The organism is Candidatus Viridilinea mediisalina (assembly GCF_002532535.1).
Lineage (GTDB): Bacteria > Chloroflexota > Chloroflexia > Chloroflexales > Chloroflexaceae > Viridilinea > Viridilinea mediisalina.
Map to the genome: position 1 here is coordinate 1 of NZ_NQWI01000011.1, position 57,671 is coordinate 57,671.

The 57,671-nt window shown below is 59.1% G+C and carries 38 protein-coding genes, 5 tRNA genes and 1 riboswitch; of the genes, 18 read left to right on the plus strand and 25 right to left on the minus strand.

What is annotated here, in order from left to right; genetic code table 11:
- Positions 1-294: 294 nt before the first annotated feature.
- From CJ255_RS03925 to coaBC, 8 genes are all read right to left on the minus strand, one after another.
- Positions 295-2,280, minus strand: coding sequence for an FHA domain-containing protein (locus CJ255_RS03925; protein WP_097642793.1), 1,986 nt, complete (start codon positions 2,278-2,280; stop codon positions 295-297).
- A 15-nt stretch (positions 2,281-2,295) separates the two neighbouring features.
- A complete protein-coding gene (locus tag CJ255_RS03930) occupies positions 2,296-3,090 on the minus strand; it encodes a double zinc ribbon and FHA domain-containing protein (protein ID WP_097642794.1) in 795 nt (264 codons plus the stop codon).
- Positions 3,091-3,257: 167 nt separating this feature from the next.
- Positions 3,258-4,220, minus strand: coding sequence for a lysylphosphatidylglycerol synthase transmembrane domain-containing protein (locus CJ255_RS03935; RefSeq protein ID WP_097642842.1), 963 nt, complete (start codon positions 4,218-4,220; stop codon positions 3,258-3,260).
- A gap of 37 nt (positions 4,221-4,257) precedes the next feature.
- Entirely contained in the window at positions 4,258-5,190 is a 933-nt protein-coding gene (locus CJ255_RS03940) for a glycosyltransferase family 2 protein (RefSeq protein ID WP_097642795.1), read from the minus strand.
- Positions 5,191-5,252: 62 nt separating this feature from the next.
- Complete coding sequence (locus CJ255_RS03945) at positions 5,253-7,415, minus strand: glycosyltransferase family 39 protein (protein ID WP_245863169.1); 2,163 nt, start codon at positions 7,413-7,415, stop codon at positions 5,253-5,255.
- A 58-nt stretch (positions 7,416-7,473) separates the two neighbouring features.
- Positions 7,474-10,101 carry a glycosyltransferase family 39 protein gene (locus CJ255_RS03950; protein WP_245863170.1) on the minus strand — a complete coding sequence of 876 codons (2,628 nt, stop codon included), beginning with the start codon at positions 10,099-10,101 and terminating at the stop codon, positions 7,474-7,476.
- A gap of 7 nt (positions 10,102-10,108) precedes the next feature.
- Entirely contained in the window at positions 10,109-11,173 is a 1,065-nt protein-coding gene (locus tag CJ255_RS03955; RefSeq protein WP_097642796.1) for a HEAT repeat domain-containing protein, read from the minus strand.
- A gap of 144 nt (positions 11,174-11,317) precedes the next feature.
- The gene (gene coaBC, locus CJ255_RS03960; RefSeq protein WP_097642797.1) at positions 11,318-12,526 is read right to left on the minus strand and encodes a bifunctional phosphopantothenoylcysteine decarboxylase/phosphopantothenate--cysteine ligase CoaBC; all 1,209 of its coding nucleotides are present in this window, start codon (positions 12,524-12,526) and stop codon (positions 11,318-11,320) included.
- A gap of 249 nt (positions 12,527-12,775) precedes the next feature.
- Between coaBC and CJ255_RS03965 the strand changes: the two genes are divergently transcribed.
- Together CJ255_RS03965 and CJ255_RS03970 are read left to right on the plus strand one after the other, a co-directional pair.
- Positions 12,776-13,441, plus strand: coding sequence for an AIM24 family protein (locus CJ255_RS03965; protein WP_097642798.1), 666 nt, complete (start codon positions 12,776-12,778; stop codon positions 13,439-13,441).
- A gap of 24 nt (positions 13,442-13,465) precedes the next feature.
- Positions 13,466-14,677: an MFS transporter gene (locus CJ255_RS03970; protein WP_097642799.1), complete on the plus strand. Its 1,212-nt coding sequence runs from the start codon at positions 13,466-13,468 to the stop codon at positions 14,675-14,677.
- Positions 14,678-15,238: 561 nt separating this feature from the next.
- On the opposite strand, the gene CJ255_RS03975 is transcribed toward CJ255_RS03970, so the two are convergent.
- The 11 genes from CJ255_RS03975 to CJ255_RS04020 form a co-directional block, all read right to left on the minus strand.
- The gene (locus CJ255_RS03975; RefSeq protein WP_097642800.1) at positions 15,239-15,430 is read right to left on the minus strand and encodes a hypothetical protein; all 192 of its coding nucleotides are present in this window, start codon (positions 15,428-15,430) and stop codon (positions 15,239-15,241) included.
- 82 nt (positions 15,431-15,512) lie between these two features.
- Positions 15,513-17,372 (minus strand): serine/threonine protein kinase, encoded by a 1,860-nt coding sequence (locus CJ255_RS03980; RefSeq protein WP_097642801.1) that lies wholly within the window; start codon positions 17,370-17,372, stop codon positions 15,513-15,515.
- A gap of 505 nt (positions 17,373-17,877) precedes the next feature.
- Positions 17,878-18,027 carry a hypothetical protein gene (locus CJ255_RS23330; protein ID WP_165774559.1) on the minus strand — a complete coding sequence of 50 codons (150 nt, stop codon included), beginning with the start codon at positions 18,025-18,027 and terminating at the stop codon, positions 17,878-17,880.
- A gap of 332 nt (positions 18,028-18,359) precedes the next feature.
- Positions 18,360-20,222 carry a glucosyl-3-phosphoglycerate synthase gene (locus CJ255_RS03985; RefSeq protein WP_165774560.1) on the minus strand — a complete coding sequence of 621 codons (1,863 nt, stop codon included), beginning with the start codon at positions 20,220-20,222 and terminating at the stop codon, positions 18,360-18,362.
- 23 nt (positions 20,223-20,245) lie between these two features.
- Entirely contained in the window at positions 20,246-21,490 is a 1,245-nt protein-coding gene (locus CJ255_RS03990) for a glycosyltransferase (protein WP_097642803.1), read from the minus strand.
- Positions 21,487-23,256 (minus strand): amylo-alpha-1,6-glucosidase, encoded by a 1,770-nt coding sequence (locus CJ255_RS03995; protein ID WP_097642804.1) that lies wholly within the window; start codon positions 23,254-23,256, stop codon positions 21,487-21,489. The genes CJ255_RS03990 and CJ255_RS03995 overlap by 4 nt, the downstream gene beginning before the upstream one ends.
- A gap of 216 nt (positions 23,257-23,472) precedes the next feature.
- The gene (locus tag CJ255_RS04000) at positions 23,473-24,003 is read right to left on the minus strand and encodes a P-loop NTPase family protein (protein WP_097642805.1); all 531 of its coding nucleotides are present in this window, start codon (positions 24,001-24,003) and stop codon (positions 23,473-23,475) included.
- Between the two features lie 864 nt (positions 24,004-24,867).
- Positions 24,868-26,466, minus strand: coding sequence for an ABC transporter ATP-binding protein (locus tag CJ255_RS04005; protein WP_097642806.1), 1,599 nt, complete (start codon positions 26,464-26,466; stop codon positions 24,868-24,870).
- Positions 26,466-27,488 (minus strand): CbiQ family ECF transporter T component, encoded by a 1,023-nt coding sequence (locus CJ255_RS04010; protein WP_097642807.1) that lies wholly within the window; start codon positions 27,486-27,488, stop codon positions 26,466-26,468. Before CJ255_RS04010 ends, CJ255_RS04005 begins: the two co-directional genes overlap by 1 nt.
- 91 nt (positions 27,489-27,579) lie before the next feature.
- On the minus strand, positions 27,580-28,407 hold the full coding sequence (locus CJ255_RS04015; protein ID WP_097642808.1) for an ECF transporter S component: 828 nt from the start codon (positions 28,405-28,407) through the stop codon (positions 27,580-27,582).
- A gap of 16 nt (positions 28,408-28,423) precedes the next feature.
- Positions 28,424-29,752 (minus strand): SCO2322-related protein, encoded by a 1,329-nt coding sequence (locus tag CJ255_RS04020; RefSeq protein WP_097642809.1) that lies wholly within the window; start codon positions 29,750-29,752, stop codon positions 28,424-28,426.
- Between the two features lie 126 nt (positions 29,753-29,878).
- A riboswitch (cobalamin riboswitch) is annotated at positions 29,879-30,019 on the minus strand.
- Positions 30,020-30,120: 101 nt separating this feature from the next.
- Here CJ255_RS04020 and CJ255_RS04025 point away from each other — a divergent pair.
- The 8 genes from CJ255_RS04025 (at position 30,121) to CJ255_RS04060 (ending at position 38,071) form a co-directional block, all read left to right on the plus strand.
- A tRNA-Leu gene (locus CJ255_RS04025) sits at positions 30,121-30,210 on the plus strand.
- A 10-nt stretch (positions 30,211-30,220) separates the two neighbouring features.
- Positions 30,221-30,295, plus strand: a tRNA-Val gene (locus tag CJ255_RS04030).
- Positions 30,296-30,311: 16 nt separating this feature from the next.
- A tRNA-Phe gene (locus CJ255_RS04035) sits at positions 30,312-30,387 on the plus strand.
- Positions 30,388-30,609: 222 nt separating this feature from the next.
- On the plus strand, positions 30,610-32,298 hold the full coding sequence (locus CJ255_RS04040) for a PAS domain-containing protein (RefSeq protein ID WP_165774561.1): 1,689 nt from the start codon (positions 30,610-30,612) through the stop codon (positions 32,296-32,298).
- Between the two features lie 141 nt (positions 32,299-32,439).
- Positions 32,440-32,514: transfer RNA gene (locus CJ255_RS04045), tRNA-Ile, on the plus strand.
- Positions 32,515-32,821: 307 nt separating this feature from the next.
- Positions 32,822-34,360: an FAD-dependent oxidoreductase gene (locus tag CJ255_RS04050; protein WP_097642811.1), complete on the plus strand. Its 1,539-nt coding sequence runs from the start codon at positions 32,822-32,824 to the stop codon at positions 34,358-34,360.
- 80 nt (positions 34,361-34,440) lie between these two features.
- Positions 34,441-36,543 (plus strand): RecQ family ATP-dependent DNA helicase, encoded by a 2,103-nt coding sequence (locus tag CJ255_RS04055; RefSeq protein ID WP_097642812.1) that lies wholly within the window; start codon positions 34,441-34,443, stop codon positions 36,541-36,543.
- A gap of 91 nt (positions 36,544-36,634) precedes the next feature.
- Positions 36,635-38,071 carry a DNA-processing protein DprA gene (locus tag CJ255_RS04060; protein ID WP_097642813.1) on the plus strand — a complete coding sequence of 479 codons (1,437 nt, stop codon included), beginning with the start codon at positions 36,635-36,637 and terminating at the stop codon, positions 38,069-38,071.
- 108 nt (positions 38,072-38,179) lie between these two features.
- Here CJ255_RS04060 and CJ255_RS04065 read toward each other — a convergent pair.
- Both CJ255_RS04065 and CJ255_RS04070 read right to left on the minus strand, forming a co-directional pair.
- A tRNA-His gene (locus CJ255_RS04065) sits at positions 38,180-38,254 on the minus strand.
- Between the two features lie 68 nt (positions 38,255-38,322).
- Positions 38,323-39,450: a sensor histidine kinase gene (locus CJ255_RS04070; protein ID WP_097642814.1), complete on the minus strand. Its 1,128-nt coding sequence runs from the start codon at positions 39,448-39,450 to the stop codon at positions 38,323-38,325.
- A 216-nt stretch (positions 39,451-39,666) separates the two neighbouring features.
- On the opposite strand from CJ255_RS04070, the gene CJ255_RS04075 reads away from it, so the two are divergent.
- From CJ255_RS04075 to CJ255_RS04100, 6 genes are all read left to right on the plus strand, one after another.
- On the plus strand, positions 39,667-40,671 hold the full coding sequence (locus CJ255_RS04075) for a GHMP family kinase ATP-binding protein (protein ID WP_245863171.1): 1,005 nt from the start codon (positions 39,667-39,669) through the stop codon (positions 40,669-40,671).
- A 9-nt stretch (positions 40,672-40,680) separates the two neighbouring features.
- Positions 40,681-41,421 (plus strand): MIP/aquaporin family protein, encoded by a 741-nt coding sequence (locus CJ255_RS04080; RefSeq protein WP_097642816.1) that lies wholly within the window; start codon positions 40,681-40,683, stop codon positions 41,419-41,421.
- A 136-nt stretch (positions 41,422-41,557) separates the two neighbouring features.
- A complete protein-coding gene (gene glpK, locus CJ255_RS04085; protein ID WP_097642817.1) occupies positions 41,558-43,054 on the plus strand; it encodes a glycerol kinase GlpK in 1,497 nt (498 codons plus the stop codon).
- 232 nt (positions 43,055-43,286) lie between these two features.
- Complete coding sequence (glpA, locus tag CJ255_RS04090; RefSeq protein WP_097642818.1) at positions 43,287-44,981, plus strand: anaerobic glycerol-3-phosphate dehydrogenase subunit GlpA; 1,695 nt, start codon at positions 43,287-43,289, stop codon at positions 44,979-44,981.
- Between the two features lie 216 nt (positions 44,982-45,197).
- Entirely contained in the window at positions 45,198-46,442 is a 1,245-nt protein-coding gene (glpB, locus tag CJ255_RS04095; protein ID WP_097642819.1) for a glycerol-3-phosphate dehydrogenase subunit GlpB, read from the plus strand.
- Between the two features lie 101 nt (positions 46,443-46,543).
- Complete coding sequence (locus CJ255_RS04100) at positions 46,544-47,728, plus strand: anaerobic glycerol-3-phosphate dehydrogenase subunit C (protein WP_097642820.1); 1,185 nt, start codon at positions 46,544-46,546, stop codon at positions 47,726-47,728.
- Positions 47,729-47,984: 256 nt separating this feature from the next.
- On the opposite strand, the gene CJ255_RS04105 is transcribed toward CJ255_RS04100, so the two are convergent.
- The gene (locus tag CJ255_RS04105; RefSeq protein WP_097642821.1) at positions 47,985-48,422 is read right to left on the minus strand and encodes an Hsp20/alpha crystallin family protein; all 438 of its coding nucleotides are present in this window, start codon (positions 48,420-48,422) and stop codon (positions 47,985-47,987) included.
- A 172-nt stretch (positions 48,423-48,594) separates the two neighbouring features.
- Here CJ255_RS04105 and CJ255_RS04110 point away from each other — a divergent pair, with 172 nt between their 5' ends.
- Entirely contained in the window at positions 48,595-49,761 is a 1,167-nt protein-coding gene (locus tag CJ255_RS04110; protein ID WP_097642822.1) for a Yip1 family protein, read from the plus strand.
- 76 nt (positions 49,762-49,837) lie between these two features.
- Positions 49,838-53,380, plus strand: a complete 3,543-nt coding sequence (locus tag CJ255_RS04115) for a GAF domain-containing protein (protein WP_097642823.1) — start codon at positions 49,838-49,840, stop codon at positions 53,378-53,380.
- A gap of 196 nt (positions 53,381-53,576) precedes the next feature.
- Here the strand turns inward: CJ255_RS04115 and CJ255_RS04120 are convergent, their stop codons facing one another.
- The 3 genes from CJ255_RS04120 to CJ255_RS04130 all read right to left on the minus strand — a co-directional run bounded on the left by CJ255_RS04120 (position 53,577) and on the right by CJ255_RS04130 (position 57,429).
- Positions 53,577-55,025 carry a S9 family peptidase gene (locus CJ255_RS04120; RefSeq protein WP_097642824.1) on the minus strand — a complete coding sequence of 483 codons (1,449 nt, stop codon included), beginning with the start codon at positions 55,023-55,025 and terminating at the stop codon, positions 53,577-53,579.
- Positions 55,026-55,318: 293 nt separating this feature from the next.
- The gene (locus tag CJ255_RS04125; protein ID WP_097642825.1) at positions 55,319-56,233 is read right to left on the minus strand and encodes a glycosyltransferase family 2 protein; all 915 of its coding nucleotides are present in this window, start codon (positions 56,231-56,233) and stop codon (positions 55,319-55,321) included.
- Positions 56,230-57,429 (minus strand): glycosyltransferase family 4 protein, encoded by a 1,200-nt coding sequence (locus tag CJ255_RS04130; protein WP_097642826.1) that lies wholly within the window; start codon positions 57,427-57,429, stop codon positions 56,230-56,232. The genes CJ255_RS04125 and CJ255_RS04130 overlap by 4 nt, the downstream gene beginning before the upstream one ends.
- Positions 57,430-57,671: the final 242 nt, after the last annotated feature.

The window sequence follows — 57,671 nt, forward strand, 5'->3', positions numbered from 1 at the left end:
AAGTAGGAAGTAGGAAGTAGGAAGTAGGAAGTAGGAAGTAGGAAGTAGGAAGTAGGAAGTAGGAAGTAGGAAGTAGGCTTTTGTCCTATTTCCTATTTCCTACCATCTATTTCCTATTTCCTACCATCTATTTCCTATTTCCTACCATCTATTTCCTATTTCCTACCATCTATTTCCTATTTCCTACCATCTATTTCCTATTTCCTACCATCTATTTCCTATTTCCTACCATCTATTTCCTACCATCTATTTCCTACCATCTATTTCCTATTTCCTACCATCTATTTCCTACCATCAGCGTACCCGCACTGTGCCCAACTCTTGGGTGTGGTTGCTTGGGCTTACGCTGCCCGTGAAGGTTTGGACTTGGCCCTGGACGACGGCGCGCACGGTGAAGGGTACGGTATCGGATCTGCCACAACCGCTGTAGTAGTTGACGCTGATGGTGTAGCTGCCGCGTGGGGCGCTGCCGCTGGGCCAGAAGATGTTCTCGGGTCGCCCAACGACCATGTTGGCGCATGCGTTGTCACGATCCAGGGTGCCCCCACTGGCACTCCTGGGATTGCCGTAGAAGATAGTCTCGCCACTTGGATCGGTCACGTAGAGATCAAGGTCTATCGGCGCACTCCACGAAAGCGTAATCTGGATGTCGCCCGTCCCAACCGAGGTGTCTTGCACCCCAAAGCAGGGCGGACGGCCCGCAGTGAAGTTGGCGAGGTCGAGGTTGGCCTCTGCGTAGCGATATTCCACGCGGTTGCGGGGGCTGATGTTCACCGCCCCAATTGGTCGCCAGTAGCTCGCAAAACGCGGCACATACATGGTAGAGCGGTTGACCTCCGAGAAGTGCCAGACTTCGATCAGATCGTAGCTCCCAGTGGGCAACCACCAGTCGCGCTCACGGGTGCGGTAGGCCCGGTCGCTCATGGGATGCACATAATCACTGACGGTCATGGTCCAATCGGTAGGTGGCGACCAGCGCCACTGTTGAGAGGGATCGGCGAGGTTGTAGCTGCGAATACAGACGCCATAGGTGACCGAGTAGGGCAGGTTGCCATCGGGCGGCGGGTAGATGCCGCTCTCGTAGCGGTGCTGGTTGGTTACGCGCAGGATGCCGCCGTTGTTGTTGCGCCAGTTGCGCGCATCGCTTCCGGCAGCGCCAAAGAGCCCCCAGGGCGAGAAGTGGGTGGTTGCCACCGAGGCGACGCGGTTTTCGATGTCAACCGCAGCGGGCACCATCTGCCAGGTGTTGCTCATCTCATCGAAGAAGGTTACGCCCAACACCGTTTCGGGATCAACATCACTGGGAATCGGCAGGTTGAGCATAATCGGCGTGTTGAAGGTGAAACCTTCGGGGCCAAGTTGGTAGACCGCACCAAGGGGCGTGAAGCCCTCTGGGAGGCTCACCCGCCGGTCAGGAACCTCCTGCATACTAAAGATCATCTCGCCGGGGTCGCCACTCTCTTGGGGCGGCACAGCGCCCGGCGGAATCATCAGATTCCCACCGGAGGCGGTGGTCACGAGGCCACCCATGTTGCTATTGACGCTCACCGCTTCCCGCCCACTCACATCGTTGCCGCTGGCCATCCCAAGTTCATCAAGGACATCCATAATATCGTCGTAGTAGAAGATGCCCAAGCCCACCAATGGGATCACGGTGATGATCATGAAGACGACGGCGACGATGAGGCAGGTGGCGCAGCATGGTTGCTTTTTTGCTTGGGGCGCGGCCTGCACATAGATCTGCTGTGGGGCGGGCTGGGGCTGCTGGGGCGCATAGCCATGCGGTGGCCCGTAGAGCCGTGGTTGCGGAGGGGGCTGCTGGGGCGGCGGCAGTGGGGCCTGGGGCTGCTGGTAGGGCGGCGGCGGTGGGGCGTGCTGTGGTGGCGGCAATGCAGCTTGGGGCTGCTGGTAGGGCGGTGGGGCGGCCCCCGCAGCCAGCAGCGTGCGATCATCGCTGCCATCGCCACTGCCCTGAAAGACAAACTCGTAGCTACCAAGCCCGATCCGATCACCGGAACGAATGGGCACACGTCCGCTTAGGCGCTGCCCATTCACAAAGGTGCCATTGGCGCTATTCAGGTCTTCAATTGTCCATTGGCCTCCGGTCAGCACCAAGCGGGCATGCTGGCGTGACACTTGGCTATGATTGATCTGAACCTGCGTGCCTTGTTGACGCCCAAGCACCAACTGGTTGCCACTGCCATGAAAGGTTTGACCACGCAGTTCACTGGTTTGCCCAGTGAGAGTGATTGAGGGTTGGGGTGAAGATGGGATGTTCATACCGCTGTGCGACCACTATAACTGGATGCTCAAGATCAACTTACCGAGCCGCAGTTCATCGCCATTGGCGAGCGGGATAGGCTGGCGAGGGGCGAGGCGAGCGCCGTTGCGGAAGGTGCCATTGGTGCTGTCGAGGTCTTCGATGCAGACTTGACCACTCTGGACGAAGAGGCGGGCGTGGCGTCGTCCCACGCCGTTGGTTACGGCATCATAGGGCCCTAAGTCAACCTCGGGGAAGAAGTTGCTCACCGGATCGGCGCGCCCAATGACGGCTTCGTTGTGGGCTGGCAGGGCTAGGCGGTTGCCATTGGAGCGCACGATCAGGCTGGCTGGTGCGAGGGTGAGGCGCGGTGGCGGCGGCGGCGGCATTGGGGCGGCTGGTTGGGGCGGCGGCATGGGCGCGGCGGGGCGCGGCGGGGGCGTTGGAGCCACTGCCGGGCGGGGTGCTGCCGGCGCAATCGGCTGGGGGGGTGGGTAGTGCGCTTGGGCGGGCACGCCCCCAAAGGGCAGACTCGGCGCGGGTGCCGACGGTACGGCTTGGGGGGAACCAAGCAACGCCGCCCCGCAATTATCACAAAAAGCCTCCCCCGGAATCACCGTCATGCCGCATTGCGGGCAGCTATTGGGCCCAGCAACAATCGTAGGGCCACTCTGGGCACTACTAGGCGCAGCGGGTGCTGGAGGTGGTATAGGAATGGCTGGGGCTGTGGCTTGGCCCTGCGCCGGAACCGGCACCAGCAGCGCACCGCACTGATCACAGAAACGCGCTGACGAGGGGTTCTCCACCCCACACTGGGGACAGAATGGCACGGCTGGTAAGCCCTTTCTTTATCTACGTTTGATGTTGTAGTGGGGTTGAGGGCGGCTGCGCCGCCCCCAAAGATCCTTTTCTGTTGCGTGTTGGCGGCGCAGCCGCCAACACGCAACAGAAAAGTGGGTTGTGGCCCTGAGTGTAGTCTATCTCCATAGATTATACATCACATCTCAAGTTGGGTCTGCCCTCGCCCCAATGGATACCAAAACGAGACAATAAAGCCTACTACAATATGCTCAATGTTTAAGAGCAAAAAGAGGGCCGAGAGGGTGAGCGCCTGTTCTGTACTATACCCATAGGGCATAATGATTGCAATCAGTACCGCGTCGCGCACCCCAACCCCAGCGATGGAGATGGGCAGCACTTGCAGCACCGCGATCAGCGCCGAGGCCCCAATGACCACATAGAGTGGTACGAGATCGAGGCCGAGGGCCAAGAAGAGCAGCCAGAGGCGCACAAAGGTAAAACCGGCTGAAACGAGCGATGCGAGGATCACGGCACTGAGCAGGCTCGAACTGAGGGTCAAGCTGCTCAGTTGGCTATTCCAGCGGTTGAGCGTCGCGGTGAGCTTGGGGGCTATTCGTGCCAGCAACACCGTCAGGGTCCATTGGCGTGGCCCACGGGCGAGCAGTACCGTGGTAAGGATGGCGAGGCCGATGCCCATGAGTACCACCAGCGCGGTTTGTAGCTCGCGGCTGGGCAGTAGTTGGCCTAGTGCAAAGATGCCCAAGGTGCCCAGCGCAGCCATGATCAGCAGGTCAAAGAGCCGATCCAGCACCACACTGAGCATTGCAGGGGGTAAGGGGTTGCCACGTTCGTGCAGATAGACCGCCTTGAGCAGATCGCCCGCCTGCCCCGGCGTCGTCGCCCCATAGAAGAGGCCCACCGTATAGAGCGCATTGGCCGTCGGTAGGTCAAGGCTGATGCCCATCTCGCGCATAAGCCGCACCCAGCGCCACGACTTGATCAGCACAAAGGGCGGCATCAGCAGCAACGAGAGGATTACTGGCCAAAGCGTGGTCTCGCGCAGCGTCAACCAGAGCTTGCCCAGATCGGCATTGATCAAGAAGATGATCAGCAAAATAGGCCCCAATAAGCGTAATAACAGCGGGAGGTGTTTTTTCATTTGGATGCCCATTGAGAGAAATTTTGTATCTCTACTCTCAATCGTCGCGGCGCTGAAAGCGCAACGCCGCAATCTGTTCAGCCAACAGCCCAAACATAAAGATAATGATACTGCCAACAAAGAGCAAGAGTGCTGAGTTGGGGATATAGAGGCCGCGTGTGGGTTCAAGTAGGAAGATGTTGAGCAGCCACGAGGTCATGCCGAGTATGAACATGCCAAGGGCTACCGGGAAGTAGACGCGCAGCGGGGCAAAGAGTGAGATCATGCGTAGAATGATCAGGCCGAAGCGTACCCCATTCTTGAACAACTTCTGGCCACTCTGGCCGCCGCCGCGCCGTTGGCCTTCGATACTCACAAAGCCAACGCCGTAGCCGCCCTTGAGTAGCGCCAACGTGCTGGTGGTGGGGTAGGAGTAGCGGTTGGGGAGCAGATGAATAAACTCCAGCATAACCGAACGGCGCATCGCCCGGTAGCCACTGGTCAGATCGCGCACCTCCGTCTCAACCAGGTAGCTCCCCAGCGTATCAAGGGCGCGGTTGCCAAGCCGTCGGGCCAGGTTGTCGCCCTGGGTGGCGCGGGTGCGTGCTCCAACCACCATATCATAGCCATTGGCGATGCCAGCAAGGATTTGTGGAATATAACGCGGATCCATCTGGCCATCCGCATCCATGAGTAGCACAACTTCGCCGGTAGCACGCCGAATGCCGGTTTTCACCGCAGCCCCATTGCCCCGATTGGCCGGATGGCGTTCCACCCGCGCCCCCGCCGCCGCCGCCGCTGCTCCGGTCGCATCACTTGACGCATCATCAACCACAAGAATCTCGGCTTCGGGCAGCATCTCGCGCACCCGCGCAACCACCGCCGCAATCCCATGGGCCTCATTGTAGGCCGGAATCACCACAGTGGTGCTGAAGGGATACGCAGTAGTTTGTTGTTCACGTTCAATAATCTCTGTGCCTCTCTGGTGCAAAGCTTTGTGCCTCTCTGTGTTTACGTTTAGGGATGCCCTGGATGGCCCTCACCCCCCCCGCCTCACTCCACCGCCACATGGCTCACTTTGATACTCAAGGCGCGCGCATCAATACTTGCGGCATCGCGGCGAAAGGGGATGAAGGTGGGGGCCGCGAGGCTCAATTCAAGCCGTTCTGTGCCTACGAGTTCATGTGGAACGGCTATGCGGTAGAGCCGCCAGCCCCCTTCTTGTACCATAATGGTCGTTACTGTGCTGCCCATGCTCACTCTGAGTGGCGTGGGGCCAGGGCCGGGGCCGGCCATGCGTAGCCGCACACTTGCCCCTTCGGGCAAGGCTGTTGGCAAGGGCAGACTGATGCGCCCCTGCGCTTGCAACCAACGAAAACTTGGGGGTGGGTCGCCCCCTTCGGCAAAGAGCCGTTCGCCAAACGAGAAGCCCTCAATGTAGCCAAAGTCGAGCCCATTGCCTAAGCTGAGGGTCTGCACGGGTGGATTGGGCAGCCAAGCTAGGGTCAGGCGCTGCACATCCTCGGCGGCCAACACCTCGGCCTCTTCAAAATAGTTGGCCGCTAGATCGTGCAAACCTTGGGCGCGTGCAATTGCACCACGAACCAACTCGCTACGATAGGTGTGGCGGGTACCCACCGCTTCCCAGGCACGATCATATTCGCCCAGTTTCAGATAGATCAACGCCAACTCGCTGCGCCCGTCCACGAAGAGTGGTGCCACTTCACGCATGCGCTGGTAGGCTGCAATGGCCTCTGCGTAGTCGCCCGCAGCCACGGCCCGCAGCGCCGCAGATCGTTCGACTTCGCGCTGCCAGCCGCGCGCAATGATCTGCGGGTAGTCGCGGTAGCTCACAATCAGCATGATCAACGTAAGGCACAGTGCAATCCCGCTGAAGCCCCAGGGCGAACGGAAGTAGCGCCGCGCCGCTCGTGTCGCCGCCCCCCAATCACGGCGGCGTAGCGCCAGCCAGTTGAGTACTCTAGCGCTGCTGGCTGAAGCATAGAGCGCCATAAAGAACCAGACCGGCAAGAGGTAGCGTGGCTCTACATGGATGAGCATCACCGTCAGGCACGAATAAGCTATCCAGCCCAGGGCAATCAGGCGAAAGCCGCCCTCGTGTGGGTAGCGGGTCAGCGCAAAGACGCTCGTGAGGGTGAAGCCAAGCCAGATCAGATCGCTCAAAACCCCCAGCAGCAGGATTTCGCGCAACGGACGGCCAAAGAAACTCACTTTGACAAAGAAATCTTCGACAAACTGCAACTTCCAGATGTGGGTAAAATGGGGCCACACATTGCGCGTCAAGCGCCACGGCTCTTCACTGAGGATGCGCTGTGTATCAGCGCGCACAAACAGGTGGCGCTCCACCTGATCCATCCCGGCCAGCACACTCTTGCCCCCATCAATGCGCTCATCCTGCAACGAGAGCCAGAGGTTGACCGGGCCGGTATTGTCAATCAGAATCATCTGGCCGTAGAGCGCATAGTTGCGTAACGTCCACGGGCCAACAAACGCGACGATTGGCAACAGGAAGAGCAGCGCAGCAATGCTGCTTTGGCGTAGCCACACGGGCAGCGCCGTGCGTAGGGGGCGCAACGGCGTGGGATGGGTCTCCCACAGAATAAAGAGCATGCCAAAGACCGCTGCGTAGAGGGCGGGGGAGCGGGCCAGCGCGGCGGCACCGAGGGCGCTACCAGCAGCCACGAGCCAGCGCCAGGTACGTTGATCGCGCCAGCGCACCAGTGCCCAACAGCTCAGTACCAGCAGCGTAAAAAAGAGCGGTTCGCTGAGCAACTGCATCGGCAATTCAACCAAAGGCAGCCATACGGTCAAGAAGGCCGCAAAGATCAAGCCAGCTTTATGCTCAAAGAGGCGGCGCGCCAGATCATAGCCCACCGGAATGAGTAGCAGCGACAGAACCACCTGCACCCCACGGATCAGCGTAATCCCCAGTTCAGGATTGTCGAACCAGAGCCCAAGTTGCAACATGGCGGCAAAGAAGAAGACATGGCCGGGCGGACGAATCAGCCACGAGTTGTCCACATAGGCTCCGGTAGTGACCATCCGCAAGGCCCGTTGGTAGTAGTCGCCATCATCGGAGCCGGAGAAGCGCGGATCGAGGCCGCTGACACTGATAAACCAGAGGCGCAAGATCAGGCCCAGCAACATCAGGGCCGCAAGGTAAAATTGGGTGGTTTTATTGGTCAACAAGCTCATGCTCTGTGCTCTCTGTGCCTCTGTGGTGAAAATCTCTCTATCCCTCTCTACACCTCCGCTACAAGCGATACAGCGCATAGCGGCCACTCGTAGCGACGCGGGCAGCCTCAGGATCGGGCAGGGGCGGCGTGCCCCGCGCCTCGTCCCAGAGCAGGTAGGTTGCGCCGTGTTGACGTACCGCCGCAAGGTCTGCGGGCGTCAACGTGTGCCCATCCATAACCCCTGCGGGCCAAGCAACCACTTGGTGGGCAATTGCCGAGAAGTTGGCCAAGGGCACCCGTGCTGGTAGATAGGCTGCCAACGTTGCGTGGGGCGCAACGGCGTGTACCATCGCTACCGCTGCAACCTCATCGGGCGGCTGGTTCTGGAGAACTACCGCTGCACCTGTATGAAAACCGTTCCATAGTACCACAAGCAGCGCCACGCCTATGCCTGTGAGCATGCGCTCGGCCCCGCTGGGCAGGATGCGCCAGATCAGCCAGGCACCAGCGACAGCGTAGATGGCACTGAGCGGCAGAAAGAAGCGCGGCAGGATGAAACCGCTGCTCACCGCAGCTACATAGAGTGCTACCAGGCTTACGAGCGCCACAAGGCTCGTTGTGGGTGGCCCAGTGAGCCCCTTTTCTGTTGTATCGTCAGGAGCACCAGAATCCATTGGGACGCCATGTGTTCCAATCTGCAATCTGCAATCTGCAATCTGCAATCTGCAATCTGCAATCTGCAATGGTATCAGCCCCAGCCAAGCCAACATGCCTGCGAGAGCCAGCCAGTTGGCCGGAAAGCCGAGCATGCGCAACTGGATTGCGCGTCCAAATTCACTCGTATCTTCAGCCCCACTGCCCACAAAGGCCACGAGGTTGCGGCCCCAATTCTGGATAAAGCGGGCCGGATCGCGCAGCACCACCTCACCCAAGCCAATGGTGTCGGGCACTTCATCCCAACGACTCCAGTCGGTATTGCCATAGACTGCCAGCCAGATGTTTTTGGCCTGTTGGCTATAGAGCGGCTGCCCGGTCTGTATGAGATTGACGCTGAGTTGGGGCATTATGGCGAGTACGAAGGCAAGCGTGTAGGCTGCTAGGCTCTTGCGCCCCCGTTGCGTCCCCCAGAGCAGCAGTAAGCCCCAGGGCAGCAGCAGCAACCCAGGGTGGCGCATGAGGAATGCGAGGCCGCCGCACAACCCGGCGCCGCCGGCCAGCAACCAAGCGCGGCGGCTGCCCAGTGGCGCGTGCAGTGCCGCCACGAGCGCAGCTACACACCAGATCATAGCGGCGGCAAAAGGCATATCGCTACCCACATAGAGCCCATATTGGGCCACAAAGCCACTGAGCGCCAACATGAGTAGCGCCAACAACGCAGGACCACGCGGCAAAAGGCTCCGCGCCAACCAGTAGCTCCCCGCCAGAAAGAGAGCCCCGCTCAAGGCCGCCAGCAGCCGCCCAGCCAAAAAGGGATTATCGGCCAGCCAAGGGCGCACCAGCCAGAGCAGCAGCGGGTAGCCCAGATTGTAGAAGCCGTCGGCACTGAAGATCAGCGGCAACGTGTCGCGCGCCGCAAAGGCCCGAAAATCATTCTCCACCCCAGGGCGCGAAAGCGTCACATGGGCCTGCGCCTTCACCATGATCAGCAGGCTCCAGAGCCCAATCAGCAACCCGGCGGCTGGCGCTCCCACCAGCCAGCGCTGGTGCGCCACAAGCGGCGGCCCACTCCGCACCAGCAGCCATGCCCCCAAGCCCCCCACCACCCAGAGCGGCAGGCTGCGCAATGGGTAGGGGTAGAAGGGCCATGCCATGCGGTAACCGATGAACCAGACGAGGCCGTAGAGTAGGAGCAGGGCGAGCGGGGATAGCTGATAGCTGATAGCCGATAGCCGATAGCCGATAGCTGATAGCCGATAGCCGCCCTCTGCATGGGCGGACAGAGTATTTGCGCTTGAAGCCACGGATGAGTCTTTGGGATGCCTTTGATGGCCCTCACCCCCTACCCCCTTCGACAGGCTCTGGTTCGACAGGCTCACCAACCGGGCATCGCCTCTCCCACGTTGTGGGAGAGGGGCGAAGGCACCACTGTTTTGTTGCGTTGCGTTGCGTTCTCTTGCGGCAATAGATGTATTTTCTGTCCGCCCATGAGCCCCGCTTCTCGCTACCCCAAGCATAAACCCCACCAGCGCCCCAAGCAGCAATTGGGACGGGTAGGGCCAGAGTGGGCCAGGGCCAACGCTGTAGGTTACATGATCGAGCAGAATCCCCACCTCGCGCCCGTCGGGTAGCGTGCTGGTGGTGCTACGCACCTCAATGAAGAAGTCGCTCGCCTTGAGCCATCCGCCTGCAACGGTGAGCCGTATGGTTGTCCATTGGTCGTCGAGTTGCTGGCGGGCCAACTCCTGCTGGCCATTGAGCAGCAGAGTCACTTCGGTAGGGATTGTCGCACTGGGGCCACGCATGCGTAGCTCCACTGTGCCGGGCAGCCCGGCCTGAGGGAAGAGCAACGCTGAAGAGGTGCGGCTCCAGCGGGCCACGCCGTAGGGGCTCGCTGGCAATTCGGCCTCGTGGAAACCTTGAACATAGGCAGCATCCCAGTGGCCCACATTGACACGATGGCGCACGGGAACCTGGCTGAGCAGCGCGATCAGCAGGGCAGCGCAAACAGCCCAGAAGAGCGGCACAAGGTACTGGTTGAGATTCATCCCGCCACTACTCGCGGATGGGCAGTTCACCAGCGGGCACGGTGACGAGTGCTTCGCTGATCCAGCCGGTACCATCGGCGCTCTCGATACGCGATTGATCACTATGCTGCGCACCGAGGCGGATCAGGTACCAATCGTTGCCGGGGGTGCGGGCCAAAAAGACAATTTCGTCGCCAGTAGCCACGAGGCCAACAGGTTGATTATCGGTGCTAGGGAAGGGGCGAATGTTGGCCCCTTGCAGCACCGTGCCGGTAAAGGTGGCCAGTTCGGCAGCTTCACCAGCAGGTTGTGGTTCAGGTTCTGCTGCTGGCTCAGATGCTGTGGTGGGATCAACCACAACTGCTGGGGCCATCGTGGGCACAGGCGCAACCGTTGGTTCAGGCGCAACCGTAGGGAGAGTCAAGGCTGGCAGTTGGGTCTGGCCGGGAATAACGCGCCCAAAGCGATCCAACTCATCACGCAGGGTACTCACCACACTAAAGGCCAACGCAAGCGAAAGGATCATCATCACCGCAACCACGGCGGTCTTGATCAACTCAATGCTCTGGCCCCAGACACTACGCTGCCCCAATTGACTGAGGGCACTCTGGGCGGCATCGGCGACCGACTCGCCCCAACTGGTACGGCCTTGGTCATTTTGAGCCACGCGGCGCAACTCCAGGAGGGCACGCACATCGCCAATCTGGGCGAGGGCCCGGACGGCACTCCAGCGCACATTGCTATTGGGATGCTTCAGCGTCTGAATGAGAGCGCCAGTTGCGCCACCATCACCAATGCGCCCAGCGGCTTCAGCGGCGCGGTAGCTACTGAGCCAAGCCTGCTTGGCATTGAGGACGTTACAAAGGGCAGGAACAGCGGCTGGCCCAATCGCAACCAATTCATCAACCGCATTGGCGTGCAAAGGATGTTCACTATTGCCCAACGCCTCAACGAGGGCTGCAAGCTGCTCACGCGGCACTCGTGGATCGTGGCTTGGCGTCTGCCTGGTCACATCCATACGTCGCGTAAAACGTTGCAGCGCAGCGGTAGGCTTCGATTCGGACTCGGAGGGATTCTGTCGTTCTGTGGTCATGGATTATTAGGGAAGGTTTAAGAAATGCGCTTGTAGCTTTACAATTTTGCGAGGATGCGTGAGGCGAAGAGGCGAGGATTTCGCGTCCTCGCGTTCTCGCGTCCTCGCGTCCTCGCAAACTGTAACGTAGCTACGAATCATGTCTTATGGTAATACACGGCGCTGAAAGCGCTCAATGAGGGCCGCCATAAGCATGGCAGCAGCCTCAGCTTTAGGACGACGCTCCAAGGGCTGCGTCCCAGTATGATCAATCAGGGTCAGCGCAATCTCAGGCTGGCCAATACTGGCCACCGCATCATTGGCTACAATGAGATCGAGCCCCTTGCGTTCCAGTTTACATTGAGCATGCGCGATGAGATCGTTGGTTTCGGCGGCAAACCCAACCTTAAAGAGATCACGGCGGGTTGCCAACCCTGCAATAATATCAGGATTAGTTACCAACTCGAGGGTCATGCCCTGGGTGTCGGGCTGCTTTTTAATCTTTGTTTCCGTTGCTGTCGCAGGGCGAAAATCGGCCACGGCGGCATTCATAATCAGGATGTCGGCTTGCCTACAGGCTTGGGTAACCGCAGCCTGCATCTGGAGGGTTGTTTCAACCGGCACAAAGGCAACGGCAGCGGGCGGAGTAAGGGCGGTGGGGCCACTGATCAAGGTAACCTGAGCGCCACAGTCGCGTGCTTGGGCGGCCAGGGCATAGCCCATCTGGCCCGAAGAGCGATTGCCGAGGTAGCGCACGGGATCAATCGGCTCACGGGTACCACCAGCACTGACCACCACATGGCGGCCACGCAGCGGGCCACTGGTACGACCGAGCAGAGCGCGGAGTTCGCCTTCTAGCGTAAAGGGTTCAGGCAGCCGCCCTTTGCCCGCCACATGTTCGGCCATGCGCCCCTCACCCGGTTCAAGGATGGTATAGCCCCGCTCACGCAGGGTGGCAAGGTTGGACTGGGTGGCGGGATGGGCATACATGAGCGGATTCATTGCGGGCGCAAGCAGCACCGGAGCGCGGGTTGCGAGCAGCGTTGTCGTCAAAAGATCATCACTCATGCCAGCGGCAATGCGGGCAATCGTATTGGCCGTTGCAGGTGCAACAATCAAGGCATCGGCTTGGTCACCGAGGCTAATGTGGCCCACCACACCATCCTCAGGCAACGCCCAGAGGTTGGTCAACACCGGACGCCCAGTGAGCGCCTGAAACGTTGCTGGCCCCACAAAGCGGGCCCCTGCCTCAGTGAGAACAACATCAACCAACGCTCCAGCCAGCGTCAGATCGCGGGCGAGTTGGGCTACCTTATATGCGGCAATACTCCCACACACACCCAGCACCAGCCGCTTGCCGCTCAGAAGATCCATTGGTTACCCTTGCATTGCATAACTCGGCTATTGTAGCATCAGGGCATAGCGTGCGTCAAAACCGCAAGGTGTAACTTTGCGGTTACAATGGATGAGGTTGGGGCCAAGCCCCAACAACACCTTCTTTTTTTTCTTGGGTTGTGGCAGCGAAGCTGCCACAACCCAAGAAAAAAAGGATTAGCACGAATTTACGCTAACACTCTATTTCCTAGTTTTCTACTTCCTATTTCCTAGTCAAGGAGTACATCCATGGAGTTCACCATCTTGGGCCAAATTGCCCAACGCGCCCGCCTCGAATTCGCGCCCGGTGAGGGCGTCTGGCTCAGTAAGGGTTCATTGATGGCCTATTCCTCGGCGGTGCAGTGGCGTCCCCGCGTGCCGGGCGGGTTTGGTGGTGCGGTGCGGCGCTCGTTTGCCGGTGAGGGCGTGACGCTTACCTATGCCGAGACGGATGCCGCAGGCCAGTTTGCGCTGATCGCCTCCAATGCGCCAGGCCATATCATTGAGTGGGATCTCGCCCAAGGGCCGGTAGTGGCAACTCGTGGTTCCTTTCTTGCAGCATGGGGCGAAGATGTAGACATTACGGTCATTGTAGCCCGCCGTGCCGGTGCGGCCTTCTTTGGTGGTGCGGGGCTTTTCCTGCAGCGTGTCTCCGGCAAGGGTACCGTGCTACTGCACGGCAGTGGCGATTTTGATCGCCGCGTCTTGACCCAAGATGAATCGATCCTGGTGAGTACCGGCAATCTCGCCGCCTTTGGTGATAGTGTGGATTACGATATTCAGACAGTGGGCAGCCTTGGGCGCGCCTTCTTTGGCGGCGAAGGCGTCTTTATGACCCGGCTCAGCGGCCCTGGAACAGTCTTGCTGCAAAGCCTCAAGCGCGGCGTGGCCAATGCGGCGGCAAATGCGATGTAATGCCATAGCTCTCGTTGATTCCGTATGACAACCCCAACTCACATCCAAGCCCAAACCCAAAACCAAACTACAGGCGTCTCACTTTTAGCGATCATTGCGCTCTATACTGCAACCATGGCGGTGTACGCCGACATGTACATCACCCAACCGATTCTGCCGGTACTCTCAGCCGAGTTTGGCGTCGCCCCGGCCACCGCTGGGCTCAGTGTCTCGGCGGTCGTCTTGATGATTGCGCTCGCTTCACTAGCAAGTGGGCCGCTCAGTGATATGCTTGGCCGTAAGCCGGTGATGGTCTGGAGTTGTGGCCTCTTGGCGCTCCCCACGCTGCTCTGCGCCCTTGCGCCCAACTTTACCCTGCTGCTCTTCTTTCGGGCCCTGCAGGGCATCTGCATCCCCGGCCTCACGGCGGTCGCAGTGGCCTATATGGGCGACTACTTCCCTTCAGCCAGGCTGGGGGCGTTGGTGGGCGGCTGGATCGGGGCTACTGTTGCGGGCGGCCTGACCGGACGGGTACTCAGTGGTTTGCTGACCGATCACTTTGGTTGGCGGATCGCCTTCGTCTGCTTCGCCAGCATCACGCTGGCATGTGCGCTCTTGATGGCCGTCACCCTGCCCCGTGACCACTCGCGTGCGACAACGGGCTGGCGCGTCGCCTACCGGGGCATGTTCGCCCACCTGCGCGACCGGCGGCTGGTGGGGGTCTTCCTGATTGGCGGAACGCTCTTCTTTGGCTTTCTCGGCACCTTTACCTACCTGCCCTACTACCTCTCGCAGGCTCCCTTCGCACTCAACCCATCAGCCATCGCGCTCGTCTACCTTGTCTACCTCGCAGGCGTGATCGTCTCACCAATTGTAGGTCGGCTCTCGACCCGCATCTCGCGGCGCAAACTGATGATCATTGGCCCGCTGGTGGGCATGGTAGGCATGCTCGGCACCCTAGTTCCCAACTTGAGCATCATCATCATCAGCCTACTCATCCTGTGTACCGGCATGTTCATTGCCCAAGGCGTCGCTCCGGCCTACGCCAACGCCACTGCCAGCAACGCCAAAGGGGGCGCGGGGGCACTCTACCTGATGAGCTACTACGTCGGAGGCTCCTTAGGCGCCGTACTCCCCGGCGTCGCATGGCAAGCCTTCGGCTGGCTGGGGGTCACCGCAACCGCCCTGGTGGCGCTGGTCGCCGCCTGGCTGGCGGCATGGCTCTTGTGTGCTGAAGAGGAGCAGGCGGTAGGTTGAAGGCATTGTTAGGGCTGGTTCATGGCGGCTTTACCGTTGAGGCTGCTCCTACGCCCTCAGGGTTTAAGGGCAATACCTTTCAAATAAGCCCTTTGCCCCCCTCCCCAACCCTCCCCCCTGCGGGTTCATGGGCGGACAGAACATTTGCTTTGGTAGCGACCGATATGGCTTTGGGATGCCCAGGATGGCCCTCACCCCCTACCCCCTTCGACAAGCTCTGGTTCGACAGGCTCACCAACCGGGCATCGCCTCTCCCACGTTGTGGGAGAGGGGCGCAGGCAACGCAGTTTTGTTGCATTCCTTTGCGTTCTTTTGCGGCAAGGAACATGTCTTCTGGCCGCCCATGCTAGGGGAAGCAGATGTTGTTCATTCCCCCTTGTTTGGTCATCCTGAGAGGTCGTAGGTAGTGCCGACTTTAGTCGGCTGAGGTCTTTGGCAGCGATGGGAAGCCGACTAAAGTCGGCACTACGATGCATGTGAACCATGTACTACTCAGCATGAAAGGCTGCTGGGACACTTGAAGATTTCTGCTTCCCCTAGGTCTCATAGGCCGTTGGTGCCTCAGACCTGCCAGGTGTGCGCCGTTGGGTCTGTGGGGCTACGCATGGTGGCTGCACGGCGCACACCTAGCAGGTCGTTTGTTCGCTTTCCATCCCAGGGCGCAGCAGTGGCCTCTGGCTCGTGAATCTCTGGAGCATCATTGCGTGGCCGCTGCTGCGCCCCTACCGTACCACGTCCTAACGCACGGCCCATAGGCACACGGTGCCATTCTTCTGATGCGGAGGTTCATGGTACGAAGGCTACACTGATTACCATATTTGTGCAGTTCTTTAAGCTAACGTCCGTGCAATGTTAATCCTATCAAGAAAAAACATGGATCACCAGGCATCGTGTCACGAATAACTATGTTTGTCAGAGGTATTTGTTGTAGATTGGGGTTTACTTCAATGGTGATCTTATCGATTACACCATCTCTATCAAAAATTATTGGGCCTTTATAAACGTTAACTGTGTTTCTACTTGTGAGATTTGCTACCGTGCCGGGGTATTCAGCATCCCACTCTCGAATATTCTCGCCTAAAATTAAATTATATACCTGAGATTGATTGTTTTCAAAGATCAATTCTACGGTTCCAACTCTAACTCCATTGAATCCTTCAGTAAAACCTGCATTTGCGAGAATATAAACATATTCTACCCCCGACACGTTGTTGATAGGTATATTAACTTGTTCGTACCAATCTGGAAATTGAATACACTCAGTACCTATCTTAGTACTACCATCACCGAGATCGAACCTAATTTGATGAAAAGACACCTCACCCAATGGAAATACTGGGAAAAGATTATGGATGTGATCATTGGCAAACGAACGTAACGAGATAGGAATATCCCGTGGTTGTGGTATTGGTGTCACGGTAGGTGGTATAGAAGTCGCGGTAGGATTTGGTATTGCAATGGTTGTGGACGTTGGGGGAATTGGGTTGTTAGGCGTTGGCGTGTTGGCAGGTGATGCGGTTGTTGGCACAGCCGTTGCGTCTAGGATCGGAGTTCTAGTTGCCATCACTCCCACCGCTCCACCTTCCGCAACTTGGGTTGGTGGTTCTTCCCCACCCCCAAGCCAGACAAGTAGCCCAATCACCACGAATAGCCCCAATACGCCCGCTGCCACCCCCCAGATGAGATGCGTGCGTGTGGCTGGCGCTGGGGCTATGCGTATGGTGGGGTCTGTGTTTGGCTGGGGCGGCTGGTGGTGCTGGGAGGGCTGGGGGGGTTGCTGGATCGGATGGGGCTGGTGGATCGGCTGGCCCAGGAGCGCCTGTTTGAAGGCGGCAACCGTGGGGTAGCGCTCGTCGGGTTTGAGGCTCATGGCCTGGTTGATGGCATGCGCTAGCTGCGGTGTAAGGTGCGGGTTGAGGTGCTGCGCTGGCACGAGTGGCACGTTCGGGTTCTGGATGCGCTCAAAGGCCGAGACGGGCATGTGGCCTGTGAGCAGGTGGTAGCAGGTTGCCCCTAGGCTGTAGATGTCGCTGCGCTGGTCGGTGTGGCCCGGCGCCAATGGATGCTGCTCTAGCGGCGCGTAGGCCGGGGTTAGGCCCATGCGCGAGTGGTTGGTGGTGCTGCTGCTGCCCTGCTTGAAGAGGCCGAAATCCACCAGTTTGATCCGTCCGCTGGGGGTTAGGCGCACATTGGCCGGCTTGAGGTCACGATGCAGGATCGGTGGCTGTTGGTTGTGGAGATACTCTAGCACTTCGCAGAGTTGCAGCATGAAGCCGAGAACCTGCTGCACAGGCAGCGGCCCACCTTCGGCTTGCAGCACCTCATCGAGGCTCTGGCCAGGGATGAATTCCATCACCAGGTAGCCATTGCCATGCTCAACAAACATTGCCTCGTAGCGCGGCAAATGGGGGTGAGGGTGTTGTTGCAGGGCGTTGAACTCGCCTTGAAAACTGGTCATCCCGCTGGGGCTAAAGCTCTCCTTCAGCGCCACCGACCGACCAGGCTGGTGGGTGTCTTCCGCCTCGTAGACCGCCCCAAAGCCGCCCCAGCCAATGACGCGCTTGATGCGATAGTGGCGTACCAACACCCCAGGATTGTGCAGCCGCAGTGCGGTGTTCAGGCTGCACCCACAGTGGTGGCACTGGCGCGCCGTGTCAACGTTCTCCGCTCCACACCCATCTTTGCAGATCAACATAGATGCCTCGGGCTGCGTTTGGTAGATCAAGGGAAGATTGTACAGTCCTTATTATAACCCACTTGGCATTACACCAAATCCGATAGCCGATAGCCGATAGCCGGACATAGCGTCTCAATGCGCTTGAATGTCATTAGGCATGCGGCATGTTCAGGGAAGTGGATGTTGTTGATTGCCCCGTTGCTTGGCCACCCTGAGCAAAGGTTTGTCGGAACGTTCCTGTTTACGCCGTAGGTAGTGCCGACGTTAGTCGGCTTCCCAGCGCTGCCAAAGACCTCAGCCGACTAACGTCGGCACTACGATGCCTACGAACCATGTACTATTCAGCATGACAAACTGCTGAGATACGTAAGAGGCTGTCTGAAAAGCCTATGGCCTGGCGTTGGAGTGCCGGCTTTAGCCGGCTAAAGCCGGCAACTCCAGCGTGTGCTACGTTGTGTGGAACCCTTTTCAGACAGCTTCTAACAATCTCTGCTTCCCTTACACCCCCCTCGCATGTATTGTCCTACCTTGAACCTGTTCGGCCCGCGTCCAGATCTTCTCTGGTCAGTTGGGCGCTGTAGGTCAATTCGCGGGGCACAATCTCGCGGTAGATTGGGTTGGCAATAGTGAAGAAACGCATAGGCTTGCCTTGCACATCAGCTTCAACGCGCATCAAACAGCGCCGCTACTTCCACCACGAAGCCCTGAAGCAACAATGAGTGGGCCACCTTGCCGCCCAATGCTACCAAGAAGAGGTTCAGAGGATTGAACCACAGAGGCACCGAGGGCACAGAGTTAGGGAGTGCGGACGAGGTAGTTGCTACAAACCTCTCTGTGTTCTCTGTGTCTCTGTGGTTCAATGAGAAGAGGTTTAGAGGATTGAACCACAGAGGCACCGAGGGCACAGAGTTAGGGAGTGCGGATGAGGTAGTTGCTACAAACCTCTCTGTGTTCTCTGTGTCTCTGTGGTTCAATCCTCGGTATCTCTTCAAAAACTCTCTGCTATTACCCCGCCGGTTCGGGCGGCAGGCCGCGTAGCCGCCGGTATTCGGGGATGCGGGCCATGGGGGGGCGCTCGTGGTCGCGGATTTCGCGCAATTCGAGCGAAAAGCCGCCGTCTTCACGCTGGGTAATCAGTTTCATCGTCTGGTTGACTGGCTCCAGTAGGCTGACCCGTTGGCGCTGCTCCATGCGTTGGATGACGACTTGGGTGATGGCGAAGGCCATTTTGGAGAGGGGGACGAGTTCTTGGTTGCGGTGGATGCGTTCCATCAGGTCAACCTGGGCCAGCGCATTGAGCCCATGCCGTTCCAAGAGATCAATGAGCATGCCGGTTTCGACCCCGTAGCCAGTGAAGAAGGGCACCTCTTCGAGGGCGCTACGCCGCCCAGCATATTCGCCCGAAAGCGGTTGGAGCATGCCGGAGAGTTCGGGGTAGAAGAGGTTGAGCAGTGGGCGTGCGTTGAGTTCGGTGACGCGCCCACCACCAGTGGCGGCGATCCGTTCGCCAAATTGGATGGGGCGACGGTAGAAACCTTTGCTGTAGACCAAGCGCCGTTCGCGTAGCAAGGGCCCGACGATGCCATAGACGAAGCGTGGGTGAAAGTTCTTGATGTCGGTGTCGCACCAAGCAATGATGTCGCCCTGCAATACGTAGAGGCTCTTCCAGAGCGCCTCGCCTTTCCCCGCAAAGGCACCGTACTGGCTCAGAATCTCTTGGTGTAGGTAGACCGGCACGCCATGGGCGGCGGCAATCTCGCGGGTGCGGTCGTGCGAGCCGCTGTCAATCAGGACAATCTCGTCGAGCAGGGGTACGTTGGCTACCAGATGCTCTTGCAACTGGCCGATGATCTCGCCAATGGTGGCCTCTTCGTTCAGCGTCGGCAGCGCGAGGCTAATCGTAACCCCCTGTTGCTGTTTATGGGCAAAGAGGCGCTGGAGATCGTCATATTCATGCGAACTGAACGTATTCTCGGCAAACCAACGATCCACCGTCGCCGAAAGGTCGCGGTTCTGCTGCCAGATCTGTTGGGCCAACTCCTCCGACTGGGCCATGCGGTGGCGTACAAGCACAATGGTGCTGTCCGACTGGCGCAGAATGCGGTCGGCCAGGGGGCCAATTGGTGCTTCGGGGTCGCCACGTCGCCCCGTGACGCCCAACACAATCGCTTGGTGGTCGGGGTCTTCGGCGAGGATCGCCTGTTCAGCCGGGATGCTGCGTTCCAGCCAGCGGGTGACGCGGGGCATACTTCGGAGCGATTGGAGACTGGCGCGCACGCTGGCATCATCAGGCATGCGGGGGTTGGTGGCGTAGAGGACGCTAATCGAGGCATCGTGGTGTTCCGCAAGGGCCATGGCGATGTCGCAAGCCAGAGGGGTATGGGGGCCACCGCGCACCGGCAGCAGCACCCGCCGCCAGGTCTGCTCATCGTGCAGACGCAGCACCACCACATCGCAGGGGGGGTGACGGAGCAGATTATCAATCGGCGGGCCAAAGAGCCGTTCGGAAGAGGACTGCTGCGCTGGCCAGCCCAGCAGAATCAGGTTCGCCCCCTGCTCCTCGGCGGATGTGCGAATACCATCGGTCAGATCGTGGGCCACCGTAATCACGGTGCGGATCGGCACCTGGAAGGTACTAAAATCGGCGGCCTGATCGTAATCGGCACGCACCTGACGAGTCTCAAGCATCCCATCGCTCAACGGCTGGTCGTGTGGTACCACCACCACCCCCAGAATGACCACTTGACCATTCTGTTGGCGCGCAATCGCCGCCGCGAGCGGCAACATGAGTTGCACCTTAGCCGCCTCGCGGGCAGGCAGCAGCACAACATAGTCGTTGCTGCTTGGACGTTCATGGGTTTGGATCATATGCATAGTTCCTCTGTAACTTGCTATCGGCTATCGGCTATGAGGGGGGCAATCGTCTGTTGGTAAATGGCTTCCCATGTATACCTGGTGCGTACTGTGCGCCGCAGGTGGTAACGCGGATCGTGTTCCAAGGCTGCCGCAATGCGGGTGGCAATCGTCGTTGGCGCTTCGTCGAGGGCGAAGTAGTGCCCGGCTGGGCCAGCGGTGGCCTGTAGGGGTGGAATATCGCTGCAAAAGATCGGAATACCACTGAGACCAGCCTCAAGGGCGGGAATGCCAAAGCCCTCGTAGCGACTAGGAAAGAGCAAGCCGTCAGCGAGGCGAAAGAGGTCGGCCAGCATTGCATCAGAGACATGGCGCGGCTGACCGTTGGCGTCGGTGAAGTGTTCATAGAGAAAGACCACCCCACCACCAGCGCCGGAGGAGTCTTGTAGGGCCAAGAGTTCAGCGAGGTAGGCTGCATTGGTGGGGTTGTGCGGGCCCGGCGGCCCGGTAACCACCAGTTGGGCGGCGTGGCCCTGTTGCCGCAAGGCACCCACAATGGCAATTGCCAACTCAATGTTCTTACGCCGCGTAATGCGTGCGGGCAGCAACAGCAGCGGGGCGGCCTCCAAAAGCTTCAGGTCTTCAACCAAGCTCAGCGTCTCGGCCTCCAGCTTCAAGAAGGCCGCAAGGTCAACCCCAGGGGTGACCACGCTGATCTGGGCGGGGGCGAGGCCCAGCAGTTCAGCCAGCATGCCACGCCGATCCTGCGACACAACCACATAGTGCGCCCCGGGCCATGGTTGACGGAGCAAATCCCAGGGGTAGCCGGGGTGCAGTTCGGGCGTATAGAGCGGATCGAGCCAAGCGAAATCGTGGCACCATGCCAACATGCGTGGCAACTGGCCCGCTTGGTGCAGCCGTTGTAGTGCGGCGGTGAAGGCGAGGTTCTTGTGTAAGCTTAACACATTATGCACCATCACAGCGGTTACGCCTGCGAGCGCGTGGGCCAACCAGGTACTCAACTCATCTACGAGGGCCGTAAAAGCGGGGCTGACTGTCCCCGCTGCCAACTCGCGGGCCAGCGGTTCAATCCGCTCGCCGCGTGACCCCAGCGCCTCATTGAGCCACAACTCCACTCCAGGCGTAGTACTGGCCCCTTTGCCCGCAATGATCCGCACGCGATGGCCAGCGGCAACCAGCACACGGGCGTGGGCCGCCATCGTAATCTCAACGCCGCCTACATAGGGCGGGCCCGCATAGTGCAGGATGGCAACACAGCTCATCCGATCTCTCCACGACTCATGCGAATAGCCAGATCAATAAAACATGCCGCCGACCAACCGAACATGGGGGCCGCCTTGGGCGGTGGTTCGCCCGTCAGCGGATGGTAGTACTCATAAATATCGGGTTGGCCCATCACCAACTGTAGTGTCGCCTCCGCCAACTGCGCCGCCGTCGTGCCGTAGCCGGTGCGCTGCAACGCCTCGACAAAGATATGATTAATGTTGATCCAGACGGGGCCACGCCACATCTGCTGCGGGTCGTGGTGCGGATCAGAGAGCGCCACCGTTGGCAGGGGATGTTGGGCCCAAAACGAACTGGGGTTACGCAAGTGTGCCACCAATTGCTCACTCATCTGCGGCGGCATACAGCCGGTCCAGAGCGGATAGAGGCTAAAGGGCGTCAAGACCTTGATCGGACGATGTTCGTACTGCGACCAGAAGAGTTGTGCTTCTGGATCATAAAAATGCTCAATGATCCGTCGTCCCAATGCATCAGCCCGATTGCGCCACAACTGCGCCTCACGGGCCCGGCCCAGCAGATTGGCCATACGTGCCAGGGCTTGCATCTGAATACAAAGATAGGTATTCAGGTCTACTGCTTCAACCGGCATGCCCGCATCCCAGAGCGGACTATCATCAAGCCCTGAGGAGAAGGGATGGGAATATTGCACAATCCCATCGGCATCATCATCATTGAGCCCAAACCACCAAGAGTTCCAGCGCACCAGCGGATCATAAATTTCGCGCAAGAGCGCCAGATCGCCCGTCTGGTCATAGACATGCATCGCCACCCAGGCAATAATTGGCGGCTTCGTGACAGCGGCGGCCACCGGCACCTCAAGCTGCGTAATCGTACCCTCATCATAGACCGCATCGGGAATCATGCCATCGGGCAACTGATGGTCAAGCATGAAGCGAATCTGGTCACCCGCCAACTTGCCATCAGTATAGCGCAGCGCCAAAGCATGGAAGTAGTTATCCCACTGCCAGGCACCCACATAGTGGGCCTTACTCGGCGAAACCGTCTCGCGGCGAAAGAGGCCATAGGGCGAGAGAATATTGTTCCCCAGCACCCACCAAGCATAGTAATACTGCGGGCGATAGGGTTCAAGCACCTCCGGGGCGGCAGCAAACCAGCGATGCCAACGCTGCTCTGCGCCACTCAGCGCAGCCCGGAAGGGCAGCACCTCACGGCTCAGTTCAAGCCCAGCCTGAATATGGAGCATAATCGCCGTATCGCTATCACCCTCAGCAGTCAGAATAACATCATAGCCACTCCCATTATGCTCAAACTGATTCAGAATAACCGTCCCATTGGTTGAATAGGCACAATTACGCACCGACTTAAACTCGCCACCAGCCGCATCAGGGCGGGCCAAATCGGGCACTACCGTAAAACTGATGCCACTCGCCACCCCATTGGGCAAGCCAAAACTGAGCGTCTGGGCATTCTGAAAGACACAACGAAACTCCCCGATCTTCGTCTGAAAAACCAGCGCATGGGGATAGGTCGTCACCTCAAAATCAACCGGACGCCCATTGCCGTCCACCAATTGCAGGCGCGGAATAAAGGGCGGGCGACTACGATACGCCGAAAGCCCCGGCGTCAGCGCCGTGAGCCGCTCGGCCAATTTGACATACAGTGTATGTTGAAAACGGCGATCCTGATAGAGCAACAGGCGCGAGCCGCGATCACTAAAAGGGATACGCGCAAGCCTGATCCGATTCTCCAGCAGAAGGAGGTAGGGGGACGAAGGAATGTACACCTAGCGGCTCCTTGCTAAACAGAGCTACCCAAATGGTTCTCACTCGTCCCATTGTAGCATCAATGGAGTTATTGGCTTTGACAGTGTAGGAGTTCGCAATTTTGCAGACCCTCAGATCCTGAACCGCCCCAGAAACGCCCCTTGACGGAGTTTGCCGTAGCCTGACTGGGCAACAATCTTTCGGCCCCGCACCTCACCCCTGAAGCGATCGTCGCCTCAGGGGTTGCTGATTCTTCGGAATAACTTCTGCTTCCCCTCAATCACCCGCAGCCAACTACCGGGCACCTTACGGCCCACCAGCGGCAGCGCCGCCGCCGTGCGCCCAATCGCCGCCTTGAGCGCCGCCAAGCCAGCGCCGGTACAGCTATCAACGTGGTAGAAACCCTCAAGCAACGCACCAAACTGACTACGCAGCGCCTGCTCATCAATATGCGCCTGACGCTCCTTTGGCCCGCCGTGGGTCGCCACAATCAGCAGACGGGGGCGCTCACTGGGGCGCTGCTCATCAAAGGCGCGATGCTTAATCAACTGCGTCCAATAGTACACAAAGCCCTGCTCCGGCCCGGCGCGCGGTTCCCACACCACCAGATAGAGCGCAGGCGCACTAAAGAAGAGTTGGTGGGTTGGGCGATAGATCGCCTGACCGCCAAAGTCCCACGCATTGAGCGTAAGCGGTTGCGGCAACTCTGGCAGCGCAAGCGCAAGCGGCTTAATCTCCAGCCCATGCGTCGTCTCACGCCCATCCACAGATCGAGCCTTCTACTCCCATCCCGGCGTGCCGCCGCGATCCGTTCTTCCGCCTCGTGGTATGGGTCGGTGGGGGTCATAGGGGTGCCTGTGGGGGTGGGGGTAAGGGTAGACAGAACATTGAATCTAGGAGCCACGAACAGGTGATGGGGAAGCCACGTAATGGCCCTCACCCCCTGCCCTTTCAGGTATAGAGTTTTTGAGAAGCTTTGGATGCGGTGTTAAGAGTTTTCTCATGGAACGCGGACAAACGACCTGCTAGGTGTGCGCCGTGCCGTCGCCATGCGTAGCCCCACAGACCCAACGGCGCACACCTGGCAGGTCTAAGATGTCAACGGCCCATGAGACCTAGCAGGTGCGGCGCGGTGGGATCGTTGACGCCCTCATGGTGGCGGCACGCGCCCCACCTGCCAGGTCAGGTACGCTGCTCTTGATCCATTGGAGCGCGTCAAAAACCCTTTACACACCAAGCGGTGCTGCCTTGTCTCAATGGATCGCGTGAGAACGCGGCGGAGCAAAAAAGTCTATACCTGAAAGCACCCCCTGCCCCCTTCGGCAAGCTCAGGGCAAGCCTCTCCCACAACGTGGGAGAGGCTTGCCCTGAGCTTGCCGAAGGGGGCAGGGGGTGAGGGCCATCCTGGGCGGCCCAAAGACTTAGGGAAGCGGATATTGTTACGTATCCCAGCAGCCTGTCATGCTGAATAGTACATGGTTCGTAGGCATCGTAGTGCCGACATTAGTCGGCTGAGGTCTTTGGCAGCGCTGGGAGCCGACGAACGTCGGCACTACCTACGGCGCAAACAGGAATGTTCCTACGAACCTTCGCTCAGGGTGGCAACGTAATGGGGCAATCAACAACATTCCCTACCCTTTCCACGCTACTGCATCCTCCACTGTGAGCCAGCCGCTACCCGGGAAGATCCGCGCTACCTGAGGGGCAAAGAGGGGCGAGTTGGCGAGAACGCTCTGGGGTGAGCCGTCGGCTACGAGCCCGCCGCGCCCTAGCACGAGGACGCGGTCGGCAACTGTGGCGCTGAATTCGACATCGTGGGTGACGAGCAGGATCGCTGCGCCTTGGTTGCGCCATTGGCGCAGCAGGCTGGCCAAGCCCGCTTTGGCCGCATAATCGAGGCCACGGGTCGGCTCGTCGAGCAGCAAGCCGCCCGGTTGGGTCACCGTGATAGCCCCAAGAGCTACGCGCTGACGCTGGCCAACACTGAGGTCGCGGGGGTAGCGTGTGGCAACCTGATCAAGCCCAAGTTGGCTCAGTAGTTCATGTACCTGCTCGCGCTCAGGTTGGCCATGGTTGCGCAGGGTTACGCGCAACTCTTCGGCGACACTATCGGCAAAGAGCAGGCTGTCGGGCTCTTGGGGCAGGCAGGCTAGTTCGCGGCTGATGGCTGCAACACTGCGCCCTTTATTGTTCTGCCCGTTGATCCAGATGTTGCCGCGCCGTGGGTGCAGGAGCCCGACGATGCAGCGCAGCAGGGTGCTTTTGCCGACTCCATTGCGCCCCATGAGTACCACGATTTCGCCCGGCCAGAGATTGAGACTGAGATTGTTGAGGATCATCTTTGTCTCATAGCCCGCTTCCAGATCGGTGATGCGTAGGTAGGGTTCGCCCCGTTGCGGCGGCGCGGCGCTGACGGCTGGCTTGGGGGTTGGCGTGATGCCCAGCGCAAACCGGCGCGCCTCCTTGACACTGAGGGGCAACGGGCTCCAACCATAGGCACGGGCCACCTCCACCACCGGCGGGCAGAGCGAAACATCGGGCAGAATGGTGCGCGGCGGGCCACTGCGCACATGGCCCGCTGCATCGAGCACCACCACCTGATCCACAAAGGGCAGCACCCGTTCAACCCGATGCTCCACCAGCACCACCGTCAGCCCCAGATCACTGTTGAGCCGCACGAGCGCCTGGAGCACATCCTCAGCCGATTGGGGATCGAGTTGGCTGGTTGGTTCGTCGAGGGCCAAAATGGTTGGCCGCAGCGCCAGTGCCGCCGCAATCGCCACGCGCTGCCGTTCGCCCCCTGAGAGCGTCCGCAGTTCACGATCACGCAGCGGGGCCAGATCGAGCAGATCGAGCACCTCCTCAACCCGTAGGCGCATCTCGCTGCGGGGCAGTCCAACATGCTCTAGGGCAAACGCAATCTCATCCTCCACCCGATCAAGCACAAACTGCGCCTCGGGACTCTGGAAGACCATACCAACATGGCGGCTCATCACCCGTGGCCCTGCGCTCAGCGCATCTTCACCGAGAACACGCACACTCCCGGCAATCTCACCGCCACTAAAGTGGGGCACCAGCCCATTGAGGCAGCGCAGCAGCGTAGACTTGCCACTGCCCGACGGCCCCATCATCAGCGTAAAACTCCCTGGTGTAATTGCAAGACTCACGTCGTCCAAACAGGGCGCGGCGTGGTCGGGGTAGCGGTAGGTTAACTGTTCAATCGTGATCATCAACGTACTCCTGAACGGGTAAGCAGTGGCGCCAATAACCCCAACAGCAGCAGGGCCATCAGCGGCTCAAAAGCAGGCACATGCAGCGTCGGATAGGGCGTATAGAAGAGGCTGCCGCTCCCCGACCAGGGCAACAGCAGGGCCGCAAAGGTGAGCGTCGCCCCTGCCAGCACCAGCGCATCATTGCGCCCCCAGGTATAGTGGCGGTAGTGGCTCCGGCGCGAACGGCGCCCAGCAGCCCGCAGGCTCATGAAGGCCAGCAGGCCCCCCGCCACCATGATGCCCGCGCCCAGCAGCGCATAGCCCCAGACAATCCGCAGCAGCAGGCCAGCAAAGAGGCAGGCCAAGCCAGCCACAAGCAGCAGGCGCAAGCGCTTGGGCACCTGGTCGGCAGCAAAACCACGCGCCGCGAGCGCCTCGGCCAACTGGAGCGCCCGTTCAAGACCACCAATCAGCAGCGGCAACAGCAGCGGCAGACTGTCGCGCCATGTGCGAAATTGCAACCCACGCAGTTGTTGCGCCTCACGGATCTGCCGAGCATGGCGCAGCGTTAGGGGCACATAGGTCACCGCAATCGCCACCACAACCGCCAGCGGGTAGAACGCGCGAGGCACCAAGCGCAACAGCGCCCCCACCGGCATTGCGGCCCCAAAGGCCCCAAAAGCCGCAATCAGCGCCCCAATCACCAAGCCATTGGTCATGCCAAAGACCAGCGCCTCCATTGTGAGCGGCCCGCCCAACAGCGGCCAATTGGCGGGCAGGTGGAAGATAACCGTATCGCCGTAGTGTACGGTAAGCAGATTAAAGACCCCACCAATCGCCATCGTAAAGGCAGCAAAAAGAATCGGATCGAGCGGACGCATCTGGCCCAAGGGCCGCTCCACCTCAGCCACAAGCGCCAGCAGCAGCAGCAGCGTCAAGAGGTAGAAGGGATTGCGCGTCAGCGTAATCGCCGTAATTGCCACCACCAACCATGTGACCCACGTCAGCGGATGGAGCAGCAGGGTAGATGATGGATTCATACCAAATTACTCTTGAACATTCCACATCCCCAACAACGCTCCAACTCATTAAGAAGCCATGTGCGGCAATCTACAATCTACAATCTACAATCTACAATCTACAATCTGAAATCGCACGGGAACGAATCACAAAGGCGAAGCGGCGCTCGAAGCGGCGCAGCACACGCAGAATCGGCGCACCAAAGGCGGCCAGCAGCAGCGCATTACCAATTGCTGCCGCGAGATCCCAGGCAAGCGAGGTAGCGAGGTAGAAGGCGGCATAGCGGCGCAGCGTATCAGCTAGACCGATTCCGGCTTGATAGTGCTGATCGAGGGGGCCACTGGCAAAGGGCCAGAACCAGAGGTTCATAATCGCACCATAGCCAAAGCCCCAAAAGGCCCCAAAGAGCAGCAGCACCAGCAGTTCACCACGGCTCCCGGCCCCCCCCAGTAGACGCACCGGCCCCCGGCAGAGGGCGGCACTCAGGCCCACCCAACCCGCCGTAAGCATCTGGTAGGGCAACCAAGCCCCCACCCCCCCCGTAATCAACGCCGAGACAATCAGCGTCATTGCGCCCATCAGGAAGCCAAAGTTCCCGCCAAAGAGGTAGCCAGTCAGAATAATCAGCACAAAAATGGGCGAAAAACCACCAGGCAACGGCAGCGCAATATTGATCAGCCGCAGGATTGCATTCATTGCCACCAACACACCCAAAAGTGCGATCAGCAGCGCATGCTCTGCCGCCCGTTGGGCCTCAAGCAGCAGCGCAATAAAGCTCAAACCCACAATCAGGGTCAGCAGCAGCGGCGCATCATTGGCATGAGCAATCCCACTGCTGCTCGCCACCACACTAGGCAACCAGAAGGGATAGAGGAAAGCCACCACTCCAATGATGGTCGTGAGCATAATAGTGGCAGCACTGAGGAGCCGGTCGTACATGGGGGGGGATTCTAGGCTATATAATATGAGTTGTCTTACGCATACGCACCCAAACAAGTGCCAGGGCGAGAGTGGTGGTAAAGGTCAAAAACCAGCCCAGTTCACGGCGACCCGCCGGAGCGGTTGGCTCTGGCAACGGGATGGGCGTAGGCGTTAGGGTGGCTGTGGGCTCTGGGGTGGCTGTGGGCTCTGGGGTGGCTGTGGGCAGTGGGGTGGCTGTGGGCAGTGGGGTGGCTGTGGGCTCTGGGGTGGGGCTAGGGGCAATCAGAGCAACCTGGGGCGTTGCGGGATCAGCCTGGGCCACGAGTGGCAACCAGAGCAGATGGGGCGCTGCCGAGTCCATGAGCCCACCGGCGATTGCGGGGGTAGCGGTAACCGTTGTGTCCACTGGCGGCAACGGGATCGGCGCGGCTGCGGGGGGGGTAGCGGTAACTGTTGTGTCCACTGGCGGCAATGGGATCGGCGCGGCTGCGGGGGGTGTGGCAGTAACCGTTGGTATTTCAAGCGCTGGTGCTGTTGCCGTAGGCACAACGAGGGTAGGTGCGGCAGGAGCGGGTAGCGGCGTCGCAGTTGGCACGATGGGCGCGGTGGGCGTGAGCGTCGGCAAAGGCGGGCGCGTCGGAGCCACGGGCGGGGTACTGCTCGGCAGCGGAATCACATTGGGCTGTTGGCCTGATGGCGCTGGCTGATCAGTTGTTGCCGCAGGGGTCGCACTTGGCGGCGCGGGCGCAGCATCCTGCGGCGTTGCGGTCGGTTGAGCAGTTGCCGTAGCTTGGGGCGTTGTGGTTGGTTGAGCCGTCGCCGTAGCTTGGGGCGTTGCGGTTGGCGGCGGCGCACACACCTCAGCGAAGGTCAACACCGGCGGCTCGGTCCCCTCACCAACAGAACCAGCGCCCCACGACCACCCCTCCACCATACCGTGGCGCACAACCGATCGCGTAGCCCCCACATTGGCATAGAGCCAGCCGCTCGCTTCAAGCCGATAGTAGGCCCAATAGCGGCAATCGGCCCCCAAGGAGCGGCACTGACAGAGGCAATCGTTGGCCGGGCAGCCTTCGTGTTCAATTTTGCAGATCAGACTGCCCTGACTAGGATCAAAGCGGATCGTCGTGGCCAAGCCAGAAGCCCGCAGCAACTCCTCGCCACTCATCTCACCCGTGGGGCCAAGCTCAACACAGAGGCTACGGCTCGTACCATCGCCAAAGCGCACCACCAGACCCGCCTGGGCAGGAGTGGTTTCAAGTGCCTGCACCACAGGCTGGGCGGCAAGCAGCGCACTCACCCAGACGAGGCCCAACAGCAGGGCAAGCAGCATCATGACGCGCAATTGAGCAAGAGGGAGCATGGGATTGACAACTCTAAAACAGAAAACCGCCCAACATTGTGTTGGGCGGTTGCGTTGATGTTTCCGGTAGCTAGTGCCATGTGCCGGTCACAGACGCTTCTGCCCTCCTCATACAACGCGAAGGAGTGGTCAGAAAAGCCAACGGCGCTCGACCTGACTTAGCACCTAGCAAGGCGCATCACAGTTGCGCGACAGTGTCGGATTCGCACCGACTTCGGCTTTGGCCCAACGGATTGAGCCTAAAGAACCGTTGGCTGATTAGGCTTGCAACGATACCACAGACTAGACACAGGCGTCAAATAAGCAGCGGTATCAATGTTACCAATTTGACAAAGATGTATGCCATAGGTATAATACACGCCAGTTAAGCCCAGGTGGCGGAATTGGCAGACGCGCTAGGTTGAGGGCCTAGTGACCTAACCACGGTCGTAAGGGTTCAAGTCCCTTCCTGGGCACCACGGTTCGTTCGGGCGATTAGCTCAGCGGTAGAGCACCTCGCTTACACCGAGGGTGTCGGCGGTTCGAACCCGTCATCGCCCACCAATGTGTGTGCATCCGCGCCAAGGTAGCTCAGTTGGTAGAGCATCGCACTGAAAATGCGAGGGTCACCAGTTCAAGTCTGGTCCTTGGCACCAACCCACAGCCTCCGGTAGCACTCGCTACCGGGGGCTGTTTGCTATGCGTCTTTGATGTTTAGGGCTGCCGCGCCCCCGCTGTGTTGGGCTACGTCCCAAATTTCGTTTTTTGTTCCGCCCTATACGGGACAAAAAGAGTTCTCTTGGGTGAAGAAAAGCCGCCCCCAACCCCCTGCAAATGGTATAATAACAAAGGCAAGCTCAACAGTCAGGAGACAAGCCATGGAAGAATCTGCTCCAAGCATTGCCACGCTCACTGCCGAGAACCTGGCTCTGCGTCGTGAGTTGGAACGTTATCGTAGTATTGTTCACCAACTGCACATTGGTGTCTATATCTATGAGCTTGAAGATTCCGCCGACGACCGGACGCTCATGATGATTGATGCCAACCCAGCGGTCGAACAACTCACTGGTATCCCTACAGGTGAGCAGATCGGCAAAACCCTGGATCAGAACTTTCCTGGCCTGCGTGATCAGGGCATCCCGCAAGCCTATGCACGGGTGGTGACAACAGGTGAGAACCTCGAGACCGAAAGTGTCTATGGGGATGAGCGGGTCATTAATGCAGCCTTTTATGTGCGCGCGGTGCCGCTGCCCAACAATGAGGTGGGCGTCTTCTTTGATAATATTACGCTCCGCAAACAGACCGAATTGGCCCTCAAGCAGCTTAATGCCGAGTTGGAGCAGCGTGTAGCCGAGCGCACCGCTGCACTTCAGCATAGCCAGAACTTGCTCTGCCATGTTCTCGATTACGCCCCCGCAGCCATTTCGATCAAGGATCTGGAGGGTCGCTTCATGCTCGTCAATCAGCGTGCCGCTGATCTGTTAGGCATGAAGGCTACGGAACTGGTTGGCAAGCTGGATCACGAACTCTTGCCCCCAGAACATATTGCTAAATGGCGCAGAGCAGAAGATAAGGTTGTACGCACAGGTCAGCCGGTGGTGCAACAGGATACCATCCCTCAATCCGATGGTGTTCACACCTTCCTCTCGAGTCGTACCCCGGTCTTTAATGATGAGAACCAGATCTACGCTATTGGCGCGGTTTCAACCGATATTAGTGAGCGCGTTAAGGACGAAGATGAACTGCTGCGGACGACCGAAGCCCTGCGTGAGAGCCAGCAGTTGCTGCGGACGATCTTCCAACATCTGCCCGTAGCCGTGCTGCTCAAAGCTGCCGAAGATGGGCGCTTTGTTCTCTGGAATCATGGCTGCGAACGGCTCTTTGGGCGCAGTGCCGATGATGTTATTGGCAAAAATGACTACGATATTTTCCCCCGCGAACAGGCTGATAGGTTCCGTGCGAAAGACGTAGAGGTGCTCCAGGCTAAGCGGGCTCATGAAATTGCTGAAGAGTTTGTTCAGAGTGCAACTCTGGGCCAGCGGATTGTACGCACCAACAAGATTCCCATTGTCAACGAGCATGATGAAGCCACTCATCTGCTCACTATCTGCACCGATCTCACCGACGAAAAGCGCGCCGCTCAAGAGCGGGCCGACCTGCAAAACCAGATTATCGAAGCGCAACAACACGCCCTGCGCGAACTCTCTACGCCGCTGCTGCCCCTCTCTAACAAAGTCGTCCTGATGCCCATTATCGGCACCATTGATAGCCGCCGCGCCTCCCAGGTGATGGAGACGCTGCTCCAAGGGGTTGCCCAACACAATGCCGAAATCGCCATCGTAGACATTACCGGCGTCCAAGTGGTAGACACCCAAGTGGCCAATGCCTTCATCCAATCCGCCCGGGCGGTTCAACTGCTCGGTGCCCAAGTCCTGCTTACCGGCATCCGCCCCGAAGTGGCCCAAACCCTCGTGCAACTCGGCGTAGACCTCGAAGGTGTGTTGAGCCGCGGTTCCCTCCAAGCGGGCATCGCGCACGCCCTCAGATTGGCCCGTAGTGCAGCCTAGATAACGGCATCCCCCGTATATGTTGTTGGTGCTGGCTGGCGGCTTCGCCGCCAACCAGCACCAACAACGTGGGTTTGGGGCAGGGTACAAGCAAATACACAACCCCTAAATTCTGGTATAATTCGCTCACATAACTCCTGTGGGCCGCTAGCTCAACGGCAGAGCAATCGGCTCATAACCGACAGGTTCTGGGTTCGAATCCCGGGCGGCCCACCATGAGCAGGAACAGAGGAACAAAGGAGCAGAAGAACAGGAGAACAGAAGAACAGGAGAACAGGAGAACAGGAGAACAGGAGAACAGAAGAGCCGATAAGTCTTCTTCTATACCCCAGTTCTCTTGCTCCTCTGTTCTTTTGTTCTCTCCTTCTGTTCTCTTGTTCCTCTGTTCTTTTGTTCTCTCCTTCTCTCCTTCTGTTCTTTTGTTCTCTCCCTCTGTTCTCTTGCTCCTCTGTTCTTTTGTTCTCTCCCTCTGTTCCCCTGTTCCTCTGTTCTTTTGTTCTCTCCCTCTCCCAAGGAAACCACAATGCACACCGACGCCCCCCCATTGATCATTGGCGGTGGTTTAGCAGGCTTGACGGCAGCACTCTCATTGGCCGAGCGCGATTTGCAACCGCTGCTGCTTGAGGCGAAACCCCGCTTAGGGGGGCGGATCGCGGGCGCAGAAACTGTGACGCTTGATGGCCCTGGGGGGCCGTGGCATTTTCCGGCAGAACATGGCATCCATGCGCTCTGGGGCCAATACCATAATCTGCGCATGCTCTTGCGCCGTTTGGGCCTCCGCGAGACCTTGGTACCTGCACGCCACGAGGATTGGGTGCATGGCGAGGCTGGTCGTGTGCTGCGGGCGGAGGCAGGCAGTGCGGTACGCCGCAGTCTCTTTCCGGCCCCGTTGCACTACATCGCCCTGCTGTTCCGTCCGCGCTTCTTGGCCATGATGACACCCTTCGATTTTTTGGGGCTGCCGCGTGTCACCGGCAGCCTCTACCTGGCGCTGGCCTACGATCCCCTCTGTGAGCCGACGCCACTGGGCGAGCGCACGGTTGCCGAACTCTTTGCCGCTTGGCCCCCGCGCATGAGCGCCTTTATCTCGGCGCTCATGCGCAGCGGCCTTGCTGCCCGTCCTGAAGAGGTGCCTTTGAGTGGCTTTTTGGCCTTCTTGCGCTTCTATACGCTGCTGCGCCGCGATGCATGGGCCTTCTCCTACCTGCCCGATGAGATCGAAAGCGCCCTGCTGAGCCCCTTGACCAATGCGATCCGTGATGCTGGTGGTACGCTCCGCACCAATGCGTGCGTCACTCGCTTGGAGCGTTCTGCAGAACAGTGGGAGGTGTATTGGCAGGATGAAGCGGGCAACCAACAGTCTACGCGCACGCCCCATGTGGTGCTGGCACTTGATGCGCCCGCTGCCAAGGCGTTGCTTACCGGCAGCCCAACGACGGCCAGCGCAGCACAGCAACTCACCTTTCCCCAGGGCCTCGAAACGGGCGTGGTGCGGCTCTGGTTTAGCCGCGTCCCCAGCGCCGGAGCCGAATCGGGCATCTGTAGTGGCAACCTGAGCATAGACAACTTCTTCTGGCTGCACCATTTCCAGCGCGGCGCAGCGGCGTGGCATCGCGCTACAGGTGGCAGCGTCGTTGAAGCCCATATCTACGGGCCGCCCGAAGTCTTAGCGCAGCCCGATGCAACCTTATTGGCCCAGGCGATCACCGATCTCCAGCGCATCCACCCGGAGTTGCGTGGCAGCCTCATCCACCAGACGATCCAGCGCAACGATCCGAGCCACACCCGTTTTGGTGCAGGCTTCGACGAGCGCCACCTGGGGGTCACCAGCCCATGGCCGGGCCTCTGCTGCTGCGGCGACTGGCTGCGCTACCCCCACCCCGCACTCTTTCTCGAACGCGCCTGCGTCACCGGCCTTGCCGCCGCCAACAGCGTCCTCGCCGCCCACCGCATCCCCGCCTGGCCCATTCTACCCGCCACCCCACCCGAAGCCCCCGCCCGCATGCTCGAACATGGACTGCGGGGCGTGCGCCGCTGGGCCGCACGGCGCAAGGCATCATAGAGGTGTTATTCGGGATGGTTCGTAGCCACGTTACCGTTTGCGATGACGCGAGTTAGTCCAGAGACACTGGAACCACATTGATGGCGCATGACACCTTCACCCACGCTCTAGCGCTCCTGCGTACAGCTTTGGCTGATCCACAAGCCGAATTCCGGTTGGGGCAATGGGAAGCTATCGAGCTTCTTGTTGACCAACGAGCCCGCTTGCTTGTTGTTGAGCGAACCGGCTGGGGTAAAAGCCTCGTCTACTTCATGGCTACCCGGCTACTCCGTGAGCGTGGCGCTGGCCCGACGTTACTCATCTCGCCATTGTTGGCACTGATGCGTAACCAGATCCTTGCCGCAGGACGTCTGGGAGTGCGGGCTGAAACAGTGAACTCTACAAACAGAGAGGCTTGGGAGCAGGTGGTCGGACGGTTGCATGCCAACCAGATTGACGTGCTGCTGATCTCACCTGAGCGACTTGCGAACGAGCTTTTCCGTGAGCATTACCTATTGCCAATTGCCGCCAGCATTGGCCTCTTTGTTGTTGACGAGGCTCACTGTATCTCCGATTGGGGTCACGATTTCCGCCCCGATTACCGCCGCATTGTGCGTGTGCTCCAGGCTCTGCCAAGGAATATCCCCATTGTTGCCACGACTGCAACTGCAAATGATCGTGTCGTGCGCGATGTAGTTGAGCAAATTGGCCCCGGAGTTAAGTTAATCCGAGGACCACTAACGCGGGCAAGCCTCTCGCTCCAGAACATCCATCTTCCTAGCCAAGCGGCTAGGCTAGCCTGGCTGGCCGAGCATCTGCCGAAGATTGTGGGGAGTGGCATCATCTATGCGCTCACGAAGAAAGATACCGAGCATATTGCCCAATGGCTGCAGATGCAGGGTATTATTGCCATGGCATACCATGCAGAGATCGAGCACGAACAACGCGTGGCACTCGAAGAGCAGTTGCTCTGTAACCAGATTAAGGCTTTGGTGGCGACGTCATCTCTGGGCATGGGTTTTGATAAGCCCGACCTGGGCTTCGTCATTCACTTCCATCGTCCCGGATCAGTCGTCCACTATTACCAGCAGGTCGGTCGTGCCGGACGTGCGCTTGAACACGCTTATGGGATCATGTTGAGCGGCGACGATGACGACGAAATCATTGACTACTTCATTACTACGGCATTCCCTCCCGATGCCCACATCGCCGAGGTACTGGCACAACTTGATGCAACCGACAATGGGTTAACCATCACAGAGCTTGAGCAACGCCTAAATCTACGCCGATCGCATATCACGCACGTTCTCAAACTCCTCTCGATCGAGACTCCCTCGCCAGTGAGTGAGCAACGAGGGCGCTGGTACCTCAATCCGATTAACTATGTCCCTGACCAAGAGCGGATCCAGCGGATCATGCAACAGCGCCGTGAAGAGCAACAGCGCATGCGTGATTATCTTCATACCCGCGAGTGCCTGATGTATTTCCTTGGACGTGAGTTGAACGATCCTGCTATAGCCGCGTGTGGCCGTTGTGTGAGTTGTGTTGGGCAACCACTATTGCCTACGCACCACTCGATACCCCTAGCTGCGCAGGCAGCAGGCTTCCTGCGACGCCTTGATCAGCCAATCGAGCCGCGCAAACTATGGCCTGGCACAGCTCTTGTGTCAGTGTACAACTGGAAGGGCAACATTCCCGCCCGCCTCAAGGCAGAGGAGGGGCGGACGCTCTGCCTCTGGGGTGATGCAGGCTGGGGCGAGCTCGTTCGCAAGGGCAAGCAGCATGACGGCAGATTCGCCGATGAGTTGGTGCATGGTGCCAATGAACTGATCACGCAGCGCTGGCAACCTGATCCAATGCCCACATGGGTGACTTGCGTTCCATCACAGCGCCACCCCTCACTGGTATCTGATTTCGCCCAACAGTTGGCTCATGCCCTCGGCTTGCCGTTCGTTCCAGTGGTGCGGCGAATTCGTTCAACCGAATCGCAAAAACTGATGTGCAACAGCTACCAGCAGGCGCACAATCTTGCTGGTGCATTCACTATTGATGCTTGGTCACATCTTGCCGAGCCAGTGCTTCTGATTGACGACATCGTCGATTCACGCTGGACATTCACAATTCTTGCGGCGTTGCTGCGCGAGGCTGGTAGTGGGCCAGTTTATCCCTTCGCGCTGGCCCAGGTGCTTGCCAAGGATGATTAGCGTAGGCAAGATAAGCTTTTCTATTGCGCCGAAGGCATGTACAATGGAGTAAAGCACGATTTGAGATGAATGTTAGGGAGAATCGGCAGCGATGACTAGTCATGTACTTACATCCGACACGCAGGCCATCCTGCTCCTCTGTGGAAGTCTTGGCCAGTCACGTGCACAAGAGGCACCGCTCACACAGGGCGAGTACAACCAAGTAGCACAGTGGCTTCAGCGTGAACAGATGCGACCAGCCGACTTGCTCCAGCCCGAAGGCTTGGATCGGGTGCAGATGGCTGGTGCAACAATGCCCTTGGGTCACCGTGTCGAAAGCCTCGTCTCGCGGGGTGCCGCATTGGCTTTGGCGGTTGAGGCTTGGACACATAAGGGACTCTGGGTCATTAGCCGCAGTGACCCGGATTATCCCCGTGCGTTACGCACTCGCCTGGGGAGGTATGCACCACCAATCCTCTATGGTGTCGGTGAGCAGCGACTACTCAAGCGGGGTGGCCTTGCCATTGTCGGCTCACGCGACCCGGACGAACGTGGGCTTGATTTTGCTCGATCAGTTGCGCTGGCATGTAGCAGGCAGGGAGTTCCGGTTATCTCTGGGGGAGCCCGTGGAGTTGACAGTGCTGCGATGGATGCTGCGATCAAGGTTGAAGGAGTCGTTATCGGCGTCCTAGCTGATAGCTTGGCACGTGCTGCGGTCACACGGAAATATCGCACTGCGATCTGTGAGGGGCGCTTGGTCTTCATTTCACCCTTTGATCCTAACGCTGGGTTTAACGCAGGCAATGCGATGAGTCGGAACAAGGCAATCTATGCCCTCAGCGATCTCGCACTGGTAGTGAGTGCCACATTGGAGAAGGGCGGCACTTGGAACGGTGCGACTGAAAACCTCAAGCACAGATGGGTACCGCTCTTTGTGCGAAACGAAGAGCCGCAGCTTCCGGGTAATCGCCGCCTGATCGAACTCGGTGGGTACAGTGTTGATCGTGACGTGCTTGAGCGCCGGGTAAGCGTTGAAGATTGGCTTAACGGGCGGGAGTTTGCAAGCAACATTGGACTCCACCTTCAGCCTATCAAGCCAGCATCAGATGCAGGATCAGGAGCAGTACCGCTGCCGACAGAGGAAGATGCTACACGGGCTACGCAGAGCGTTGAGGCGCAACCTGCCACTGCCGACAGATGCTCGGCAAGGAACATCGCACATGAGCCTGCTCGCTCATCGTCTCGCATTGCCGAGTCAACCGCTCATCTGACCGAGGAGCGGAAGCAGCAGTTGGCTCTAGCGCATGGCGCTATGCACGATCTCTTTGGTGTGGTATGGCCCTATCTTGAGCAGGCTCTCGCAAAGCCGCGCACCGACCGTGAAGTAGCCGAGCTTTTTCAGATCGAACTAAAACAGGCACAGACGTGGCTCCGCCGTGCTACCGAGCAGGGCATTGTAAAGAAGCTACAGAAGCCTGTTCGATATGTCGCTAACGTCTCAACATCACAGGTATTACCACTATTCGATACCAATAAACCTGTGTTGTGATCCAAAGGGATGAATTCAGACTACTTTGTTTGCCTCATTCAAGCTACCCCTACTCGTTGTATGAGCAAAAACAGACCGGCTGGTCAATTGACCAGCCGGTCTGTTTGATGGGGTGCCTGACGGGGCTCGAACCCGCAACATCCTGATCCACAGTCAGGTGCTCTGCCATTGAGCTACAGGCACCACACGCTGAGGGCGATTGTAGCATATGCACGCGGAATGTGTCAAATTTGCAAGGCATTGGGCTTCACTCAAGCTGGTACTTTTAGGGTCACACAGGTGCCGGGGTGACCACACCAGGTCAGGGTGCCGCCTATTTGGGTGGCGAGGGCCGTAACAATCTGGAGACCCATTGAGGCGGTCTGTTCAGGGTCGAGTTCTGCGGGCAGGCCGGTGCCATTATCGGCTACCGTGAGCAGCAGTGCCTCGCCTGGGCGACGCCGGGCACTGATGGTTATGGTTCCCGCTTGCCCAGCGGGGAAGGCGTGTTTCAAACAATTGGCAATCAGTTCATTGAGGATCAGCCCAAGGGCCATGGCTTGATCAACGTCAACTTGGATGACTTCGACTTCACTATGGAAGACCACATGAGCCGCAAGGGAGTGAAAGGCGCGTTGCAGATCGGCAACTAGCGAGCGTACATATAAGGCCAGATTGATGCGGGCGAGATCGGGCGATTGGTAGAGCCGTTCATGCACGAGGGCCATGGCGCGCACGCGCCGCTGGCTTTCGAGAAAGAGATCGCGCACATATGGATCAGCAATCTGGTCGCTCTGTAGGCGCAGCATCGAAGCAATGACCTGCAGGTTATTCTTGACGCGATGATGGATCTCTTTGAGCAGAATCTCTTTTTCTGCCAGCGAGCTACGCAAACGCAACTCAGCCTCACGACCACTGGTAATATCGCGCAGGATGCTTTGGTGCAGATTATCGCCCAGACGTGCGGCAGTATACTGGGCTACCCGGAGGCTGCCATCAGGCCGCCGGAAGACAAATTCGCCCGCATCGCGCCCAGTGGCTAAGTATTGTTGGCGATGCTCAATGGCATCTGGGCCTTGATCCTCACGCAGCTCCGCATCACGCCGGCCAATCAGATGCTCACGCGCAAGCCCAAAGAGTGCAGCCGCAGCGTCATTGGCATCAAGGTAAATCCCGGTGTCATCAGTGATCACGATTGCATCCATACTCGCCTCAAAGAGGCGGCGGTAACGTTCTTCACTGACGAGCGCACGGGTAAGCACTGTCGCACTTGCCTGCACACGTTCATTCAGCGCCACATTCAGCGCCTGTAACTCAACGATCTGCTGCTGCAACCTCACCACTGCTGCGGCCTGATGGCAACGATGACATGTTCGACGCATCACGCGATAGCGACCCATAGGTAGCAGTATGGCATGCTTGGGCCGCTGTGCCGTAGTAAGATCATTGCCTAGAGTGGAACTCTCACTACTAGAGGGGCATCTTGCGGTATACTGCCCCTGTCGGGGAGTGCGAGGGAACCTGGTTCCCTCGTACTCCCCCTAGATACACATGTTGGTCACACCCAAACCATTCCTAGAGAGATAACCTTGAAGATCTATAAAGCTCGCGCTCCGATGCGTATCGGTTTTTTTGGCGGGGGGACTGATGTCAGTCCGTATGCTGAAGAGTATGGGGGTAAGGTGCTGAACTGCACCATTAACCTCTATGTGCGCTGTATGCTCAATGCGAGTGTGCATCCCGGTTTGACGATTCGTTCGCTTGATCTGCAAGAGGTGAGCCGCTTGGTGAGCGGGCGTGATTGGGATGGGCGCTTGGCGCTGCCACAGGCGGTGCTGGATGCGATGCCCCATCTGCGCCCTGATTTTAGCCCTGATCGTCCGGGCTATCGTATGACGATGTTTAGCGATGCGCCCCCCGGTAGTGGGCTGGGCTCTTCGTCCGCATTGGTGGTCAGTATGCTGCAACTGCTCTATAGGGTTGCTGGCGAAAGCTATGATCCCCATGAACTGGCCGAGTTGGCCTATCGCATTGAGCGGGTTGATCTGGGTATTCCTGGTGGGCGTCAAGACCAGTATGCGGCGGTCTTTGGGGGTATGTGTGTCTACCATTTTGGGCGCGGGCGGGTGATTGTTGAGCCGGTGCTGACCGATCCGACGGCCCTGCTTGAGTTGGAGAGTTGTCTGATCATTGGCTACATTGGTGATCGTGAAATGATGCGTCATCATCTCATGCAGGATCAGGTGCAGCGTTTGGTGAAGGGCGATACGCTGCGCTACCATGATGAGACGAAGGCGTTTGTGGATGAGGCGACGCGCTTGTTGCGTGAGTTGCGAATTGCCGATTTTGGGCGCTTGCTGCACGATGCCTGGGAGGTGAAGAAAGCCTTTTCGCCCCATATTGCGCCCCCGCTGGTTGATGAGGTCTATGAGTTGGCGCGCCGCCACGGCGCCTGGGGCGGCAAGATTACCGGCGCTGGCGGGGGCGGCTTTATGGTTTTTGCCTGTCCCTTTGATTGTCGCCTCAAGCTAGAAGAAGCCTTAAGTGAACTGGGGGTGCAGGTGCGGCCCTTCTCGTTTGTGACCCATGGCGTGCAAGCTTGGAGTGTTGAGGAGCCATAGGCAAACTGTATGCCCTCCTCTTTCCTCGGTGAATTACTGGGAACGATGATCCTCGTGCTGTTGGGCAACGGGGCGCTGGCCAGTGCGCTGCTCAACCAGACGCGGGCACGGGCTTTGGGCACAAGTTGGCTTGGGGTGACGGGTGGCTGGGCCTTGGGTATCACCACAGGGATGCTGGTGGCTCAGGCGGCGGGGAGCCCAACGCCTGAGTTGAATCCGGCGTTGACGCTGGCCTTTTGGCTGCGGGGTGAGCTTGCGCTCGTTGATGCGTTGCTGCATATGCTGGCGCAACTGAGTGGGGCGTTCTTGGGGGCGCTGCTGGTCTGGTTGGCCTATTTACCCTATTGGGCGGTGACGAACGATGCGCAACGCAGCTTGGCATGTTTTAGCACTAGTCCATCCGTTGGCCCGCCTAGTGCCCATATGATTAGCGAGATCATTGCGACCTTTGTGCTGGTCTATGTACTCCTTTCGCTCTATAGTCCGAGTAGCCCATTTGGTGGCAACCTGGAGCTTGGGATAGCACCTCTGCTGGTTGGCGCGGTACTCTGGGGTCTCGGCTTGGCGCTGGGTGGGTCGAGCCATTATGCGATCAACCCGGCCCGTGATCTGGGGCCACGTTTGGCCTATACACTTCTCCCCATCAGCGCAAAGGTTGCAGGCCATTGGCGCTACGCCTGGGTGCCAGTGCTGGGGCCGCTGGTGGGCGGCCTGCTCGCAACCTTGGTGGCATGGGCCGTAGGGCTGTGAGAATACCATTTCAGATTGTAGATGGTAGATTGCAGATTGCCGCTTCAACGCGGGGCTTGCGATCCTAAACCGTTTTGGGTTGGGTTGGGGCGGCGAAGCCGCCCCAACCCAACCCAAAACGAGCTAAGGCAATCATATGAAACGCTATGTTGCAGCAATTGATCAAGGCACAACGAGTACCCGTTGTATGCTCTTTGATCGTTTGGGTGGGGTGGTGGCGGCGGATCAGCGGGAGCATCGTCAGATCTTTCCGCAGCCTGGTTGGGTTGAGCATGATCCAGAGGAGCTTTGGCACGCGACGCAGGCGGTGGTTACGGGGGCGTTGGCGCGGGCGCGCTTGGGGCCAGAGGATGTCGCAGCGGTTGGCTTGACCAATCAGCGTGAGACGACGTTGCTCTGGGATCGCAAGCGTGGTGTGCCGCTGCATCATGCTCTCGTCTGGCAGGATACGCGCACTGCGGCGCTTTGCCATCAGTTGATGGGCGCAGAGGGCAAGGATCGCTTTCGTGCCCAGACGGGTTTGCCCATCGCTACCTATTTTTCAGCCCCCAAGCTGCGTTGGTTGCTCGATACCATTCCAGGGGCGCGGGAAGCGGCTGAGGCCGGGGAGCTTGCCTTTGGAACGATTGATACCTGGCTGGCTTGGCAGCTTACCGGCGGCGTTGAGGGGGGCTTGCATATCACCGATGTGACCAATGCCAGCCGCACGCTCTTGATGGATCTGGCCACGGAGGAATGGGACGACGGTTTGCTCGCGGCTTTTGATCTTCCACGGGCGCTCTTGCCAACCATTATGCCCTCCAGTTGGCTCTATGGCGAGTGTCGCACGTTGCTGCCGGGTGTGCCGTTGGCAGGTATCCTTGGGGATCAGCATGCGGCCACTGTGGGCCAAGCCTGCTACCAGCAGGGTGAAGCGAAGAATACCTATGGTACGGGCAATTTTATGCTGCTCAATACCGGCAGCCAACCTGTACCCTCGCAGCACGGGCTGATTACCACCCCGGGCTATCGCTTTGGTACCGAGGCTACCGTCTGGACACTAGAGGGTTCCATTGCGGTGACCGGCTCGCTGATCCAGTGGTTGCGCGACAATTTGGGGATCATTCGCAGCGCCGCCGAGAGTGAAAGCTTGGCCCGCCAAGTCAGCGATAACGGTGGGGTCTACTTTGTCCCCGCCTTTTCGGGACTCTTTGCGCCCTACTGGCGCGCCGATGCGCGTGGGGTGTTGGTGGGCATGTCGCGCTACACCAACAAGGCCCATATTGCGCGCGCCGCCTTGGAGGCGACGGCCTACCAGACGCGCGAGGTGGCCGAGGCTATGGCCCAAGATGCCGGGGTGCCGCTTCAGGCTCTGAAGGTTGATGGGGGCATGGTGGGCAATGATCTGCTCATGCAGTTCCAAGCCGACATTCTGGGCGTGCCGGTGGTGCGCCCAAAGGTGGCCGAGACGACCGCGTTAGGGGCGGCCTACGCCGCAGGGCTGGCGGTGGGCTATTGGGAAGATCTGGGGGCCATGCGGCGCAATTGGCAGATGGATCGCACCTGGGAGCCAAGCATGAGCGTTGATCAGCGTGAGAGCCTCTTTGCCCGCTGGAAGCGCGCAGTAACGCGGACGTTTGAGTGGGTGGATTGAGATTAGGGAAGCGGATATTGTTACGTACCCCAGCAGCCTGTCATGCTGAATAGTACATATTCGCAGGCATCGTAGTGCCGACTTTAGTCGGCTGAGGACTTTGGCAGCACTGGGAAGCCGACTAAAGTCGGCACTACCTATGGAGCAAACAGGAACGTTCCTCCGAACCTTCGCTCAGGGTGGCCAAGCAACGGGGCAATCCACAACATCCGCTTCCCTTAAGGAGGACACCATGCCCTACGAGACCGAAGTACTCATTATTGGCGGCGGGGCGACCGGGCTTGGCTGTGCCCTCGATTTGGCCCTGCGCGGGATTGGTTGCATCTTGGTAGAAAAGGGCGATCTGGCGAGTGGCACCACTGGGCGCTACCACGGCTTGTTGCACTCGGGCGGGCGCTATGTGACGAGTGATCCCCAGTCGGCCCGCGAGTGCGCTAGGGAGAATGTCATCCTGCGGCGGATTATGCCCCATTGTTTGGAGGATACTTCGGGCGTGTTTGTGGTCACCCCCTGGGACGATGCGGACTACGCTGATCAGTTTGTGGCCAATTGCCATGCGGCGGGGGTGGCGGTGCAGGAGTTGCCCTTGGCCGAGTTGCAGCGCCGTGAATCTTTGCTCAACCGGGCGATTTCGCGGGCCTTTGAGCTGCATGATGGCAGTGCCGATTCGTTTTTAGCCGCACGATCACTTGCGCTGGCGGTTGAAAGCGCTGGGGCGCGCATCTTTTCTTACCACCAACTTGAGCGCTTGATCCGCATGGGGGATCGTGTGGTGGCCGGGGTGGTGACCGATCGGCGTAGTGGTGAGCAGCAGCGGATTGATTGTGCCTATGTGTTGAATGCGAGTGGCGCATGGGCCGGACGGGTTGCCGCACTGGCAGGGGTGCAACTCACCCTGGTGGCGGGCAAAGGCACAATGGTGGCCATGAACCACCGCATGGTCAATACGGTGGTGAATCGCTGTAAATATCCGGCTGATGGCGACATTATTGTGCCCATCCATACCGTGGCGGTGCTTGGTACCACCGATCTGCATGTGCCTGATCCCGATCACTATGGGATTGAGGCGCACGAAGTTGCGTTGCTGCTGGCTGAGGGTGAGAAGTTGATCCCAGGCTTGAGCCGCTATCGGGCGCTGCGGGCGTGGGCAGGGGTGCGACCGCTCTATCAGGATTCCGGGCAACGTGGGGGCGCTGATCGCGCCATTCCGCGCACTTTTAAGCTACTCGACCATCGTGAGCGCGATGGGGTAGCGGGCCTGATTTCGCTTGTCGGGGGCAAGTGGACAACCTATCGGCTCATGGCAGAAGAGGCGGTAAACCTGGTGGCCCAGCGGCTCGGTAAGCTTCAGCCTTGCCGCACGGCGCACGAGGTGTTGCCTGTGCCCGCAACCGAGCATCGGGCGCATCTGCCACCCCTGCGCGGCGCAGCGGCGCGCTATGGCGCTCAAACGGAACACAAAGCCACCTGGCCGATCAATGGTCTCGCCCAACCATGGGGGCAAAACGAGATCCAAGGGTTGGATGCAGACTACTACTACCTAGGCCAGCATCTGGGCGCAGTGGAGCAGAGCCAAGCGGCAGGTGACCTGATCTGTGAGTGTGAGTTGGTCACCCGAGCGCGGGTACTAACCGCATTGGAACAAGGCATCCATACGCTAGACGACATCCGGCGAACGTTGCGGGTAGGTATGGGGCCGTGTCAAGGGGGCTGGTGTGTCTACCGCACAGCAGCATTGTTGTACGAAGTGCAGCAGACCCAGGCGCAGGATGCCCCCATTGATCCAAATATGGCCCTGCGCGACTTCCTACAGGCCCGTTGGAAAGGCGCATTGCCCATCTTGTGGGGCGATCAGTTGCGTCAAGCCCGCTTGGATGAACAGATCTACGTGGGGCTGTTGGGGGTGGACCTAATAGCCGATAGCTGATAATATTACATTGGATGGAGGAGGCTGCGCCTCCCAAAAAAACTATTTTTGTTCGGTTTTGGCGGCTTCGCCGCCAAAACCGAACAAAAATGAAATTTCGGATGAACTGCTTGCGTTGGGTGAGGCACTCTTCGCTTTGGAGAGTATGGATGCGTTGAGCGCGTGGCTGGACTCAAGGGGGTAGGAGATTAGCGTAATGCTCTCCTATGGGGCGCGATGCACTACGACACGATTATCATTGGGGCGGGTTTGGCTGGGTTGAGCGCAGCCCTGAGGCGCGCAGCCCTGGGTGAGCGGGTGTTGGTGCTTGCCAAGGGCTATGGTGCCAGCGGCTGGACGGCGGGCTGTGTGGATGTGTGGGCTGCGGGCGATGCGCCATTGTCGGCATTGGCTACATTGGTTCGCTCTCGCCCCCAGCATCCCTATGCCTTGGTTGGGCTGGAGGCTTTGCAACGCGGGTTGGAGTGGGTGCGTACCCTCGCTGCTGCCGCTGGCTATCCGTTGGTTGGGGGTTGGGAACGGGGGCTGCGTTTGCCAACCGCATTGGGGGCGTTGCGTTCGACTTGCTTGGTGCCGCTGACGATGGTGGCCGGTGAGTCGCGTCAGTTGGCTGATGGGCCGCTCCTGATTGCGGGCCTGCGTGAGTTGCGCGATTTCTTTCCACCCCTGATTGCCGAGAATCTGCGGGCCCAGGGCTATGCGGCTACGGGATGCTATCTGCAGATGCCTCCAGGCGAGCGGCAGCGTGAATGTACGCCGCTGCATGTGGCTCAATGCTTTGAACAGGCGCATGTTCGGGCTAACATTGGGCAACAGTTGCGTACCCATGTGCGTCAGGGCGGCTATCGGCGCATTGGTTTGCCGGGGGTGTTGGGGCTGCACCAAGCGCCAGCAGTTGTGGCTGAATTGCAAGCACTGAGTGGGGCGCTGATCTTTGAAATCCCCACCCTGCCCACATCCGTGCCTGGGCTGCGGCTCTTCCATGTGTTTGAGCAGGCCGCGTTGGCTGCCGGGGTACGCATGCAGGTGGGCGGTTGGGTGGTACGCGCCGAAGCAGAGGGTCAACAGCTTGTGGCGGTCTATAGTCGTGCGGCAGCGCGTGAACAGCGCCACAGCGCCCGCCGCTGGGTCTTAGCGACGGGTGGGATGCTGGGCGGGGGCTTGCGCAGCGATGCTCATGGGCATATCATTGAGACGGCACTGGGGCTGCCGGTGGCTAAACCATACAGCCGAGCAGAGTGGTTCGATCCGCTCCTCTTTGCGCCAGGGGGTCACCCCATCTTCCAAGCGGGCATTGCGGTTGATCCGCAGTTGCGCCCACTCGACGCCGAGGGGCGTGTGGTCTATGAGAATGTGGCGGTAGTGGGCGGCGCTTTGGCCCACTACGATGAACTACGCGAGGGTTGCCGCGAGGGGGTGGCGTTGGCGACGGGCTATGGAGAAGAGCAGAAGAACAGATGAACAGATGAACAGATGAACAGATGAACAGATGAACAGATGAACAGATGAACAGATGAACAGATTCTGTTCCCCTGTTCCTCAGTTCCTCAGTTCCTCATAATATGCTAGACCATTGTATCAAATGTAATATCTGCACCAACGCATGTCCGGTCGCGGCGGTGAGTGATCGCTTTCCGGGGCCGAAGTATGTGGGCCCGCAGGCGCAACGTTTCCGGCGTGTAGGCCAGCCGGTGCCTGATGCTGCGGTGGATTACTGTTCGGGTTGCCGCATCTGCAATCTCGTCTGTCCAACGGGGGTGCCGATTGCCGAGTTGAATGCGCGGGCACGGGCGCAGATGGTGGCTGAACGGGGTTTGCCGCTCCGCAATTGGCTGATTGCGCACACCGATCTGATTGGGCGGCTGAGTGCTGGGCCACAAGCGCCGTTAGTCAATGCGTTACTCGGTTGGGCCGGAACACGCTGGCTGGCGGAGCAGTGCTTGGGTATTCATCGTCATGCGCCGCTGCCCCGCGCAACGCGCTACCCCTTTCGCGCACGCAAGCAACCGAGGCTGGGCAGAGGCAAGCAGGTGGTCTACTTCCACGGATGCGCGACACGGGCCTATGAGCCGCATGTGGGCGCTGCGGCACTCGCGGTGTTGGCGCGGCAGGGCTACGAGGTGCTGGTGCCGCCACAAAACTGCTGTGGCTTACCCTTGCTCTCAAATGGCGACTTCGCGGCGGCGCGGCGGGCGCACATGGCCAATGTGCGCCACCTATGGCCCTATGTGCAGGCAGGCGTCCCAATTGTGGGTACGAGTACGAGTTGTACCTTGACGCTCAAGGAGGAAGCGCCGGAACTGTTGGATCTCCACAGCCACGAGGTGCAGGCAGTAGCCGCAGCGACCTACGACATCTTTGAGTTTTTGCGCCACTTGGCGGAGCGGGGGGAGTTGTGTGATGCTGTTCGCCCCTTGGAACAGGAACTGCCCTACCATATGCCCTGTCAGTACCGCGCTCATCGTATCGGCCAACCAGTGGTTGATGTATTGTCTATGATTCCGGGGCTACGCTTGAAGCTCAGTCCGGCTGCATCATGCTGTGGCATTGCGGGAACGTATGGCTTGAAGCGTGAGAAGTATGCCCTTGCACAAGCGGTTGGCCGTCCGCTCTTCAGCTTTATCACGCAGACGGGCAGCAGTTTGGCGCTGTGCGATAGTGAGACATGTCGTTGGCAGATCAGCCATGCGACCGGAGTAGCGACCAAGCATCCCATTGAGCTCTTGGCTGAGGCGTATGAGCTATAGGCAGGTGTAGCATCTTGTTGGTGGAGCGTGGTTTGGGGCGTAGCCCATACGCATTACGTTAACCCTCCGGTGGGGGGTTGGGGGAGGCTTCGCCTCCCCCAAAAAAACTCTTTTTGTTCTGTTGTGGCGGCGAAGCCGCCACAACAGAACAAAAAACGAGGTTTGGAGCGTACTCCCACAGTGGGTTTTAGGGCTACCGCCCTAAAACCCACTGTGGGAGTACGGCTCCCGCCTACCCATAGCCGCCAGGCGCTCCTTAACTCACATTGACCGTAATCTTGCGCGGCTTGAGCTCCTCGGCCTTGGGGACATTGAGTAGCAACACGCCATGCTCAAGGTGGGCCGTGATGGCATCGCCGCGCACGCTGCTGGGCAGCGAGACATTGCGGCTGAAGCGGCCAAAGCGGCGCTCGATGCGGTGGTAGTTGCGCTCTTTGCTCTCCTCGCTCTGATTGATCTCGCCGCTAATGGTGAGGATGCCGTTTTCAAAGGTGATGTTGAGATCATCGGCCTTGAGGCCGGGTACCGCTGCCTCAATGATGTAGCTATCGGCGGTCTCGCTCAGATCCATTGCCACCCCTAGCCCACCCCGCGCTGGCGTGCTAGGCACGAAGCTCTCCTCGAACAGGCGGTTCACCGCCTCACGCAAGGTCACTGCTTCCTGAATGGGATCCCAACGGGTGATGTTTGTCATACGGGTACCTCCTCTATGGTTCATTGCGAGTTCCTTTGTAAACTAGGGCGGGAGACTTGTTTTCCCGCGTGAGAACACTATAGGGTAGGAATGTTAGATCAGCGTCGAAGCAATATTAGAGCTGTGTTATATGGTCATGCTATAATTGTGCGATGGTAAAGGGGAAGAGTGCATGGCCTCGGATCAACTGACCAGCCGTGGGATTGCGGCGTTGCGGGCGGGTGATCGGGTAAGAGCGCGGCGGTTTTTGATTGCTGCGTTGCGTGCGAATCCGCAAGATCTCCAGGCTTGGCTCTGGCTTTCGGGGACGCTGCCGGAGCCCGAGGCGCAACGGTACTGTTTGCAACGGGTACTTGCGCTCGATCCAGAGCATCGGGCGGCCCGGCGTGGTCTGCAAGCGCTGGAGTCCCGCCGCACCCAACAGGTTGCTCAGGCGGCAGCGCGGCAGCAGCCCGTTGCACGTGAGCTCGCCCCTAAGGTGCAACCTAGTGCTGCTTCAGCGCCTGTGCGTCAGACGGTTGCTATGCCATCAGGTGCAGCAACCAGAGCAGCGCCCATGCCTACTGCCCCAGCAGCGACACTTGAACGACCAGCGGCTGTGCCGCTGCGTCCTACTCATAGCCAACAGCCAAGCCGCTTGGCTACGTTGGCCCCACCTGCGCCTGTACCTGCGGCGCTGGTTGCAGCACCTGCTTCTGCGCCTGCGTGTCTGCCAGTTCAAGCTGAGTATGCCAATCCATGGTTCACCTTATGGCACCAGCCGCGACGGGCTATGCGTTCAGCTATTGCCATGCGCTCGACAGGCGAGACATGGCTGCTCGCGGCCTTGGCCGGGGTGAGTGGCTACCTGGCAGCAATGGCATGGAGCGATCTGGGGGCGTCCCTTGGTTCGCGTGAGGTCTTAGGGGTAGCGATTGTGATTGGCCCGCTGCTCGGGATGCTCGGCCTCCAAGTGGGTGGGGTGTTGCTCCGTACCGGCGGGTGGCTCTTGGGTGGACGGGCCGCAGCCGGACGGGTACGGGCTGCCTTGGCTTGGGCCACTGCGCCACTCATTTTGGGCCTGCCCTTGTGGCTTGTGCAAATCCTGTTTTGGCCCGAAGCGACCTTTCAGCGCCCTACCAATCCTTTCGAGCAGGTCGTGATCAATGGTGCAAACCTGATGCACCTCGGCCTCTGGCTCTGGGCCGCGTGGCTGAGTCTGATAGGTTTGGCCGAAGCGCAACTGACCGGGATGCTGCGCGCCCTAGCCAGTTGGCTTGCAACCATCTTCGTTATCGTTTTGGCCTTCACCTTCCTCTTTGGAGGGGCCGCGCTGATTATTGGTTGGCGCGGTGGCTGAACATCCCTTGTCGAAACTCCAAAAAGCGTTAAAATAGAGTTTAGTTTGGATCGCGCCTTGTAGATTAGGCCCACCTATGCAAGCCCCTTCGCCCGCAACACCAGCGCTCAGCATCGTGCAGCACTACTTCCCCCTGCTTGTGACTGCTTGCGACCGCGTCTCCCTAACTCGTCACGCCCTTGCGGCGCTCCAGGGGCTTGTGCCTGACATCCCGACGGCGCTCCAGTGGTGCGATGAGCCAGCGGTGGATGTGCAGGCTGCGGTGCGGCTGCCCCTTGAGGCGGCAGGTGAAGGGCTTGGCTGGTTGCTGTTGGCTGTCGAACCACCTCAGCCTGAGCGGATGCAGGCCATAACGCTGCTGACTGCCGTCCTTGGGCCTATGGCGCTGGCGCTGCAACGCGCCCCGACGCCCTTGGAACGCCACCAAGCCGCCCTCCGTCCGTACCTTGAGGCGTTGCGTGGTCGTGAGACGTTAGCCCCCTTGTTGCCTGAGCTCTGCAGGCTGGCGCTGGAGGTGTTGCCTTTTACCAATGTGGGCATTACGCTGCGCTACCGCGAGAGTGAGTGGACAGAGTTGGCCTATCTGCAGCTCAATACCGATGCAAGGCTCAGTCAGATCTATTGGCGAGGCGGCAGTAGCCTTAGTAGCGCGGTTATGGTTGATGGAACCCTCATTGTTACTGCTGATTATGCCGAGGAGTGTGCGCGGAGAGGTATTTCGAGCTTTCAGGATATGGTGCCGCTGCCGATGTTGGCATGGATGGGTGCCCCCCTGTGCGATCAAGGCGTCATCTTTGGTACCCTCTTTGCCTTTAGTGATCAGGCGCACACCGAGCCCGATCCGGCGACGTGCCAGCTCTTTGAGTGGCTTGCGGCTGAAGCGGGCCCACTGCTCTATGGCGCGCAACGCTATGAGTGGGCCGCTGAGGAGGTGCGTCAGCGCGAGACGCTGATTAAGCTGAGTCGGGCGATTACCTCGAGCCTTGATCCCGAAGCGGTTCCGACTCTGATCCTCGAACTGGCGCCCGATCTTTTGGCGGCTGAAGAGAGTTCACTCCTGCTGCTCGATGAAGCTACTGGTGAATTGGTCTTTCACTATGCCGCTGGCCCGGCGGGTCGCCAGTTGCTCGGCCAACGGCTGCCACCCGGTACTGGCGTGGCAGGCCATGTTGCGAGTAGTGGCCAACCAGCGATTGTTAATGATACCCGTGGCGATGGGCGCTTTTACCGGCGGCTTGACGGCAATACCGGCTTTGTCACGCGCTCGATCTTGGCGGTGCCGCTCAAGAGCCGCGATGGCGTGCGTGGGGTGCTTGAGGTACTCAATCGGCGCAATAATGCGCCCTTCATTGAGGCCGATTGTGGCTTGCTGGAGGCTCTGGCCGACCAAGCGATTATTGCGCTGGAGAATGCCAATCGCTTTGCCTCGCTGGATCAGGCGCTCACCCGGCGGGTGCAAGAGTTGGATCAGCTCAATGCACGCTTGCACGCTATTCTGGGCGCTGCCAATACCTTGCGTGCCGAATGGCCCCTTACCGATCTGTTGAGTCAGATTGTGAGCTTGGTGGGGAGCAGTTCTGGCTTTGGGAGTGCCATGATTGCGCTGGTGCGCCGTGAACGTACCAAAGCCCCCTATCTTGAGCAGGTGGCCGCTACGAGTCCCCTGCCGCAGCATCTTCAGCAGCGGGCCCAGCGTCTGCCACTGGTTCAGCTTGATGCGCTGCTGCGCCCTGAGTTGCAACGCGGGAATGTGACCTATCTGGTGGAACGGTGGCATGACCAAGTCGCCCATGATGAGCCTGATGCCAGCCTCGCTCCCCCCAACCCGTCGGCAACACGGAGTGGCGATTGGCAGCCCAATGATATGCTCTTCTGCTTGCTACGCGATAGCCGCAGTGAACTGTTGGGGTTGTTGGTCTTTACCGATCCCGAAAATGGCCAGCGTCCAAGTGCCGAGCAGGTGCAGGTGCTGGAGATTCTGGCCAACCAAGCTGCCGCTGCGCTCGAGAATGCTTACCTCTATACCAGTCAGCAGCAGAGCCTCAATCGTATGCTGGCGCTGAATGGCTTGGGTCGAGCGATTAGTACCACCCTGCGCTCGCCGCAGCAGATCTATGAATTGACGGCACGCGGAATGCAGGAGTTGAGTGATGCTCGTTGGGCGGCAGTGGTGATAGCCGATACGACTGCCGATGAGCTCTATTTCTACCAGACGTTCCATACCGGCAATGACCCCCTTGGCGAGGTGTTGCCGCTGGCGCATGAGACCTTTACGACCCGTCGCCCAGCGCGGCGTCTTGCTACCCCTGATGGCCATAGCGAGACGATGCTCGCCATTCCGTTGCGCGGTTCGCGCCAGGATTTGGGGGCGATCTGTGTGGGCTATGGCGAAGGTATGCCCAATGAGGCGACCATTGAGATCCTGATTCTTTTTGCCAGCCAAGCCGCTACCGCAGTCGAGAGCATCGGGTTGCTGGCGGCAGTGCGCCAAGGCCGCGACCAGTTTGCTTCGATTATGGCTTCGACCCGTGAGGGCATGCTGCTGCTCGATGAAGAGGGGCGCGTCGCCGTGGCCAATGGAGCCTTTGTGCAGTTGGCTGATAGTGCCGCTTGGACGGTGAAGGCTGCCAATGTAAGCGATCTTACCGCGTTACCTATGGCTACCCTGCTGGATCGCTGGCAGACCCATGCCAAGTTTGTCCGTACAGAACTGAACCAACTCTGGATCGAAGTGGCCGCTGTCGCCAATGGCGAACAGGAGTTTGGCTCAGGTCAGTTGAATGGCACCGCACCTGGCGCACGCAGCTTGGAGTGGACGGTACTCCGTGCCAGCCGCGATGGGCTGCCGAGCGATGCCGAGCAGGCTGATGAGCATGGCCCCTGGCCTCTGCTGCTGACCATGCGCGATATTACGGCCCTTAAAGAGACGGAACGCTTGCGGAATGATCTCACCAACATGATGGTTCACGATCTGCGTAGTCCGCTCACCAGTGTCATGACCTCAATTGATATGATCTTTCGCGGGATTACTGGTGAGGTCAATCCGACCCAACGCGAGATTCTTTCGATTGCCTACACGAGCGCCCAACATCTACTCAATATGGTCAACCTGTTGCTCGATATTAGTCGCCTTGAAGGTGGGCGCATGCCCCTGAATCGGCGGATGCTCCCCATTGATGCCGTACTAACCCAGGCGGTGGATCGGATGGGGGTGATTGCGCGCAGCAAGAGTATTGTCATCACCCATCAGGTTGCGACTGAACTGAGCCACGTTTTTGCCGATGAGGAGTTGCTGCTGCGCGTCTTGCAGAATCTCCTCGATAACGCGCTCAAATTTAGCCCCCGCTCAGGTACAGTTTGGCTCTTAGCCGAAACGGCTAATACCGAGCAGATGCGCTTCAGCGTGCGCGATGAGGGGCAAGGAATTGCGTCTGCCGATCTTGAGAAGATCTTTGCCAAGTTTGGCCAAGCAGGCAATGCGCGTAGCACCGGCACCGGCTTGGGGCTCACCTTCTGCAAATTGGTCGTCGAGGCCCACGGCGGACGCATCTGGGTCGAGAGCGAGCTAGGTGTGGGTAGTACCTTTTTCTTTACCTTGCCGCTAGGGCCAGCCTCGTAGATCCGCCCGGCGGGGGTTTGGGGCGCAGCCCCAACAGCGGGTTTTATACCAATTACCCTTGAACATGCCGCATTACCAAGAACGCGAAAGCCCATTGGGACGCCATGTTCGGCAATCTGCAATCTACAATCTACAATCTACAATCGTAAATGGTATTAGGATGGGCCGAGACGGCCCAGCGGGTCGCCTACCGCCGCTACAAGCCCCCTGCACGGTTCAACCATGCGAGGCAGCGTTCGAGCGCAAAAACGTGGTGCCAAGGGCGCAGTGCGGGCAGCAGGGGGTGGTTGGTGCTTGGCAAGCGCACAAGCTCGACGGCGACGCCGCGTTGCCCCAGGCTGGTGTAGAGTTGTTCACCAGCGTAGTGGTTGCTGGTAGCCAGCACAAGGGTTGCTCTGGGCTTGGCCTTGAGGTGTAATTCAGGGGTGAGGTGCGGCTGCTGGCGACAATCGGCAATCAGAGGGTATGTAGGCTGCGTTTCAGCTACATGCACCACGTCGGGGCCACCAATAATAACGATGCGCTTGGGATCAATGAAGGGGTAGCTAGCACAGGCGGCTGCAACAAGCTCAAAGGCTGCTTGATGCGCTACACCCTCTCCACAGATCACTGCGTAGCCTTGGGCTGCGTAGGTTTGCCAGGCTGGCTTGAAGCTCGGCGGGTGCGGACGCAGATCTAGGATGGCGGGGTAGCGCTGCCCGCTGCAATAGCCCTGCGGGGGAATGACCCAGCCTTGGGTCTTGCTGTGGCTGAAGCGTAAGCAAGGGGCCAGCAGGAGTTCATTCAGCAGCCCCGCGTTGAGCGTCGTGAGCCGCTGGGCTGCCGTGTCGGCATGGAGCAGGTAGAGATCACCAGGGTTGAACTGGTCGGCTAGGAGTGCAATCAGTGCGTGTCCCGCTGTGTCATGACAGGCCGCAAGCATGATCTGATCACCAATGCTGGGCCAGGTGTAAGCTTGGGACGCTGCGACTGCTGGGGCTTGGCACGGGCTGATGCCATTTACGATTGTAGATTGCAGATTGCAGATTCCCGAACATGGCGTCTCAATGGGCGTTAGCGTTCTTGATAATGCGGCATCTTCCAAGGTAATTGGTATGATGCTCACCTTGGGCTCTCCGTGCAGCGTTACGACCACGCAATGGCTTGGCTGGCCCCATGACTGATGGGCCACCAGGGGTTGTTGCGTCACCAGAATATCGCGGGTGAAGCGCTCGTAGGGCGTCGCAGCAGGTGGGGGCGGCGGGTAGACCAGCGGTTGGAGGCTGATGCTCTGGCCTTCAGGTGACCATGTGGGCTGAACGACGCCACCCCGGATAGTTGTGAGTTGACGTGGCGTACCGCCGCTCGCCGGGATGGTGTAGAGTTGCGGGGCACTGCTGCGCGGTGTAGTGGCCACATAGGCCAGCGTTTGGCCATCGGGCGACCAGCGCGGCTGGGCGGCAACCAGCGGCGCAGCGGTGAGCGCCTGACTCGTGCCGCTGGTCAGCGAGGTAAGCATCAGTTGCGCTTGATAGCCATTGCGTTCCGCATCGGCCCAAGTGCGTACCCAGGCAAGCATCCTGCGATCAGGGGCCAATTGGGGATCGCTACAGGCTTGGAGCCGCAGGCAATCATGGGCCGTAAAGGGGCGACGCGAGCGAGGCATAGGGGCCTTTCGGCTGGTGAGCGAGCAGAGGTACGGAGGATTGAACCACAGAGGCACCGAGGGCACAGAGTTTTGATATATGAGGGCGGGCTATGGATGTTGCTTGCTGTACCACACACCTCACACCTCTCTGTGTTCTCGGTGCCTCTGAGGATTGAACCACAGAGGCACCGAGGGCACAGAGTTTTGATATATGAGGGCGGGCTATGGATGTTGCTTGCTGTAGCACACACCTCACACCTCTCTGTGTTCTCTGTGCCTCTGTGGTGAAACTCTCTGTATCTCTAAACTCTCTACCTGATCGGGCGTTGCCGCCCCCAGAGTTTGCGCCAACTCATTGGCGCACCGACGGCCTGACGCAGGATGAGACCACGCACGATCCAGCGCAACCATAGGATTTTCCACAGACTGATTGCAAAGAAGAGCGCATAGAGACGGTGGTAGTGTGTACGAAAGAAGCGCACTTTGCTGCGATAGAGCGCCTCGACCATGGCGACCTTGACCTGGCGGGTACTTTGGCCCCCGTAGTGCAGAATGCGCGCTGTGGGCAGATACCAGGCTTGCCAGCCCGCCCGCTGCATACGCAAGCACCAATCGGGCTCTTCGCTATACATAAAGTAGCCTTCGTCCATCAAGCCCACCTGATCCACGGCGGTGCGGCGGGCGAGCATACAGGCACCAGGGATGACCTGCACGGTGCGCACGATTTGGCTCTGTTGGGGCGGATAGCTCGGAAAACCGCGAAAGATCAGCCGTTCGCCTAGACCGCTCGCGCTGAGTAGTTCACTCCTCAAGGAGGGAAAATCGGCAAAGGAGTATTGGAACGAACCATCGGGGTTGAGCAGCAACCCGCCGACCAGCCCGGCTTGCGGTTGGTTATCGGCGAAGCGCACCAATTGCTCGATGCTGCCCGGATAGGCAATCGTATCGCTGTTGAGCAGCAGCACGTAGCGGCCACTACTGACCCGCATGGCTTGGTTGTTGGCGGCTGCAAAGCCAACGTTTTGCTGGTTGGCAATGATATGCACTGCCGGAAAGTGGTGCGCTACGGCCTCTACACTGCCATCGTGGGAGCCATTGTCTACCACCCAGATTTCGTGTTCGAGCTTGCCTACGGCAGCCGGAAGGGCCGCGAGGCAAGCGAGCAGCATGGTGCGCGTGTTCCAACTCACGATGATAATCGCGAGATCGAGTGGAATGTGGCTCATGAAACTTCCTTATGGACGCTCTCTTCAACCAATGCACAAAAATCGGCAGCGATAGTACGCCAATCGTAACGCGTGGCTACAGCCTGTTTTCCAGCCTGACTCAGGCGCTGGCGTAGCTCTACATCGTTGAGCAGAGTCAGGGTTGCTTGGGCAAACGCATGGGGGGTATCGGCCACCATCAGGTGTTCGCCCGCTTTCAGTTCTAGCCCCTCCATACCCTTGCGCGTACTCACCACAGGTGTACCGACGGCCAAAGCCTCAAGGATCTTGAGGCGCGTGCCACTCCCTTGGCGCAAGGGTACCACCTCAACGCTACTACGTGCAATCAGGGCGCGAATATCGGCCACGTAGCCAGTAAATTCAAGTCCCTCAGCCGATCCCAACGCCGCCCGCTGCTCATCGGTGTTGCGCCCAGTGATCCGCAGCTTCGTCTGCGGGCGCTCGCGCTGAATCAGGGGGAAGATGGCATGCAAAAAGAATTGTACCGCATCCAAATTGGCATGGTAGGCCAACGCCCCAGGGTAGATCAGCGTATCCGCATCAGGTTCATACTGGTACGCGCTGCTCCCGGCCACATCAGCCCCATTGGGCACCACCGCCACCCGCACCGGCTGCTCCCTCATGATCGCACGCACCAACTGCGCTTCATCGGATGACACCACCGTCACTGCTGCGAAGTCGCGCAGGGTTTGCCGTACATAACTTCGATGCTTGAGCGCAGTCAACAGATAGCGCAGGCGCTTATGGGGCGCACGGTGCAAGCGATACTGCTGGAGCATAAAGTTGAGTTCAAGATCTTCGAGGATGCGCGTGGTACGCTGCACCAGCCGGGCATAGGGTGCAACATCAATCTCAAGGGCCAGCACCGCATCAGGGCGCAGACGCGCCGCTGCACTGGTAACCGCTTGGGCAAACTGGGCGCTCCATGTGGCCCGCACCGAAGCGGGGGTACTCACCACCAGACTCTTGAGCCGGTCGGCGGTCGTGAGCGGTCGCCCAGGGCGCGCAAAGGCTTGCACTGAAGCGCACATACCATCCAGTTCAGCATGTTGAACACTCTCAGGCGGCCCTTGGCTAAAGGCAAGCAGATGCAGTTCATGGCGCACACTCAAGGCCCGCAGCAGGTGCATAATACGCATGCGCGAACCATTATCGGCAGGTTCGGGCCACCATGTAGAGAGGACGAGCAGGCGCATAGGGGCTCCTTTCGGAGGGTGGAGAGGGCACAGAGGACACAGAGAATTTCACCACAGAGGCACAGAGGGCACAGAGGGTTTTGTATTTAGGGATGGTTTCAGGAACACATTTTCAGATCTATATTCGTAGTGCCGACTTTAGTCGGCATCAGGGGATTGTCGGCGACCTTAGCCGACTAAAGTCGGCACTACCTAACAGCAACAAACATGTTTTCTGTTCCTCCGTTCCTCTGTTCCTCTGT

Coding starts and splice junctions, on each gene's coding strand:
- CJ255_RS04080 (WP_097642816.1), top strand. CDS start 40,681: ATGCCCTCCTCTTTCCTCGGTGAATTACTGGGAACGATGATCCTCGTG.
- coaBC (WP_097642797.1), bottom strand. CDS start 12,526: ATGGATCTTCTGAGCGGCAAGCGGCTGGTGCTGGGTGTGTGTGGGAGT.
- CJ255_RS04120 (WP_097642824.1), bottom strand. CDS start 55,025: ATGCCTCGCTCGCGTCGCCCCTTTACGGCCCATGATTGCCTGCGGCTC.
- glpB (WP_097642819.1), top strand. CDS start 45,198: ATGCACTACGACACGATTATCATTGGGGCGGGTTTGGCTGGGTTGAGC.
- CJ255_RS04060 (WP_097642813.1), top strand. CDS start 36,635: ATGACTAGTCATGTACTTACATCCGACACGCAGGCCATCCTGCTCCTC.
- CJ255_RS04105 (WP_097642821.1), bottom strand. CDS start 48,422: ATGACAAACATCACCCGTTGGGATCCCATTCAGGAAGCAGTGACCTTG.
- CJ255_RS04050 (WP_097642811.1), top strand. CDS start 32,822: ATGCACACCGACGCCCCCCCATTGATCATTGGCGGTGGTTTAGCAGGC.
- glpA (WP_097642818.1), top strand. CDS start 43,287: ATGCCCTACGAGACCGAAGTACTCATTATTGGCGGCGGGGCGACCGGG.
- glpK (WP_097642817.1), top strand. CDS start 41,558: ATGAAACGCTATGTTGCAGCAATTGATCAAGGCACAACGAGTACCCGT.
- CJ255_RS04070 (WP_097642814.1), bottom strand. CDS start 39,450: ATGGGTCGCTATCGCGTGATGCGTCGAACATGTCATCGTTGCCATCAG.
- CJ255_RS04115 (WP_097642823.1), top strand. CDS start 49,838: ATGCAAGCCCCTTCGCCCGCAACACCAGCGCTCAGCATCGTGCAGCAC.
- CJ255_RS04040 (WP_165774561.1), top strand. CDS start 30,610: ATGGAAGAATCTGCTCCAAGCATTGCCACGCTCACTGCCGAGAACCTG.
- CJ255_RS03935 (WP_097642842.1), bottom strand. CDS start 4,220: ATGAAAAAACACCTCCCGCTGTTATTACGCTTATTGGGGCCTATTTTG.
- CJ255_RS04010 (WP_097642807.1), bottom strand. CDS start 27,488: ATGAATCCATCATCTACCCTGCTGCTCCATCCGCTGACGTGGGTCACA.
- CJ255_RS04110 (WP_097642822.1), top strand. CDS start 48,595: ATGGCCTCGGATCAACTGACCAGCCGTGGGATTGCGGCGTTGCGGGCG.
- CJ255_RS04100 (WP_097642820.1), top strand. CDS start 46,544: ATGCTAGACCATTGTATCAAATGTAATATCTGCACCAACGCATGTCCG.
- CJ255_RS03950 (WP_245863170.1), bottom strand. CDS start 10,101: ATGAATCTCAACCAGTACCTTGTGCCGCTCTTCTGGGCTGTTTGCGCT.
- CJ255_RS23330 (WP_165774559.1), bottom strand. CDS start 18,027: ATGCGCGTTGAAGCTGATGTGCAAGGCAAGCCTATGCGTTTCTTCACT.
- CJ255_RS03955 (WP_097642796.1), bottom strand. CDS start 11,173: ATGACCACAGAACGACAGAATCCCTCCGAGTCCGAATCGAAGCCTACC.
- CJ255_RS03980 (WP_097642801.1), bottom strand. CDS start 17,372: ATGTTGATCTGCAAAGATGGGTGTGGAGCGGAGAACGTTGACACGGCG.
- CJ255_RS04075 (WP_245863171.1), top strand. CDS start 39,667: ATGCGTATCGGTTTTTTTGGCGGGGGGACTGATGTCAGTCCGTATGCT.
- CJ255_RS04125 (WP_097642825.1), bottom strand. CDS start 56,233: ATGAGCCACATTCCACTCGATCTCGCGATTATCATCGTGAGTTGGAAC.
- CJ255_RS04020 (WP_097642809.1), bottom strand. CDS start 29,752: ATGCTCCCTCTTGCTCAATTGCGCGTCATGATGCTGCTTGCCCTGCTG.
- CJ255_RS04015 (WP_097642808.1), bottom strand. CDS start 28,407: ATGTACGACCGGCTCCTCAGTGCTGCCACTATTATGCTCACGACCATC.
- CJ255_RS03990 (WP_097642803.1), bottom strand. CDS start 21,490: ATGAGCTGTGTTGCCATCCTGCACTATGCGGGCCCGCCCTATGTAGGC.
- CJ255_RS03985 (WP_165774560.1), bottom strand. CDS start 20,222: ATGATCCAAACCCATGAACGTCCAAGCAGCAACGACTATGTTGTGCTG.
- CJ255_RS03970 (WP_097642799.1), top strand. CDS start 13,466: ATGACAACCCCAACTCACATCCAAGCCCAAACCCAAAACCAAACTACA.
- CJ255_RS03945 (WP_245863169.1), bottom strand. CDS start 7,415: ATGAGCTTGTTGACCAATAAAACCACCCAATTTTACCTTGCGGCCCTG.
- CJ255_RS03975 (WP_097642800.1), bottom strand. CDS start 15,430: ATGGGCCGTGCGTTAGGACGTGGTACGGTAGGGGCGCAGCAGCGGCCA.
- CJ255_RS03925 (WP_097642793.1), bottom strand. CDS start 2,280: ATGAACATCCCATCTTCACCCCAACCCTCAATCACTCTCACTGGGCAA.
- CJ255_RS03965 (WP_097642798.1), top strand. CDS start 12,776: ATGGAGTTCACCATCTTGGGCCAAATTGCCCAACGCGCCCGCCTCGAA.
- CJ255_RS04005 (WP_097642806.1), bottom strand. CDS start 26,466: ATGATCACGATTGAACAGTTAACCTACCGCTACCCCGACCACGCCGCG.
- CJ255_RS04055 (WP_097642812.1), top strand. CDS start 34,441: ATGGCGCATGACACCTTCACCCACGCTCTAGCGCTCCTGCGTACAGCT.
- CJ255_RS04130 (WP_097642826.1), bottom strand. CDS start 57,429: ATGCGCCTGCTCGTCCTCTCTACATGGTGGCCCGAACCTGCCGATAAT.